Source organism: Roseicella aerolata (assembly GCF_020523605.1).
In the GTDB taxonomy this organism is placed as follows: Bacteria; Pseudomonadota; Alphaproteobacteria; order Acetobacterales; family Acetobacteraceae; genus Paracraurococcus; species Paracraurococcus aerolatus.
Window position 1 is genome coordinate 1 of record NZ_JAJAQI010000001.1, and the last position, 55,519, is coordinate 55,519.

Genomic DNA, 55,519 nt, shown 5'->3' on the forward strand with positions numbered 1-55,519 from the left:
CAGGACCGTCGGCACCCTCTGGGATACCATCGGCAGTCTCCTCGACCGCTTCAGTCCGAGCGAGTGCGCCGCCTACTTCCAACACTGCGGCTATGCACAGTCAGGGCAATAAAGGTCTAGAGCAGATCGCTGCGGGGCGTGAACGCTCCGCAGCGTGAATCTGCTCTACAAACAACGGTCTACAGCGGATTGGCGTTCAGATTTGAACGCAACCCGCTGCAGAGCAGATCGCGGAGGGGCGCGAACGCCCGGGGCGAGACTCTGCTCCGCGAGCAACGACCGACAGCGGATTGGCGTTCAGTTTCGAACGCAATCCGCTGCAGGACGGATCGCGGGCGGGCGTCCGGTTCTGGACGCAATCCACTGTAACGAGCTGCCACCGCGGCGCCACACCGGCGCCCCTGGGCCGCCCCGGCGGGCGGCCATCCTCCTCCCTGTCACCGGCCCCATTGGAGGAGGCCCCCATGCAGCTCCGCAAAGCCCTCTTCGCCGCCCTCGCCACCCTGCCCCTGCTCGCCGGCGGCGCTGCCGCCCATGGCAGCTGGAACGGCCCGGGCTACGGCCCGCCGCGCGGCCACGACTCCGGCTGGCGGGAGCGCGAGGCGCGCCGCGCCTTCTTCGAGGCCGAGCGCGCCCGCCGCTGGGAATGGGAGCGCCGCATGGCGTGGCAGCAGCAGCGCTACCTCCCGCCCCCGCCGCCCGCCGCCCATGGGATGCCGGGCGGCTGGGGCCGGCGCTGGTGATGCCGGCGGCTCCGGTCATCGACCCCGGCAGCACGGGCGGCAGCCCACGCTGAGGCCGCTCCGGGCGCCCGGCGACGCTTCGCGCCGTCGGGCACCCCTTCGGCGGCCCGCCGCCAATGCGGCGCTCCTGCCCGGATGCGGTCACGCATCCGGGCCGTTGGGGGAAACGGCCGGATCACCGGCCGGCCCTTCGCGCGCCCCTCAGGGCCGCGGGCGGCGCAGGGCGAAGGGCAGGGTCATCAGGCCGAGGCCCACCGCGAACCACAGCGTCGCCAGCCGCACCAGGATGGTGGTGACGATGGCCGCTGCCTCCGGCACCTGCACCAGCCGCAGCAGGCCGAGCAGGCTGAGATCCGCCGCCCCCAGCCCGCCCGGCAGCAGGGAGACGGCGCCCGCCACCGCCGCAAGGCAGAAGACCAGCATGCTCGCGCCGAGGCCGATCGCGGCGCCGAGCGCCTGCAGCACCAGCCACAGCACCAGGCATTCCGCCAGCCAGCCGAGGAGGCTCAGCCCGAGCGAGGGCAGCAGCACCGCGGGCCGGCCGATGGCGGGCAGGGTGGCGCAGACCTCCCGCGCCCGGGCGAAGAGGCCGGGGGCGCGCCGGATGCGCCGCTCCGCCCAATCGAGCAGGCTGAGCAGCAGCGGCGCATGGGTCAGCGCCGCCAGCAGCGCGATGCAGGCCAGGGTGAGCACCGCGGTGACCGCCAGGTACTGGCTGGTCAGCGCCGCGCCGGCCAGGGCCAGCAGGCAGATCGCCACCATGTCCAGCACCCGGTCGCCGGCGAGCAGCGGCATGCTGCGGGTATAGGACACGCCGTGATGGCGATGCAGCAGCCAGAGCCGCACCACCTCCCCCACCTTGCCCGGGGTCACCGTCAGGGCGAAGCCGGCGAAGAAATAGAGCATCTGCCGCCCGCCCGGGGCGGCGACGCCGAAGGCCCGGCCGAGCAGGATCCAGCGCAGCCCGCGCGCCAGGTAGTTCACCAGGGAAAGGGCGAGGCAGGCGGCGATGATGGTGGGGGAGAGCAGGGCCGCCGCCGCCACCGCCTCGCTGTCCCGCGCGAACCAGAGCAGCGCCCCGCAGCCGAGCAGGAAGAGCAGGAGCGTGGCGGCGGTGCGCAGCAGCGCGCGGCCGAGCCGCGGCGGCGCATCGGCAGCGGGCGGGGCGGCGGGCAGGGCGGCCGGGGCGTGGGAGAGGGCGTCTTGCGGCACCCGGCCGGGATACCGTGCGCCGCAGGCAGGGTCGATCCGCTCCGGCTACACTATGGCGCGCGCCGGGGCGCCGCCGCCGGGGGGCTGCCCCGCCGGATTCGGCGCTTGACCCCCGGCGCATTCCGTCCCAAGCGCACTCTCCCGCGCCGCACCAGGGCGCCCCGGTTCCGCAGGTGACCCCTTGCTCGCTCTCCGCGTCATCCCCTGCCTCGACGTGAAGGACGGTCGCGTCGTGAAGGGGGTCAATTTCGTGTCCCTCCGCGATGCCGGCGATCCGGTGGAGCAGGCCCGCGCCTATGACCGGGAGGGGGCGGACGAGATCACCTTCCTCGATATCGGCGCGACCCATGAGAACCGGGACACGATGTACGACGTCGTCTCCCGCACCGCCGCCGAGGTCTTCATTCCGCTGACGGTCGGCGGCGGCGTGCGCAGCGTGGAGGATGTCCGGCGCCTGCTGCTGGCCGGCGCCGACAAGGCCAGCATCAACAGCGCCGCGGTGGCCGAGCCGGAACTGGTGACCCGCGCGGCCGAGGCCTTCGGCAGCCAGGCCATCGTCGTCGCGGTGGATGCCCGCCGGGTGGCGGAGGGGCGGTGGGAGGTCTTCACCCATGGCGGCCGGAAGGCGACCGGGATCGACGCCGTCAGCTGGGCGGAGCGCATGGCGAAGGCCGGGGCGGGGGAGCTGCTGGTGACCTCCATGGACCGGGACGGCACCAAATCGGGCTTCGACCTCGACCTGCTGCGGGCGATCCGGGCGCGCGTCGCGGTGCCGATCATCGCCTCGGGCGGCGTCGGCACGGTGGGGCATTTCGTGGAGGGCGCCCTGGCCGGCGCCAGCGGCCTGCTGGCCGCGAGCGTGTTCCATTACGGGGAGTTCCGCATCGCGGACGCCAAGGCGGCGCTGGCCGCGGCGGGCCTGCCGGTGCGCCCCCTCGCGGAGGTCGCCTGAATGGGCAAGGAGGCGGGCAAGTCCGCGAAGAAGAAGCCGGCCAGCAAGAAGCGCACGACCCTGCCGCTGCCGGCCGGTGTCCCCGCCAAGGCCAAGAAGCCGCCCAAGACGGTACTGAAGGCGGAATCCCGCCATCTCGAGCCGCTCGACATCCGGGTCGGTGCCGCCGATGCCGGGGTGCTCGACCGGCTCTGGGGGACGGTGGAGGCCAGGCGCCTCTCGGGCGATGTGGAGAACAGCCACTCCGCCCGGCTGATGGCGCGCGGCACCGCCAAGGTCGCCCAGAAGCTGGGCGAGGAGGCGGTGGAATGCGTCATCGAGGCGACCCAGGGCCACCGCCAGGGCACGATCCTGGAGAGCGCCGACCTGCTCTACCACCTGATGGTGGTCTGGGTGGATGCCGGCATCCGGCCCGAGGAGGTCTGGGCCGAGTTGCAGCGGCGCGAGGGGATCAGCGGCATCGCCGAGAAGGCGGCGCGGCCCAAGGGCATCGTACGGGCGGCGAAGACCAGCAAGCTGCCTTAGGGGCGCGCCCTCCCGCGCCTGCCGGGCAGGCGGCGGGGCTTGATGCCCGCCGCAGGCCCGGCCATGACGGCGGCAGGACCAAGCGAGGGGACCGCCACCATGTCCGTCACCGGCCTGCCGCCCTATGACGACGCCAACATCTTCGCCCGTATCCTGCGCGGCGAGATCCCCTGCAAGAAGGTGCATGAGGACGAATACGCCCTCGCCTTCCACGACATCGCGCCGCAGGCGCCGGCGCATGTGCTGGTCATCCCGAAGGGCCGCTGGGTGAGCGCGGCGGATTTCCACGCCGGGGCGAGCGCCGAGGCGATCGCCGGCTTCTGGCGCGTGGTCTCGGCGGTGGCGAAGTCGCTGGGGCTGGAGGCCAGCGGCTACCGCATCCTCTCCAACATGGGGCCGGATGCCGGGCAGGAAGTGCCGCATTTCCACGTGCACATCTTCGGCGGCCGCCGGCTCGGCCGCATGGTCCCGCCCGCCCCGCAGGGCTGAAGGCGGCCCGCGCCGGCCGGCGCGGGCGATGCAGCCCTTGAAGCCGGCGGGCGGGGCAGCGACATTCCCCGCATGGCCTCCACCCCACAGGATGAGGCGCGCGCCGCCCTCGCCGCCGCCGGCCAGCTTCCCGACGCCGAGATCGAGCTCGCCGCCGTGGCGCTGCAATTCGCCCGGATCGATGCGCCGGACGCCGATTGGCGCGCCGCCGCCACCGCCTTGTCCGAACTCGCCCAGGAAGCGGTTGCGGCCGCCGCCGCCGACCGGGAGGCGGATGCCGGCGATGCCGAGCGGCGGCGGGAGGTGCTGACCGCCGTCATCCATCGCCGCTTCGGCTATGCCGGCAATACCGAACAGTATGACGACCTGGCCAATGCCAACCTGATCCGGGTGACGGAGCGGAAGCAGGGCCTGCCGGTTGCGCTCGGCATCCTCTGGCTGCATGCCGCCGAGGCGGCGGGCTGGGCGGCGCATGGTGTCGATTTCCCCGGCCATTTCCTGGTGGCGGTGGAGGGCGGGCGCGGCCAGGCGCTGGTCGATGTCTTCGCCGGCGGCGCCGGCCTCGCGGCGCCGGAGCTGCGCGCCCTGCTCAAGCGGATCGAGGGCGAGCGGGCCGAGCTGCGGCCGGGCCTGCTGCGCCTGATGGACAAGCGGGCGGTGCTGCTGCGCCTGCAGAACAACATCAAGCTGCGGCGGCTGCGCTCCGGCGACCTGGCGGGGGCGCTCGCCTGCACGGAGGACATGCTGCGCCTCGCCCCGGACCAGGCGCTGCTCTGGCGGGAGGCCGGGCTGATGAACCAGCGGCTGGACCGGATCGGCGCCGCGCTCGGCTGCCTCGACCGCTCGCTCGAGATCGAGCCGGAGGGCGAGGCGGCCCGGCGCATCCGGATGGTGGCGGAGGAGCTGCGGCACCGGCTGAACTGAGGGCGGCCCGGCGGCGCGGCAGGCCGGCCGGAGGATACCGGCCCTCCCGCCATCCGGCGCCCTGCGGCGGCGTTCGGCCGTCCTCCTGGCGGCCCGGGCCGGCTCGGCCCATCCGGCCCGGGCGGCGCCCCGGCCGTTCCCCCTGGCGCCCCGGGCCGGGGGATGCCAACAGAGCAGCCGAGACGCCCGACACGGGAGACAGACAGCCGATGCCAGCCGCCTTGCGCGTCGCGGTCCAGATGGACCCGATCGAGAGCATCAACATCGATGCCGACAGCACCTTCGCCCTGATGCTGGAGGCGCAGGCGCGCGGCCACAGCCTGTGGCACTACCATGTGCGCGACCTGGCGCTGTCCGGCGGGCGGGTGACCGCCTGGGCGAAGCCGGTCACGGTCCAGCGGCAGAAGGGCGCCCACTGGGCCTTCGGGCCGGAGGAGGAGCTCGACCTCTCCAGCATGGACGTGGTCCTGATGCGCCAGGACCCGCCCTTCGACATGGCCTACATCACGGCCACCCACATCCTCGAGCACATCCACCCGAAGACCCTGGTGGTGAACGACCCGGCCGCGGTGCGCAACGCGCCGGAGAAGCTCTATGTCACCCATTTCCCGGACCTGATGCCGGAGACGCTGGTGACCGCCGACCGCCGCCAGGTCATGCGCTTCCGGGAGAGGCACGAGACCATCATCCTCAAGCCCCTGTTCGGCAATGGCGGCGCCGGCGTCTTCCTGGTGAAGCCGGACGACATGAACCTGAACAGCCTGCTGGAGATGTTCACCGAGCGCTCGCGCGAGCCGCTGGTGGTGCAGAAATACGTCCCCGCAGTGCGCGAGGGCGACAAGCGCATCATCCTGGTGGACGGCATCGCCATGGGCGCCATCAACCGGGTGCCGGCGGCGGGCGAGGCGCGCAGCAACATGCATGTCGGCGGAAGGCCGGAGCCGACCACCCTGACCGATCGGGAGAAGGAGATCTGCGCCCGGATCGGGCCGGAGCTTCGGGCGCGCGGCATGATCTTCGTCGGCATCGACGTGATCGGCGGCTACCTGACCGAGATCAACGTCACCTCCCCCACCGGGCTGCAGGAGATCGCCCGCTTCGACGGCGTGCACCTGGAGAAGGCGATCTGGGACGCGATCGAGGCCAAGCGCCGGGGCGCCTGATGCCGGCAACCGTTGATGGTGGCCCATTAACGGTCCCTCCATCTCCGGGCGGTTTGCTCCGCAAAGCCTGGACAGGCCGCACCACAGGTTCCCAGGGAGATTGCGCCGCAACCTCCCGGGGAGCCCGTGGCGGCGGCGCCCCTCCGGGCGCTCGGCATGAATGGGGACATTCATGCCGCTGCTATGAGGCCCGGCGGCGGCGGCGCTGCCGGCCGGGCCGGAGCCGCATCCTTCGCCGCGATCCGGCGTTGGCATGGCCTGTCGGCCGCGGCGGCTCCCGATCACCTTTCGCATCGGAACCCTGGTCCGGGGCCGGCGCGGTCTTATCTTTGTTGCGTGAAACACCTCGCCGGCCCCGGCCATCGTTGCAGCCCAGGATCTCCCTTGCCGTCCTTCCGCCTCCCGCGCCCCGCAGCCATCGGCCTTGCCAATGCTCCCGCCCGGGCCCGCCCGGCCCCGTCGGAAGGCCCGCCCCTCGCCTGGCCGCCGGCGCAGGAGCATTGCGGGGAGGGCACGGAGCTGCGGGTCGCCTCCTACAACGTCCATAAATGCGTCGGCACGGATGGGGAGTTCGATCCCGGGCGCGTCGTCTCGGTGATTGCCGAGCTCGGCGCCGAGCTGGTGGCGCTGCAGGAGGTGGACCGCCGCTTCGGCCGGCGCACCGCGCTGCTGGATCCCAAATGCCTGGCACGGGAGACCGGCCTCGTGCCCCTGCCCGTCTCCGACCTGCCGGATGGCCTGGGCTGGCACGGCAATGCCCTGCTGGTCCGCCCCGGGACCACCTGGCGCCTGCAGCGGCTGGACCTGCCCGGGGCCGAGCCGCGCGGCGCCGTGGTGGCCGAGCTCGACCTTCCCGGCGGCCTTGGCCAGATGCGGGTGGTTGCCGCGCATTTCGGCCTGCTCCGCCGCTGCCGCACCCGGCAGGTCAGGGCCGTGCTGGCCGCGGTCGCGCGCGGGCAGGACATGCCGACCCTGCTGCTCGGCGACCTGAACGAGTGGCGGTTCGACCGGGCGCGCTCCGCCCTGCGCGGGCTGGAACCCTATTTCGGCGGCGTGGTCGGGGGGCCGCCCAGCTTCCCCTCCCGCCTGCCCTTCCTGGCGCTCGACCGGATCCTCGGCTGCCCGCGCGCCCAGGTCCTGGGGGTGGAGGCGCATGACAGCCCGCTCGCCCGCGTCGCCTCCGACCACCTGCCGCTGAAGGCGCGGGTCCGGCTGCGCCTCGCGGGGGAGCATCCGGCGCGGCTGGCCCTCGCCACCGCAGCCTGACCGGGCGGCCATTGGCGTCCACCCATCGATGGCCGGCCGTCGTCGCCGGGCGGTTCGCCCCGCAAAGCCCGCCGATGCCGCAGCCGCATGGGCGGCGCCGCCCGGCCTGAAGGCCCTGCTCATGCCATTGGCATGACCCGGCCGCGCGGTTCCACGAACCCGCGCTGCGCTTGGCCGTTGGAGTCCCGACACGGGCACGGAAAGGTTGCGGAGGGATCGCGTGCTGGCTCGGCAGGAAGCGCCACCGGAAAGGCCCGACCTGTCCACCGCCCTGGAGGCCGGCCCCGGGACGCCGCTGGAGCGCGCCGTGCATGCGGCCCTGGCCGGGCTCGGCACCACCACGGGCGTCGCGTTGCTGGCCGAGGGCCGGGAGGCCTTCGCCCTCCGCGCCGCCGCGGCGCGCGCGGCGGGCCGCAGCCTCGACCTGCAATACTATCTCTGGCATGGCGACCTGACCGGCCGGCTGCTGGCGCAGGAGGTGCTGCGCGCGGCCGATCGCGGCGTGCGCGTGCGCATGCTGCTCGACGACGTCTTCGCGCTGGGGCAGGAGCGCACGCTAGCCGCGCTCGACGCGCATCCGGGCATCGAGGTGCGGTTGTTCAACGGCACGCGCTGGCGCGCCTTCGGGCGGCTCGGCTATGCGCTGGAGATGCTGCTGGGCGGCTGGCACCTGAACCGGCGCATGCACAACAAGGCCTGGATCGCCGATGGGCGGCTGGCCGTCACCGGCGGGCGCAACCTGGCGGACGAATATTTCGACGCCGCCGAGGAGTTCAACTTCCGCGACCTGGACGTGCTGCTCGCCGGTGCCGCGGCGGCGCAGGCGACGGCGGTGTTCGAGCGCTACTGGCGCAGCCCCTTTGTCCGCTGCGCCGGCGAGGTCAGCGCGGCGCAATCCGCCCGCGGCGGGCTGCCCGCCCTGCGAGGCAAGCTCGCCGCCGCGACGGCGGCCCCCGAGGCCCGCGCCTTCCTGGCGGAATCGCCGGAGGGGGAGGACCTGGCGGCCTGCCTGGATGGCCGTCTCGTGCCGGTGCCGGAGGCGGCGATCCGCGTTGTCGCCGACCCGCCGGCCAAGGCGCGGCGGGGCCTGGGCGCGCGCCGCCGGGCGCGGGCCGCCGGGGGCATCGGGCCGGAGGCGGCCGATGCGCTGCGCACCGCGAAGCGGGAGGCGCTGCTGATCTCGCCCTATTTCGTCCCCGGCAAGGCCGGGCTCGCGCTGCTGCTCGGCCTGGTGCGGCGCGGGGTGCGGGTCTCGGTGGTGACGAACTCGCTTGCCGCGACCGATGTGGTCGCGGTGCATGGCGGCTACGCCCGCTACCGCCGCGCCCTGCTCAAGGGTGGCATCGAACTCTTCGAGCTGAAGCCGAGCGGCGAGGAGCCGGCGAGCATGTTCGGCTCCCGCGGGGCCAGCCTGCACACCAAGGCCTTCGTGGTGGACGGGAGGCTGGTCTGCGTCGGCTCCTTCAACCTCGACCCGCGCTCGGCGGCGCTGAACACGGAGATGGGCGTCTTCGTGAAGAACCCCACCCTGGCGCGGGCGCTGCGGGCGGAGCATGCGCGCCTGGCGGACCCGGTGCGAAGCTGGCGCGTGACGCTGGAGGAGGGCCGCCTGACCTGGACCGGCGGTATCGCGCCGGGCGGCGAGGCGCCGGCCGGGCGGCGGGAGCCGGGCGCCTCCCTCCGGCGCCGCTTCCTGGCCGGGCTGGTCCGCCTGCTGCCGATCGAGGAACAGCTCTGAGGGCGCATCGGCGTGCCGGCCCGCGCGCCGGTGCGCCGCCGGTCCTTGCCGGAAGGACGACCTCGCGCCCTGGCCGCCACGCCCCCAGGGTGACCCGCTGGTGACCGCGGACAGGCCCATGCAGGGCCGGCGGAGGCGGGACCTCCCCCAGGCCCTCCTGCCGGCCGGGGGGCGGCGCGCAAACCAGGGGTGGCGCCGGGCGTCTTCCCCCTGGCTGGCGCAGGCGCCGGGGGCTTCGGCCCTCCCTGTCGTCACGGCCGGCGACAGGGGGAAGGGCAGGATGGGAACGGCTTATCGCTTCGGGATCGAGGAGGAGTACTTCCTCGCTGATGCGGCCACGCGCGGCACGCCCGAAGGCGCGGCGCTGGACGCCTTCCACGCCGCCGCGAAGACGGAGCTGCCGCGGGTCGAGCGGGAGCTGCTGCGGATGCAGGTGGAAGCCTCCACGCCGCCTTCCGCCGATTGCGGGGAGGCGAGGGCGGTGCTGGCCGGGCTGCGGGCCGACCTGGCGGGGCTGGCCCGCCGCCACGGCCTGCTCGTCTTCGCCGCCGGCACCCATCCGCTGGCGCAGTGGTCGCGGCAGAGCCACACCGAGGCGGAGCGCTACCAGGACTTGGCGCGCGAGCTGCGCCTGCCCGGGCGGCGGAACGTGGTGGGCGGGCTGCATGTGCATGTCGAGGTGCCGCGGCCCGAGGCGCGGGTGGACCTGATGAACCGGCTGATGCCCTTCCTGCCGCTGCTGCTGGCGCTCTCGGCCTCCTCGCCCTTCTTCGGCTGCCGCGCGACCGGGCTCGCCGCCTACCGGCTCTGCGTCTTCGGCGAGATGCCGCGCACCGGGCTGCCGGAGCTCTTCGCGGATGCGGCGGATTACGAGCGGCTCGTGGCGGTGATGACGCGGGCCGGCGCGATCGCCGATGCGAGCTACCTGTGGTGGGTCGTGCGGCCCTCGCTGAAATATCCGACGCTGGAGCTGCGGGTGGCCGACAGTTGCACCCGGCTGGAGGATGCGCTGGCGCTCGCGGCGCTCTGGCGCTGCCTCGTGCGCCATGCCGACCGGCGGCCGGAGCTGAACCGCGGCATGACAGGCGCGTCGCGCGCGATTGCCGGCGAGAATCTCTGGCGGGCGCAGCGGGACGGGGTGCGGGCCGTGCTGGTGGAGGAGGCATCCGGCGGGACGGTGACGGTCGCCGAGCGGCTGGAGGAGGTGCTGGCCCTGGTGGCCGAGGATGCGGAGGCCCTGGGCTGCCGGGCGGAGGCCGAGGCCACCCGCGCGATCCTGCCTGGCACGAGCGCCGACCGGCAGGTCGCCGTCTTCGAGGCGGCGCGTGCCCGCGGGCTGGAACACGATGCTGCGCTGGCCGAGGTGGTGGACTGGCTTGCCGCGGCGACGGCCGACACCTCGCACGGTGCTGCCCGCGGCGGGAATCCGGGACATGGAGCGGATCGCGGGCGGGCTTGAACGGGGCACCCGGCTGAGGTCGCGACGCAAGCTCAGCAGGGACCCCGTCGCCCGGGCGCGTGAAGCTGCCCGCGAGACAAAGGACCGCAGCGGATCGGCGCTCAGGCGTGAAGGCCGGTCCGCTGCGGAGGGGATGCAGGGGGATGCGGCCCCCCTGCGGGCCTATTCCGCGGCCTGGCGCTGCAGCGCCGGGTAGTCCGTGTATCCCCTGGCATCGCCGCCATAGAGCGTGTCCCGGTCCGGCAGGTTCAGCGGCGCATGGATGCGCAGGCGCTCGACCAGGTCCGGGTTGGCGATGAAGGGCCGGCCGAAGGCGATCAGGTCGGCCTTGCCCTCGCGCAGCGCCTGTTCCGCCAGCGCCAGGTCGTAGCCGTTATTGGCGATATAGGCACCGTTGAAGGCGCGCCGCAGCGCCTGGAAATCGAAGGGCGCGTGGTCGCGCGCACCGCCCGTCGCGCCCTCCACCACATGCAGATAGGCGGGGTTGAAGCGGTCGAGCTGCGCGACGGCATGGCCGAACAGCGCCTGCGGGTCGCTGTCGGCGATGTCGTTGGCGGGCGAGACCGGGGAGAGGCGGATGCCGACGCGCTCGCCGCCCCAGACCCGCGTCACCGCCTCGGTCACCTCCAGCAGGAACCGCGCGCGGTTCTCGATGCTGCCGCCATAGCGGTCGGTGCGGAGGTTGGTCCCGTCGCGCAGGAACTGGTCGATCAGGTAGCCATTCGCGGCGTGGATCTCGACGCCGTCGAAGCCGGCGCGCTGCGCGTTCTCGGCGGCGCGGCGGAAGTCGGCGACGATGCCGGGGATCTCGTCCGTCTCCAGCGCGCGCGGCGTCGGATGGGGCTGGAAGCCGGCCTCGGTGAAGGCCTGGCCGGCAGGGCGCAGGGCGGAGGGGGCGACGGGCAGCGCGCCGCCGGGCTGCAGGCTCTCATGCGAGATGCGGCCGACATGCCAGAGCTGCAGGACGATCCGCCCGCCCGCCGCGTGCACGGCGTCGGTGACGCGCTTCCAGCCCTCGACCTGCGCCTCGTCATGGATGCCGGGGGTATAGGCATAGCCCTGCGCCTGGGCGGAGACCTGGGTCGCCTCGGCGATGATCAGGCCGGCGGAGGCGCGCTGGGCGTAGTATTCGGCGTTCATCGGGCCGGGAATGCCGCGGCTGCCCGTGCGGCTGCGGGTCAGCGGCGCCATGACGATGCGGTTGGGAAGCGTCAGCGGGCCCAGGCGGGCCGGCTGGAACAGGTTGGCGGACATGCGGGGGAATCCCATGCTGCGGTGCCGCAAGCGGCGTTGCCCGCAAGCTGGTACCGCGGCACCGCCCGGCCAAGGCAGCGCGCCGCATGTCCGACATTCAGCCGGTGAATGGAAACCGGTGGTGCTTCAACCGCTGCGCGCCGCCACCGCGGATCGGCGTTCGAGGCTGAGCGCCGATCCGCCCTGGCCTTTGTTGTCCGGGCGGATTCACGCCCCCGGGCGTTTCCGCTCCGCGGCGATCTGCTCCCAGGGCAGGACCTCCCGCCCCAGCGCCTGCGCCACTGCCGGATGGGTGATCCGCCCGGCATGCACGTTCAGCCCCTGCGCCAGATGCGGGTTCTCCGCCAGCGCGCGCGGGAAGCCCTTGCCGGCAAGCTGCAGGGTGAAGGGCAGCGTCGCGTTGTTGAGCGCGACGGCGCTGGTGCGCGCGACGGCGCCTGGCATGTTCGTCACGCAGTAATGCACCACGCCATCCACCAGATAGGTCGGCTCGGCATGGGTGGTGGGGCGGGAGGTCTCGAAGCAGCCGCCCTGGTCGATCGCCACGTCGACCAGCACCGACCCTGGCCGCATGCGCCCGACCATCGCCCGCGTGACCAGCTTCGGCGCCGCCGCGCCCGGCACCAGCACGGCGCCGATGACGAGATCGGCCTCGGTCACCGCCTGCTCCACCGATTCCGAGGTGGCGAAGAGGGTGGCGACGGCGCCGGCGAATTCCCGGTCCAGCGCATCCAGCACGCGCGGGTTGCGGTCCAGCACCGTGACGCGCGCCCGCATGCCGGCGGCGATGCGCGCCGCATTCGATCCGACCACGCCGCCGCCCAGCACTGCGACCCGGGCCGGCGGCACGCCCGGCACGCCCGAGAGCAGGATGCCGGCGCCGCCGGCCTCCTTCTCCAGGCAGCGGGCGCCGACCTGCACCGCCATGCGGCCGGCCACCTCGCTCATCGGCGCCAGCAGCGGCAGGCCGCCCTGCGGGTCCGTCACCGTCTCATAGGCCAGGGCGGTGCAGCCGCTCGCCATCAGCCCCTCCGCCTGGTCGGGGTCGGGGGCGAGGTGGAGATAGGTGAAGAGGATCTGGCCCGGCCGGAGCTGCCGCCATTCCTGCGGCTGCGGCTCCTTCACCTTCACCACCAGCCCGGCCTGGGCGAAGACGGCTGCGGCATCGGGGGCGATGGCGGCGCCGGCCGCCGCATAGGCCGCGTCCGGGAAGCCGATGCCGGCGCCCGCGCCGGTCTCGACCAGGACCTGATGGCCCTGCGCCACCAGTTCCCGTACCGAGGCGGGGGTGAGCCCCACCCGGTATTCGTGGACCTTCACCTCCTTCGGGACGCCGACCAGCATCGTCTCTCCCCTGCGCTATTCAGGCCCCCCGGCGCGGCCGCGCCGGTCCGGCCCGCTCGCCCCCGGCCACCAGGCGGTTCGACATCCGCAGCAGCTCGGCGCGGATCTCGTCCCCGGCGAAGGGAAGCACGTCCGGCAGGCTCAGTTTCGTCAACTCATCGAAAAGCTGGTCTGTGCGGCGCAACCTGCGTGCGAGGTCCTGCGTGACGCGCACCGTCTCGTGCGTGTTGCGCGCCAGCGCCAGGTCGGCGCGCGTCCGGGACACCGCCTGGCCCAGGCGCTGCAGCTTCTGCCTGAACCGTTCCTGCGCGATGGCGATGGCCGCGAGAGCGTTGCGCTGCGCCGCCTCATTCGCATCCAGCAGCGCCCGGCGCGCCGCGTCGCGCTCGCCGGAGCGAAGCTTCGCCGTCTCCCGCAGCAGCGCGCGGGTTTCCGCCTGGCGGGCCTGGATGGCGGGGACATGCTCTTCCCGGATGCGGGCCACCACCTGTTCCTGCACGGCCAGCAGCGTCTCCAGGAACAGCACGGCATAGCCGTAGTAGCGCGCCACCGCCTCCGGCTCCGGACGGTCCGGCAGCAGGGATTCCAGCGTGCGCATCACCTCCCGCAAGCTGGCCACGCTGGCGATCAGCGCGATGTCGTCATCGCCGCCCGGCAGCAGCGCCAGTGCTTCGAGCTGCTCGGCGGTCAGCGGCACCTCTGCCGCGGCGAAGGCGTCCCGCAGCCCGTCCCGGGCGAGGTCGAGGGCATGGTCCGCCGCCGCCACCGCCTCGGCCGCGCGTTGCGCTTCGGGGTCCCAGGCGGGGGGCCGGGCGCCCGCCTGCTCGCGCAGCAGCATCTCGGCCGCCTGGGCATCGCGCAGCGCGGCCTCGGCGGCGCGCAGCCGGTCGCGCGCGGCGACCAGCGGCCCGGCCTGCAGCAGCGCGATCATCTCGCGCCGCAGCGCCTCCAGGTCGCGCCCGGCCCTGGCCTGGTCGCGGCCGAACCAGCGCCGCTCCGGCAGCCTGTCCCGCTCCGCCCGCAGATCCTCGATCCGGCGGGCGAGGGCGATGGCCTTCGCCTCCCTCGGCGGCTCGGGGCGCGAGAAGGGCCAGATCATCCCTGCGAGTCCTCCGCGCCGGTCAGGCGGCAGAAGTGCCGGCAAGGCCCGGCCCGGTGCAAGGCCGCATGGGGCTGGCGGCGGGCAGGCCGATTCAGACTTCCGTGCTGATCGTCCTCCGCCCGTCGGGCCGCGTCACTCGACCGGCAGGAAGATGAACACCACGGCCGCGACCAGGCAGCCCATGGCGGCGAGGTAGGTCCAGCGCAGCGGCTCCCCCAGCACCAGCACGCTGAAGCCGGCGAAGACCGAGAGGGTGATGACCTCCTGCATCACCTTGAGCTGCTGGCCGGTATAGAGGCCGGAGCCGTAGCCGATGCGGTTCGCCGGCACGGCCAGGCAGTACTCGAAGAAGGCGATCCCCCAGGAGATCAGGATGGCCAGCCAGAGCGGCCAGGCCGGGCGCTTCAGATGGCCATACCAGGCCCAGGTCATGAGGACATTGCTGCCGATCAGCAGCAGGGGCGGCAGCACATGGCTGGGGAGCATCGCAATCCTCCGATGGGGCCGCGCACCATGCGCCCGCGCCGCGGGCGCGCAAGCGCCGGCGCGGCGCGCAGGCGGTGTCACGCCGGCCATGACGGCGTGACGCGTCCCCAGCCTCCGCCTGCCCAGCCTTTGCAAGGCGGAGGTGCAAGGCGGAGGCCATCTTTCCGGCGGTCCGCTCCGGCGCCTGCCGGGCCGCCCGCATGCCCGTCGCGGGCCGGCCAGTCCCCCTGGGGGCCGCGGCGCGGGATCACCGGGCGAGCGGGACCCCGATGGAGCAGAGCTTTGTTGACAGCCGGCGAGGCGGGCGCAGGCTTGCCCTCGCGGCCGGGCGGATGGGGCTTCCCCCGGCCGCGCAAGAACGAAAAAGGCCCCCGGGGAGGATCACCGCTTGAAGCGTCGCGCACTCATCGGCGGGCTGCTGGCCGCGCCTGCCATCCCGCGGCCTGCACCGGCCCAGGACGGCGCCTGGCCCGCCCGCCCGATCCGCCTGCTCGTCGGCTGGCCGCCGGGCGGGTCGGTCGACATCCTCGCCCGCATCCTGCAGCCGCGGCTGCAGGCCGTGCTCGGGCAGCCCGTGGTGGTGGAGAACCGGCCCGGCGCGACCGGCTCCGTCGGCGCGGCGGAGGCCGCGCGGTCCCCGGCGGATGGCCATACCTGGCTCGTCGTGGTCGACAGCCACGCCATCATCCCCTCGATCATGCGGCTGCCCTACGACACGCGGCGGGACTTCGTGCCGGTGACCCTGATCGGGCGCGGCCCGCTGGTCGTCACCTCGCACCCCTCGACCGCCTGGCGGAGCTTCCCGGACCTGGTGGCGATGGCGCGCGAGCAGCGGCCCGGAGCCATCACCTACGCGACAGCCGGCATCGGCACGATGATGCATGTGGCCATGGTGCAGCTCTGCAACCACGCGGGCATCCAGCTGACGCATGTCCCCTACCGGGGGGGCGCGCCCGCGCTGCAGGATGCGCTGGCGGGCCAGGTGCCGCTCTTCGTCACCAACGCGCCCGTCGGCGGGCCGCATGTGCGCAGCGGTGCCCTGAAGGGTCTCGGCGTGACGACGCGGGCGCCCTGGCGGGATCTGCCCGGCGTCCCGAGCTTCCATGAGCTGGGCTTCGATGGCTACGAGGCGCCGACCTGGTGGGGCGTCTTCGCGCCGGCGGGCGTGCCGGCCGAGATCACGCGGCGCATGGAGACGGAGCTGGCGGGGATCCTCGCCGAACCCGAGGTGCGGAAGCGGGTCGAGGCGCAGGGGATGGACGTGCTGGCCGTATCGGGTGACGGCTTCGCCTCCTTCGTGGAGAGCGAGATGGACCGGTGGGCGCGCGTCGTCCGCGAGAACAACATCCGCGTCGATGGCTGAGCGGCCTTCCGGGCCGCCATCCCTCCCTCTGCGGAACGGGGCCGGTCGGCGGCGGGTCCTGGGCTCCGCCAGCTCGCCTGGTGTCCCGCCTGTCCACAGCCGGAGGCGCCGGCGCCCCCGGCGCGCAGGCCAGGATTCATGCCGGCCGGTATTGTCCCCGCCCCTCCGCCGGCAGCCGCCGCAGCAGGTAGAGCATGATCCCCATGGCCGGCAGCGCCGCCGCGGTCGTCAGCAAGAAGAAGCCCGGCCAGCCCAGGCTTTCCGCCAGCCAGCCGGAACTGGCGCCGAGCGTCCGGAGCGGCACCGCGGCGAGGGAGGAGAGCAGCGCATATTGCGTCGCGGTGAAGGCCCGGCTGGTCAGCAGCGACAGCCAAGTGAGGAAGGCGGCATCCGCCAGGCCGTCGGTGAAGCTCTCCACCCCCACCTGCGCCCAGAGCATCGGCATGGAATGGCCCGCCGACCACAAGGCGACATACATCAGGTTCGACAGCATCTGGCCGAGGCCGGTGACGATCAGCGCCCGCCGCACGCCGATCACGCCCACCAGCCAGCCGCCCGCCAGCGCCCCGGCCAGGGTGGCGAACATGCCGAAGACGGTGGCGACCGTCGCCACATCCTCCCGCGTGAAGCCGAGGGAGCGGTAGAAGGGCGTGGTCATGACGCCCGCCAGCGCCTCGCCCAGCTTGAAGAGGGCGATGAAGAGCAGGATGGCGAGCCACAGGGGACGGCGGGTGAAGTCGAGGAAGGGATCGAGCACCGAGGCGCGCAGCCGCGACCGCCAGCCGAGCGCCGGCACCACCATCCGCGCCGGCTCCCGCCCCCAGAGGGTCGCCACCAGCCCCGCCAGCACCAGCGCCGCGCCATAGAGATAGGCGCCGGACCAGCCGATATGCTGCACCAGCAGAAGCGTGCCCGCGCCGCTCGCCAGCAGCGCCATGCGGTAGCCCCAGACATAGGCGGCGAGGCCCCAGGCCTGGCGCTGGTCGTCCTCCCCCAGCACCTCGATACGGTAGGCATCCACCACGATGTCCTGGCTGGCCGAGAGGAAGGCCACCAGCGCCGCCAGCAGCGCGGTCGTCACCGGGTCGATCCGCGGGTCGCTCAGCCCGACCATGGCGATCGCCAGGATGAGGAGAAGCTGGATGCAGGCCAGCCAGCCGCGCCGCTGGCCGAGGCCGCGCAGCAGCGGCGGCCGCAGCGCGTCGAGCGCCGGCGACCAGAGGAATTTGTTGGCATAGGCCAGGCCGATCAGCGCGGTCAGGCCGATGGCGCCGAGCGAGAGCCCGCTTTCGGTGAACCACTGCCGCAATACCTGCCCCGCCACCAGCGGCAGCGGCACGCCGGCGGAGAAGCCGAGGGCAAAGAGGATGAGGAAGCGCCGGTCCCACCAGGAGGCGGCGGCGGGAGCGGGAACGGGATCGGCCATGCACGTCCCGCTAGCAGAGGTCCACCCCCTGCGCCTACCGGAGTTTCCGCCGGGCGCTTCGGGAAAGGCCGCCCGGCATCCGGCCGGGGCGCCATGGCCGATGGCGCAGGGGAGGGCTGGGTGGGCCCGCTCAGCCGGCGGAACCGGGCCGCCCCATCGACGGGCCGGGGCAGATCGCGGACGGGAGCGTGATGCTGCCCGGAAATCGGAGAGCTGCAGCGGATTGCGTTCAGATATGAGTGCAATCCGCTGCAGGCCGTCCGATGCGCGTCATCACCCCCGTGCGCGTTCCGCTCCGGCGGTCATGGCCGAATGCCCATCCGCCACGACCCTTGCCTGCCGAGCGGATGCAGGCGCCGCGGCGCGCGTCCGCGCTCCGCAGGGCGCCGTGCCTGTTCACTCCCCGATGTTCAGCAGCGCCCCGCGCACCCGCGCGCCCTGGAACTGCCGCATGAACACCCAGCCCATCGCCGCCAGCCAGAAGGCATCCAGCGCGAAGGCGGCGGCCAGGTGCCCCCAGGCGATCTCGCCCTGCAGCAGCGCCGCCCGCATCCCCTCGAAGACATGCGCGGCCGGCAGGGCGAGGGAGACCGGCTGCAGCCAGGCGGGCAGCACCGAGACCGGATAGAAGACAGCCGAGAAGGGCGTCAGGCCGAACAGCACGGACCAGGCCAGCGCCTCCGCCCCCGCGCCGTAGCGCAGGATGAGCGAGGTGACGCCGAGCGCGACCGCCCAGCCCATCATCAGCAGCGCGGCGAAGAAGGCGACCACCACCGGGCCCATGGAGAACAGGCCGAAGGCATAGAGCAGCCAGGCCAGCAGCACCGCCGGCGTGACGCCTACGGCCACGCGGATAAGGCTCATCGCCATCAGGCCGGCCACCAGTTCCCGCGGCCGGAGCGGGCTGACGAAGACATGGCCCAGGTTGCGCGACCAGATCTCCTCGAGGAAGGAGATGGAGAAGCCCATCTGGCTGCGCAGCGCCACCTCCCACAGCAGCACGCCGCCGAGCAGCACGCCGGCGGCGACGCTGGTGACGTTGTTCTGCAGGCCGGCGAGATAGGCGGTGACGAAGCCCCAGACCACCATCTGCAGGATGGGCCAGTACATGAGCTCCAGCACCCGCGGCCAGGAGCGGCGGTAGAGCGCGAGATGCCGGTAGACGAGGCCCCAGATGCGCCGCGCGGAGGCGCGCGCGCGTTCGGGCAGCGCGGCCCGGGCGCCGGCGGGGCGCGACGGCCCGGCGCTCACTCCGCCGGCTCCGGCTGGCGCTGGCGGCCGCGGGCGATGTCGAGGAAGACCTCCTCCAGGTCGTCGCGGCCGTATTTCGCCAGCAGCTCGGCCGGGCTGCCCTGGTCCACCACCCGCCCCTGCTTCAGCATGAGCACATGGCCGCAGAGCCGCTCCACCTCCGCCATGTTGTGGCTGGCGAGCAGGATGGCGCAGCCGCTCTCCGCCTGGTAGCGCTCCAGCCAGCTCCGTACCCAGTCGCCGGTATCGGGGTCGAGGCTCGCGGTCGGCTCGTCCAGCAGCAGCAGCTCCGGCCGGTTGATCAGCGCCTTGGCCAGCGCGACCCGGGTCTTCTGCCCGGCGGAGAGCTCGCCCGCCGGCCGGTCGAGCAGCGCCGTCAGTTGCAACTGCCCGGCCAGTTCCGTGATGCGCCGCTCCGCCTGCGGCACGTCGTAGAAATGGGCATAGACGCGCAGGTTCTCCGCCACGCTGATCCGCCCCGGCAGGGCGATATAGGGGGAGGAGAAATTCATCCGCGCCAGCGCCGCGAAGCGGTCCCGCGCCATGTCATGGCCGAGGCAGGCAACGCGCCCGGCACTCGGCACGATCAGGCCGAGCAGCATGGCGATGGTCGTGGTCTTGCCGGCGCCATTGCCGCCCAGCAGCCCCCAGGTGGCGCCGCGCGGCATGGCGAAGCTGAGGGCATCCACCGCCGGCGGGGCATCGGGCGCGTAGCGCTTGGTCAGCGCCTCGGCATGGATCGCGGGGGCGCTCTCTGCGGCAGTGGCTGGCATGTCCATCAAGGGGCATATGCGGGTGCCGGGTTGCCTCGCCAACCCGCATTCGATGGAGGCATCGCTCCGGCGGCACATCGGGCTGTCCTGCGCCGGTCTCCGTCCGGGGTGGGTCGCTCCCGGAAGGAGTTCGCCGCGACACCGCAGATGACGGCCATCCCATGCGGGTGCACCGGCAGCGGCAGCGGCATCACGGCATCGGTCACCGACAGGGTGCGGGAAGGCAGCCACGGGCCGGGCGTTGCCGCGAGGAGGCTTTCGCCAGGGCGGGGGCAAGGCCGCGCGGCCGGGCATCCATCGCCAGCCGCATCCGTGATACGCTCTGTGCGGCTCCAGCGGAGACGCGACGATGACCGAGGCCAAGCTCGCTCCACACCTCCCGGATTGGATGCAGGACCATGCGCGGCGCTACCTCTCCAGCGGCGGCACCGACGGTCACATGTACAAGGCCAGCCCGCCGGGCTACCCCGCCATGACGGTGCCGTCGCTGTTGCTGACGACGACGGGCCGGAAGTCCGGGGAGAAGTTCATCTTCCCGCTGTTCTACGGCCAGGTCGGCGACAGCTACCTCATCGTCGCCTCGAAGGGCGGCGCGCCTGAGCATCCCGGCTGGTACCGGAACATCCTGGCCGATCCGAATGTCGAGATCCAGGTCGGCACCGCGCGAATGAAGGCCCGCGCCAGGACGGCGGCCGGGGAGGAGCGCGCCCGGCTCTGGGAGAAGGCGCTGGAATTCTGGCCGCCCTATGCCGACTACCAGCGCAAGACCGAGCGCGAGATCCCGGTGGTCGTGCTGGATCCCGTGCGGTAGCGCGGATCGCGGGAAACCCAGGACCACCGGACGCGTGGCCCTGCACGGGCGTGGAAACCCGCATCGGATAGCCATGTGGATGCGAGGGCGATCCGCCATGGCCCGGTGCGCCGGATGAGCCTCCAAGGACCACAGCGGATTGCGTTCAGGACGGAACGCCAATCCGCCGTAGGGCCTGAGTTGAAGAGCAGCTTCACGCTCCCAGGCGTTCACGCCGCTTCGCGATCCGCTCCAGTGCGGCCGGTGCGCGGTCTGGTGGGCGGCAGCGCGGAGGCCCGCGCCTGGTGCAACGGCAGCGGCGGGCGGGGCCAGGCTGTCGCGGCCCGATCCCGGGGCAGCCTTCCCAGCGGGTGGGTGCCACGCCCCGTTCCCTTCACCCCCGCGCCCGCAGCAGCCGCCCCTCGAACAGCGTGATCCCGGCCTCCCACCCCCAGCCGATGGCGGCGGCCCGATCGGCCCCGGTCAGCACCACCTGCTCCGGCCCCGGCGGCAGCCTGGGCGTGGTGGCGGGCAGGTCCGGCGACCAGGGCAGCCGCAGCATGTCCACGCCCAGCCGCCCGAAGGGCAGCACCTCCAGCAGCCCCGGCCCCGGCAGGTCCAGCGCCAGGCGGTAGCCCCGTGCCCGGGCGAAGTCGCGGGCGAAGGCGAAGTCCTCCGGCGCGGCCAGCGCCTCCTCGGCCGGCAGGGCCAGCACCGTGATGGCCCGCCCCGGCGCATCCAGCAACGCATCGAGGCGGAGGAATTCCGGCTCCCCCAGCGTCGCCGCCGCCAGGGAGAGGCCCATTGGGCCATGGCCCCGCACCTCCTCCGGCCGGGCCAGCTCCGCCAGCAGCCGCCGGTCGAGCAGCCGGCGCAGCCGGCGCGCCAGGAAGGGCGTGGCGGCCGGATCGGCCCCCGGGCAGAGCGTGGCGCGCAGCTCCGGCCAGGCGAGGCCCCATTCTTCCCAGACCGGCACCGGTCCCCCCGCGCCGCGCAGCAGGCGGCAGACCGGCCGGCGGCGCAGGAAGCGCGCCAGGCTGGCGCCCCGCAGCGCCTGCTCCAGTGCGGCGAGCTCGGCCGGCGAGAAGGGCGCCGCCGCCGGGGGCGGCCGCGGTGCGGGCGCCGGCCCGATCGCTTCCTCCACCGCGGCCAGCAGCGCGGCGGCATCGCGCGGCAGTTCCAGCACGACATGCAGCGCGCCGGGCACCGCCTCGCCCTCCCCCGGGGCGAGCAGCAGGGCGATCACCGCCTCGGCCTCCCGCAGGTGGCGGCCCCCGGGCGGGGCGACCGCGACCAGGTCGCCATTCGGCAATTGGAACAGCCGGCTGCGGACCGGGCGCAGGGCGGGCTCCAGCGCTTCCCGCAGCAGCCGGCGGTGATGGTCGTGGCGCACCTGGCCATTGAGGCGGGAGAGGCGGAGATGCAGCACCTGCCGCGGCAGCTCGGCCGCCACTGCTTCCCGCACCAGTTGCGTCAGGGCCAGCGCATCCGACGCGCCCTGCCGGCGAGCGGTCAGGTCGGGCGGCACCGGGCCCCGCGCCATGGGGCCAGCGCCGTCCCGCGTGCTCATGCCGCTGGCGGTTGAAGCGGGCATCTCAACCGTCCGTGAAGGCTGGCGCCGCAGCACCCTTCCAGATGCCCCGCCGCTGGCGGCGGATCGGACCTGCATGCGACGGGTGTCATGCCGGCCGGGCCAGCAGCATCCCCGACGCCGCGGCGAAGTCCCGCGCCGCCGCGTCCCGGCCGCCGGCCAGGATGAGGCGCGCCGGGTCGAGCGCCCGCAGCGCCGCGGCCGGCCCGGGCGCGGCCAGCCCCGGCGACCAGCGGAGCAGGAGGAGGTCGGCCGGCAGGCGCTGCAGGTCCAGCAGGCCGAGCGACGCCGCATCCAGCCCGTCAAGCGCCACGCCCCAGCCGCGCCCGGCCAGTTCCTGGCGCCGGTCGGGGAAATCGGGCGCCGCCAGGGCCGCCAGCGGCAGCACCCCGGTCGCGCCCGGGCGCAGGGCGGGGGCGGGCAGGCGATCGCCCGGCAGGGGGATCAGCCGCAGGCCCGGTAGGTCCCGCGCCCAGGCGGCGAGGCCGGGCAGCAGCCGCGCCGCCAGCCGGTCCTCGGCATGGGCCAGCAGGTCGGGGTCCTGGGCCAGCGGGCCGAGCGCCGCGGCAACGGCCGGGCGGAGGAGGCGGAGGCGGCGGCCGCGCAGCGCGCCCGAGGGGGCCACCAGGGCATCGGCCTGCAGCACGGCCTCGGCCGCCAGCCCGTCCAGCGCCTGGTGCAGCCCCGTGACCGGCAGGGCGGGCGCGGGCTGCGGGGCGGGCGCCGGCGCCTGCGCCGCCGCCCAGGCGAGCACCGCCTCGGCCTCCTCCGGCAGACGCCAGAGCGGCAGGGGCTGCGCCACGCCAGCCAGGCTGCCGAGCGCGGCGGCCGCGCGCGCGGCCGCCGCCGGGGAGGCGCCAAGCAGCAGCGTGCCCCCGGCGGCCGAGCGCAGCAGCGCGCCGCCGCCGATCGCCGCGGCGTCCCGCAGGATCGCCTCCGCCATGCGCCAGCGGGCCGGTCCGGCGCCGAGGCGCGGCGCCGGCGGCAGCAGCAGCGCCACGCAGCCGCGCGCCGCCGGCAATGCCGCCAGCGCGGCCCCGAGCAGCGGCTGCGGGGCCCGCGCGCCCTCGACGGGCAGGAAGGGCGGGGCCGGCGATCCAGGGCCGGTCACGGCTGCGACGGTCACGGTCATGCGCAATCCTGGCGCGGTGCAGCGGGGCGATATCTCCGCTAGGGTCGCGCCGGATGGTGAACGAAGCCCTAGCACTAGCGAATGAAAGCCTTGCGCCGGGCGCGCTGCCGCCCGGCCTGCGCGTCTATGCGATCGGCGATGTCCATGGCTGCGCCGACCAGCTCGCGGCGCTGCACGCGCAGATCGCCGAGGATGCCCGGCTGCGCCCGGTGGAGCAGGTCGTGCTGGTCCATCTCGGCGATTATGTCGACCGCGGGGAGGACAGCGCGGGCGTGCTGGAACGGCTGCTCGCCCCACCGCCGGTGCCGGGGGCGGAGGTGGTGAACCTGCTCGGCAACCACGAAGTGATGATGCTGGATGCCTGCGACCCGCGCTCCCCGCCCGGGGCGCTGCCCTTCTGGCTGGAGAATGGCGGGGCGGAGACGCTGGCGAGCTACGAGACGAGCGCGGAGGACCCCTTCTGGGAGGCGATCCCGCGCGAGCACCTGGCACTGCTGCGGGGCTGCGCGCTGCGCTGGTCGGCGGGCGACTACCTCTTCGTTCATGCCGGCATCCGGCCGGGCGTGCCGCTGGACCGGCAGGACCCCTTCGACCTGATCTGGATCCGCGAGCCCTTCCTGTCCTTCGAGGGCGACCTGCCGCAGGTGGTGGTGCATGGCCACACGCCCGCGGTCGCGCCTTCGGTGCGGTCGCACCGGATCGGCATCGACACCGGCGCCTGCTTCGGCGGGGATCTCACCTGCCTGGTGCTGGAAGGGCAGCGGCTGCGCTTCCTGGCGAGCTGACCCCCATGCCTTGGCGGAAAGGTCCGGATTGCGCCGCTTCGACCGGGCGGTTCCGGCCGCCGGAGTGGATCGCCCTGCGGGCGTGACCGCACTTCCTTGATCACCGAGCGCGCGTGGCGATGCGCGCCCCACAGGCCGGTCCTTCCACAGGGGCCGGTTGCGCCGCAGGCATCGGTCCAGCCGGGCGGCGCCTGCCCTGTCGATCAAGGTGAATATGTAATACTTTAGCCCTGCGGATCCGTTCCCGGCGAATCGAGGTGCCGTGCCTTGCGCCGCGACCCAAGCCTGCGCTACCGCAGGAGAATGCACGGACCCGCGCCCGCCCCCCGTCCTGGCCCACCCGGTCCGCTTCCCGCTGCGCTGTTCGATGCCATTCGCCAGCTCAAGCGCGGCACCGTGCTGGTCGTCGGCGATGCAATGCTGGACCGCTATGTCTATGGCCGGGTGGAGCGGGTGAGCCCGGAGGCGCCCGTCCCGGTGCTGACCGTGGAGCGGGAGGTGGCGCTGCCCGGCGGCGCCGGCAACATCGTGCGGAACCTGACCGCGCTCGGCGCCGCGGTCGCCTTCGTCTCCGTGGTCGGCGACGACCAGGCGGGCAGCGACCTCACCGGCCTCATCGGCGGCCAGCCGGGCGTCGAGCCCTGGCTGCTGGTGCAGGGCGGCCACGCCACCACCACCAAGACCCGCTTCGTCGCCACCGGCCAGCAATTGCTGCGGGCGGACCATGAGATCGTGGCGCCCATCCACCAGCGGCTGGCGGACCGGCTGGTGCGCATCGCGGGCGATGCGGTGGCCGCCACCGCGGTGATGGTGCTGTCCGACTACCGCAAGGGCGTGCTGGCCGGCGATACCCCGGCCCGGCTGATCGCCGCCGCGCAGGCCGCCGGCCGCAAGGTGGTGGTGGACCCGAAGGGCGGGGACCATGCCCGCTATGCCGGCGCCGACCTGATCATGCCCGATGTGGCGGAACTGGCCGAGGCGACCGGCCTGCCCACGGGCACGGAGGCCGAGATCGCCGCCGCCGCCGCCGCGCTGCGCAGCCTGCACGGCTTCGGCGCGGTGATGGTGGTCCGCGGCGAGCAGGGGGTGACGCTGGTCGAGCCCGAGGAGGGCGGCGACATCGTCCGCCACCTGCCGAGCGACGTGGCGGAGGTGGTCGATCCTTCCGGCGCGAGCGATGTGGTGGTCGCCGTGGCCGCGGCCGGGCTGGCCGCCGGATTGCCGCTGGTCTCGATCGCCCGGCTGGGGGCGCTGGCGGCCGGCATCGTGCTGGGCAAGACCGGCATCGCGGTGGTGCGGGAGGACGAGTTCCAGGAGGCGCTGACGCCCGGCCGCCTGGCCACCCGCAAGATGGCGACACGGGCCGAGGCGGCCGAGCGGGTGGAGCGCTGGCGCCGCGCCGGCAACCGTGTGGGCTTCCTGGTCGGCAGCGGGCCAAACAGCGCGCCGGAGGTGGTGGCGCAGGCGCGGAGTTGGTGCGACCGGCTGGTGGTCGGGCTCGGCGATGCGGATCCGGCCGCCTCCATGCTGGCGGAGATGCCGGGCGTGGACCTGATCGCGCGCTTCGGCGGGGAGACGCCGCTGGAACTCATCCGGCTGCTGCGGCCGGATGTGCTGGTGCAGGACCCGAACCCCGCCCCCTTCGCCCTCCCGGGCGGCGATGTGGTGCAGGAATGGGGCGGCACGGTCCGCCGCGCGACGCCGGAGACGGAACCCACCGCGGCCTGACGCGGCGGCGGCGGGCGGCCCGGGGCGCAGCGGCGTCCGGGCGCGCCTGAGGCCGCCTGCGCTCCCCCCGGGATGCTGCCAGCCGGAGTCAGCGCAGGCTGACGCGGCGCTATTCCAGCACTGCCACCGTCTTCCGCCCGATCAGGTCGAAGTCGATCTCGGCGCCGAGGCCGGGGCCCTCCGGCGCATGGACGAGGCCGTCGCGCCCCACCTCGATCTCCTTCGCCAGGCCGTATTTGTGCGCGCCGTCGGGCAGCAGCACCTCGAAAAAGGTGGTGTTGCGGATGGCGCAGGCGACATGGAGATTGGCAAGGTTGTTCAGCGAATTGCCGCCGTGGTGGATCTCGTAGGTCATCCGGAAGGCCTCGGCGAGATGTGCGGTCTTCACCAGGGTGGTGATGCCGCCCTTCACCGCGACATCGCCGCGGAGATAGTCGGTGGCCTGCAGCATGATCCAGGGCGCGTAGGATTCGAGGCCGGTGGCCGGGTATTCCGTCGCCATGATCGGGATGTCGAGCTTCTGCCGCAGCTTGACGTAGTTGGTGATGTCCTGGTCGTGCAGCGGGTCCTCGTACCAGAGGAAACCCAGCTTCTCGATGGCGCGGCCGACGCGGATGGCGGCGGGGAAGTCGTAGGACCAGGTGGAATCCAGCATCAGGGTGTAGTCGTCGCCGACGGCGCGGCGGACGGCCTCGCAGACCCTGATGTCGGTCGCGGGGTGCTGCGGCGGGTGGATCTTGTAGGCGGCCCAGCCGGCATCGCGGAAGGCGACGGCCTCCTCGGCATAGGCCGAGGCATCGTCCAGCACCTGCGAACTGGCATAGGCCGGGATGCTGTGCCGGCAGGTGCCGAGCAGCCGGTGGATGGGCATGCCCGCCGCCTTGCCCGCGAGGTCCCAGAGCGCGACATCCACCGCGCCGATCGAGCGGACGGAGACGAGGCGCGACATGGGCCAGAGCTTCGCGCCGAGCGCCTCCCGCTCCAGCGGGTCCCGGCCCATCAGCAGGGGCTTGAGGAAGCGGATCAGCCCCGGCCCGTCATTCGCCGCCGTGTGGGTGGCGGAGCCGAGGAAGGCATGGCCCTGCAGCCCGGCATCGGTCCCGATGGTCAGCAGGCCGAGGGCGGAGGAGCCGCTCTCCAGCTTCGCCGCGGCGTGATAGCGCGTGGGCGGGATGCCCTCCCAGGCGAAGAGGGTGAGCGAGACCTGGTCGATCTTCATGGCGGCATGTCCTTCCCTTTCGCGGCAGGGTAGGGGTGCCGCGGGCCACCGGCTACAGCCGCCGCACCGGGGGCGCCGGCCTCCCCTGGACGCGGGCGGTGATGGACCCGGCGTCTCCGGCTTCGGTGTAGCGGACGGCACCCGTTCATCCCCGTGGCGGCCCCGGACCAGGCTGTGGCGATGCATCGCCGGGGGCGCCGGCGGCGTTCCTCACTTCTGGTTTCCAAAGGTCTTTCGGCCCAGGCCGGGGTGGCCTGGAGGGGCGGCGTCCCTCCAGATTGGTGGGATGACGATGCTCCTCGCCGATATCGGTGGCACCAATGCCCGCTTCGCCCTGCTGGAGGGCGAGTCCTACACGCCGCCGGTGAACCTGCCGCTGTCCGGCTTCACCGGCATCATCGCCGCCATCGCGGACTTCCTCGGCGGCCGCCCGCCGCCGGCCGCCGCGGTGCTGGCCGTCGCCGGCCCGGTGCAGCAGAACCGCGTGACGCTGACCAACCGGGACTGGGTGGTGGACGGCGCCGAGATCGCCGCCGCGCTCGGCATCGGCCGGGTGCGGGTGGTGAATGATTTCGCCGCCTTCTCCTGGTCCCTGCCGCACCTTTCCGGCGCCGACCTCCATCCGCTCGGCGGCGGCACCGGCGCGCCGGGGGAGCCCATGGCGGTGCTTGGCCCCGGCACCGGCCTCGGCGTCGGCGCCTTCCTGCCGCCGGACCGGGTGCTGGTGACGGAGGGCGGCCATGCCAGCCTCGCCGCGCATGACGCGCGGGAGGCGGCGGTGGTGGAATGGCTGCGCGCCCGGCACGGCCATGTCTCGGCCGAGCGGCTGCTCTCCGGCCAGGGGATCGAGAACATCCATGCCGCGCTCAGCGCCCTCGACGACGTGGCGACGGAGCCGCTGGAGGCGGCGACCATCACGGCGCGCGGCCTTTCGGGGGAATGCCGGACCTGCCGGGAGGCGCTGGAGATGTTCTGCGCCCAGCTCGGCAGCGTCGCGGGCGACCTGGCGCTGCTCTACGGCGCCAGGGGCGGCGTGTACGTGGCCGGCGGCATCTGCCCGCGCTTCCCGGAATTCCTCGCCGCCTCCCGCTTCCGGGCGCGGTTCGAGGCCAAGGGACGGTTCCGGGACTGGCTGGCGCCGATCCCGGCGCATCTGATCATGCGGCCGGACGCGGCCATGCTGGGGCTGGCGGCCCTGGCCCGGCAGGGCTGACGCCGCTCCGCCCTCACGGCCCGGCCGGGAAGCAGCGTTGCGGAGCGAGCCTGGCGCCCCGGCAGGCGCCATCCCGCGGGGCTGGCGGGCGTGCGGCGGAAAAGCTTGCATCCTGCAAGCCGGAATGCTTGCATGACGCAAGCCAACAAGGACACGTCCATCCATGGGCCGCACCGACTTCACCCGGATGCGCTGCCCCGTCGCCCGCTCCATGGCGGTGCTCGGGGAACGCTGGGCCATGCTGGTCCTGCGGGAGGCCTTCTACGGCACCACCCGCTTCGACGCGTTCGAGCAGAATCTCGGCATCGCCCCCAACATCCTCTCGGCCCGCCTCAGGGAGCTGACCGAGCATGGCCTGCTGGAGAGGGTCCCCCTCTCCGAAACCAGGGGGGCAGGGGCGCGGCACGAATACCGGCTGACCGAGAAGGGCCGCGACTTCTTCCCGGCCTATCTCGCCCTCAAGGCCTGGGCCGATCGCTGGATGACCGGGCCGGAAGGACCGCCGGTGGTGCTGGAGGAAGCCGCGACCGGCCGGCCGGTGCAGGCCCCGCCGGTGCTCTCCTCCGCCGGCACGCCGCTGCGGCCGGAGGATATCCGGGTGCTGCCCGGCCCCGGCGCCGGCCAGGCCACCCGCGCGCGCTTCGGCGGGGACGCCGAGCATGGCTGACGGCCTCGCCCCCGCCGCGACGCTCGCGCCGCCGCCCGCCGCGCCGCCGCTCCCGACGCTGCTGCGCCGCGTCCTGACGCTGGCCGCCCCGACCACGCTGGTCGCCGCGGTGCAGTCGCTCTGCCAGCTCGTGGAGCCCTGGCTGGCGGCGCGGCAGGGCACGGCGGCGCTGGCCGGCTGGGCAGTGGTGCTGCCCTTCGCCCTGCTGCTGCAGCAGATGTCCACCGGTGCCATGGGCGGCGGGGTGGTGTCCGCCATCGCCCGCGCCCTCGGCGCCAACCGGCGGGAGGAAGCCTCGGCGCTGGTTCTCCATGCCGTGGTCATCGCCCTCGGCTTCGGCCTGGTCTATGCCGTGCTGCTGGCCGGCTTCCCGCGGGAGATCCTCGGCCTGATCGGCGGGGCGGAGGCGGCCGAGGCCGCCGCCGCCTATTGCGCCTGGCTGTTCGGCGCGGGCGCCATCCCGGCCTGGCTGGCCAATACCCTGGCTTCCGTCCTGCGCGGCGGGGGGCGGCATGCGCTCGCCTCCCGCGTGCTGCTCATCGCCTGGCTCGGCTATGTCCCGCTGGCCTGGGCGCTGATGGAGCCGGCCGGCCTCGGCCTGGCGGGGGCCGGCATCGCCTTCGCCCTGGTGATGACGGCGGCGACGGCCGGCATGGCGGCGGTGGTGCTGGCGGGCGGGGCGGGCTTCCGGCCGACGTTCCGTGTGCCGCTCGCCTCCGATCGCGGAGGGCCAGGGGCCCGGAGCGTGAATCGGTGGCGCCTTCCTCTCGAACGGGCGCTCTTCGGCCGCATCCTCTCGGTCGGGCTGATCGCCTGCGTCATGGCGACCATCGCCAACCTGACGACGATCCTGGTCACCGCCCGCATCGCGCAGCATGGCGCGGCGGCGGTCGCGGCCTATGGCGTCTCGGCCCGGCTGGAATTCCTGATGGTGCCGCTGGCTTTCGGCGTCGGCTCGGCGCTGACGGCGCTGGTCGGCCGCGCGGTCGGCGCGGGGGACTGGGTGACGGCGCGGCGCACCGCCTGGGCCGGGGCGCTGATGGCGCTGGCGGTCACGGCGGGCGTCGGCGTCTTCGTCGCCCTCTTCCCCGGCATGACGGCGGCCGCCTTCAGCAGCGACCCCGCGGTGGTGGCGATCGCGACCCAGGCGCTGGCCATCATCGGCTGGGCGCTGCCGGGCTTCGGGGTCGGCATGGCGCTCTATTTCGCCTCGATGGGGGCGGGGCGGATGCGCTGGCCGGTGGCGGCGGCGCTGTCGCGCATCCTGCTCGCGGTCGGCGGCGGCTGGGTGCTGTCGGACCTGCTGGGCTTCGGCCTGACGGGGCAGTTCGTCGCGGTCGCGCTCGGCATCACCGCCTATGGCACCATCACGGCGGCGGCGGTGCGGCCGGGCATCTGGTCCGCGCCGCGGGCGGCAAGGCAGGGCAACCTTTGATTGAATTTTCGTCATCCCGTCTTTAGATCGCGGTGATCCTCCCCAGGGGTTCCCCGCCATGTCGGCCACCGCCCTCGACATCCAGCCGCCCCTGCCCGGCGAGCCGGTACCGTGGTTCCACGCCGCCTCCGCCGGCAATCCGCGCTACAGCTTCGCCTCCGTCGCCGGCCGCTACGTGCTGCTGGCCTTCGTCGGCCCTGCCGGGGGGCCGGCGGCCGCCGCGGCGGCCGCCGCCATGGAGCCGCTGCGGGCGGAGGGGCTGCTGGATGACCAACGGGGCTGCGGCTTCCTCGTGACCCTTGGGCCGCGCAACGGCCAGGAACCGCCGGACCGCATCCCGGGCTTCCGCGTGCTGGCCGATGCGGAGGGCGCGGCGTACCGCGCCTATGGGCTGCTCAGGCCGGACCCGCAGGGCGGCGCTCCGCTCATTGCGGAGGCGGCCTTCCTGCTCGACCCGATGCTGCGGGTCATCGCCATGGCGCCGCTGCCGCGGATCGGCGAATTGGCCGGGCGGCTGCGCCACCTGCCGCCGCCGGAACTGCATGCCGGGCAGGAGACGCCGGCCCCGGTGCTGCTGCTGCCGAGGGTCTTCGAGCCGGAGTTCTGCCGCCACCTGATCGCCCTCTATGAGCGGCAGGGCGGGCAGGACAGCGGCTTCATGGTGGAGCGGGACGGCAAGACCATTGGCGTCTACGACCACAGCCGGAAGCGGCGTGCCGACTGCCAGATCGAGGATCCGGCGCTGCAGGCGGCGATCCGCGCCCGTCTCGGGCGCAGGCTGGTGCCGGAGATCCGCAAGGCCTTCCAGTTCGAGGCGACCCGGATCGAGCGCTACATCATCGCCTGCTACGAGGCCGCGACGGCCGGGCATTTCCGCGCGCATCGCGACAACACCACGGCCGGCACCGCGCACCGGCGCTTCGCCGTCTCGATCAACCTCAACGACGATTTCGAGGGCGGCGAGCTGTGGTTCCCGGAATTCGGCCCGCGCCGCTACCGCCCGCCCGCGGGCGGGGCCGTGGTCTTCTCCTGCTCCCTGCTCCCTGCTGCATGAGGCGACGCCGGTGACGCGCGGCACGCGCTTTGCCGTGCTGCCCTTCCTCTATGACGAGGCGGCGGCGAAGATCCGGGTGGCCAATCTGGGCTCCGTGGTCCTGCCGGCGGCGCCCCTCGCCAGCAAGGCCGCGGCGGAATAGGGTTCCGGGGCCAGCACGAGGAACGCCCCGATGCCCCCGGAACCCGCCAAGGGACATGCCGCCATCATCGGCTTCGGCCTGATGGGTTGCGACATCGCCGCCATCTTCCTGGCCGGCGGCTGGCGCGTGACGGCGGTGGAGCCCGACCGCGCGAGCTGGCCGGCGCGGCTCGACCGCGTCGCCCTCTCCCTCTCCCAGCTCGGCGCGCCGGCGGCGCGCGTGGATGCGCTGGACCTGGTCGCCTCGCTCGAGGATGTCGGCTTCTCGGATGCCGATGTGGTGGTGGAGGCGGTGCCGGAGAAGCTGGCGCTGAAGCGCCAGGTCTTCGCCGAGCTGGACCGGCTGGTGCCGCCGGGCGTCCCGGTGGCCAGCAATGCCTCCGGCTTCCGCATCACCGATATCGCCGAGGGCTGCGCGACGCAGGGGCGCATGGCGAACCTGCACTTCTTCCTGCCGGCGCACCTGGTGCCGGGCGTGGAGGTGGTGAAGGGCGAGCATACCGAGGATGCCGCCTGCGAGCGCCTCGCGGAGATCATGGCGAGCCTCGGCCGCGTGCCGATCCGCGTCGCCCGCGACGTGCCGGGCTTCCTGGCGAACCGCATCCAGCACGCAATGGTGCGGGAAGCCTTCAACGCCATCGACGAGGGGCTGGCGAGCCCGGAGGACGTGGACAAGGCGGTGCGCTTCACCTTCGGCATGCGGATCATGGGCGCCGGGCCGATCCTGCAGAAGGAGCTGGCGGGGCTGGAGACGCAGCTCGCCGCCGCCAGCACGATCTATCCCTCCCTGACCAACCGCACCACGCCGGGCCCGACCATCACGCGGCTGGTGCAGGAAGGGAAGCTCGGCGCCAAGACCGGCGAAGGCTTCTGGCACTGGACGCCGGAGAGCACGAAGGCGGCGCGGGAGAAGTACGAGCGGATGCTGCTCGCCGCGCTCGAGCTGCTGCGGCGGGAGGGGTGAGCAAGGGGCGCATCAGGCCCCCGCCTGCCGCCCCGCGGCCGTCCGCGCGACCGGTGGGGCAGCAGGTTTCTGGCCGGAGCGGGGGACCCGGGCGCGGCGCTCACCAGAGCCCGGGCACGAAGCGGTGGCGGACGCGCTGCGCATAGGCCGCGTAGCCTGGCAGGCCCTGGCGCAGCGCCTGCTCCTCCCAGCGGGTGCGGAGGGCGAGGAGGCCGACGAAGACCGGGACGGCCAGCAGGCCGAGCGGGCTGCCGAGGAAGAGTGGAATGCCGAGAAAGAGGGGCAGCGCGCCGGCATACATGGGGTGCCGGACATAGGCGTAGGGGCCCGTGTCGATCACGCGGTGGCCTCGGTCCCGCTGCAGCCGCAGGGCGGGGGAGGCGAAGCTGTTGGCGGCGAAGGTCCAGGCGATCAGGGCGTGGCCGGCCAGCAGCAGCAGCGCGCCGAGCGCATGCAGCGCGAATGGCAGCCCGGCGAAGCCGCGCGCGGCGGCATCGGCGCCCATGGCGTGGAGCCAGGCGAACCAGAGCAGGCCGAGGGCGAGCAGCAGCAGCTTGTCATGCCCTGGCTGGTCGGCATGGATGGGCAGCGTCATGCGCTCCCGCAGCAGGGCGGGATCGCGCCGCAGCAGCCAGAGGCCCATGGCGAGGCTGCCGGTGCCGAGGATGGCGAGGAAGGCGATGCCCGCCGGCCAGCGCGCTGTGCCCGCGCCGGCGAGGAGCGCCATGCCCTGCAAGGCGAGCATGCTGGCTGTCTGGAGGATGAGCCGGAGGAGCATGGCGCCTGGAGCAACTCACGGAAACGGCGGGCCTGCAGGGGGATGCGTCCCCCTGTATCTCAGACGGCCAGGACCCTGGAAAGCAGCTCGTCGGTGACGGGTTCGTCGCTGTCCGCCAGCGGGTCCTTCGGCAGGACGCGATGCGTGAGGACGAGCCTCGCCAGATCGAGGCGCGCGGTATCCCCCAGCCGCGCCGCCTCCCAGGCCATGGCGGCGGCGCTGGTGAGGTGGTAGAGCGCGCTCGCCGCTTGCCGCGCCAGCGCCGGGTTCTCCTGCGCCCGCGCCGTGAGCGCCGCGGCGCGGTCGAGGAGCGGCAGCGCCTCCGGCAGGCGCTCGCCATTCCCCAGCAGCGCCGCGACATGGGCGCGCAGCACGGGCAGCGAGCCTTCGCGCTGCGCGGCGCGCAGCACGTCCAGCGCCACGATGTTGCTGGTGCCTTCCCAGATGCTGCCGAGATGGCTGTCGCGCAGCAGGCGCGGGTCGGCCCATTCCTCGATGTAGCCGCAGCCGCCGCGCACCTCCATGGCGTCGCCCGTCACCTTGCGGGCGTCGCGGCACGCCCGGAATTTCAGCAGCGGCGTCAGGATGCGGAGCAGGGGATAGGCGCCTTCCTCCCCGGCATCGCTGCGGCGCAGCGCTTCCGCCGCCTGGAAGACCATGCTGCGCGCCTGCTCCATCGGCAGCACCAGCTTGAGGAGCTGCCGGCGCATCAGCGGCATCTCGATCAGCCGCCGGCCGAAGGCGATGCGATGGCGGGCGACGAACATCGCCTCGGTCACCGCGCGGCGCATCAGCCCCGCGGCGCGCATGCCGTTGGAGAGGCGGGAGGCGTTGACCATGTCCGCCATCTGCCGGAAGCCCGCCTCCGGCTCGCCGACCAGGAAGGCCGCCGCACCCTCCAGCCGCACCTCGCCGCTCGCCATGCTTTTCGTGCCCAGCTTGTCCTTCAGCCGCACGATCCGGTAGCTGTTGCGCGTGCCGTCCGGCAGGTCGCGCGGCAGCAGGAAGAGCGAGACGCCGCGCATGCCGGAAACACCCTTGCGGCGCGCCAGCACCAGCGCCATGCCGCAATCGGGATTGCTGCAGAACCACTTGTCGCCCGAAAGGCGCCAGCCGCCGTCCGCCGCCTCCTCGGCCAGCACGGAGGTCGCGGCGATGTCCGAGCCCGCGCCCTGTTCCGTCATGAACATCGCGCCCTGGCGCAGCGCATCCAGGTCGGTCGCGGTCAGGGCGGGCAGGTAGCGCGCGACCAGGCCCGGCTCGCCGAAGCGGCGCAGCGTGCGGGCCAGCGCATCGGTCATCGACAGCGGGCAGCACAGGCCGAATTCCGCCTGCACGAAGAGATAGGTGAGCGCGTATTTCGCCACCGGCGGCATGGGCGCCGGCCATCCCAGCACCCCGCCGCGATGCGACATGGCGGCCAGGCCGTATTCCGCGAAGGCGATCCGCTCCATCTCCCGATAGGCCGGGTGATAGTCGATGGCCTGCCGGTCCTCCCCGCGCCGGGTGCGCTGGCGCAGCACCGGCGGGTTGCGGTCCGCGATCCCGGCCAGCTCATCCAGCCTGTCCCCGGCCAGCGCCCCCATGCGGTCCAGATGCGGCGAGAGATGCGCCAGCAGGTCGGGCGGCAGGTAGAGGCCGAGCAGCGGTGCCGCCCAGGGATCGGCGCGCCAGAGATTCAGGCCGCGGCTGTCCGGTACCGCCTCGGCGCCCGCCGGCGGCGCGGCGGGGGGCTCCGTTGCGCGGATATGCATGGCCGGTCTCCTCCCTCTTGCCCGCATGCTAGCGCCGCCCCGGCCGGGAGGGCGAGGCTTGACCCCGCCCGCCAGCCCGGCAGGATCGGCCCAACCACGGAGAGGAAACGCGCATGACCTGGCAGCCCAGCGAACGCTACCCGGACCCGTCCATCGTCGCGCTCGACCCCAGCTTCCGGAAATACCACCTGGCCCTCTCGGCGGTGGAGAAGCTCTGGACCGGCAGCCGCTGGGGGGAAGGGCCGGTCTGGCTGGGCGATGCCCGCTGCCTGCTCTGGTCCGACATCCCGAACAACCGCGTCCTGAAATGGGAGGAGGAGACGGGCGCGGTCTCCGTCTGGCGCAAGCCCTCCAACAACGCCAACGGCCATACGCGGGACCGGCAGGGCCGCATCATCGCCTGCGAGCATGCCGGGCGGCGCGTGGTGCGCTTCGAGTATGACGGCGCCATCACCGTCCTCGCCGACAGCTACCAGGGCAAGCGGCTGAACAGCCCGAACGACGTGGTGGTGAAGAGCGACGGCAGCATCTGGTTCACCGACCCGCCCTTCGGCACCTATGCCTTCTATGAGGGCATCAAGTGCCAGGCCGAGCTGCCGCACACGCATGTCTATCGCGTGGACGGCCAGACCGGCGAGATCACGCTGGTGGCGGATGACATCGACCACCCGAACGGCCTGGCCTTCAGCCCGGATGAGAGCATCCTCTATGTCATCGAGAGCCGGAGCGAGCCGCGCAACATCCTGGCCTATGACGTGGCGGGCGGCACGAAGCTTGCGAAGCGCCGCGTCTTCTATGCCTGCCGGCCGGGCGAGACGCCGGACGGCTTCCGCGTGGACGTGGACGGCAATCTCTGGTGCGGCTGGGGCATGACGGCGGAGCATGACGGCGTGCGCGTCATCGATGCCGGGGGCACGCCGATCGGGCATATCCACCTGCCGGAGCGCTGCGCCAATGTCTGCTTCGGCGGCCGCAACCGGAACCGGCTGTTCATGACGGCGGCGCAGTCGCTCTTCTCGCTCTATGTGAACACCCAGGGCGTGGCGGGGGGCTGAGCGGCCGCACGCGGCCGGCCCCGCGCGCCCTGCCAGCCGGAGAGGGCGCGGGGCCGGTGCTCCGGGCATGCCTGCAAGCGGCCCCCGCCGGAGCGGATACCGCGCGAGGCCGGCGGTGGCGCGTGTCATACCGTCCCGCATACATGCTGGCACATTTATGTGGCCTCAGTCGCCGGCGCCGCCTCCGGCGGCTTGGCTACGCGCCATAAGGCGCGGCGCCCATCCGGGCGCTCAGCCGCCTGCGGCGGCTGCAGGTCAGGATTTAGAGCGTTTTCACATCATCTGTGGATAGCCTGAGTATGCGATGTAGTTGGCGCACTCGGCTGCTGAGAAGCGGCCGAGGCTCTGGCCGATGGTGTTCCAGAGGGTCTCGACGTCGCGAGGCGCGGCGGTCCGGACGAGGTTCTTGAGCTTGGCGAAGACCTGCTCGATCGGGTTCAGGTCGGGCGAGTAGGGCGGCAGGAAGCGGAGCTCGGCGCCGCGCGCCTCGATGGCGGCGCGCACGCCAGGCGCCTTGTGGCATTGCAGGTTGTCGCAGACGACGATGTCACCGGGCGAGAGCGTGGGCGCCAGGTGCTGCTCGACATAGGCGCGGAAGGTGACGCCGTTCATCGGATGGTCGAGGACGAGCGGTGCGACGATGCCGCCCAGGCGCAGCCCGGCAACGAGGGTCGAGGTCTTCCAGTGGCCGTGCGGCACGGCGGCAACGAGGCGTTTGCCACGCGGGCTGCGCCCTTGGCGCCGGGCCATGTTGGTGCTGAAGCCGCTCTCGTCGAGGAAGACGAGGCGGGCCGGGTTCAAGCCGGGCTGGGCGTCGCGCCACCTGGCGCGGGCTGCGGCGACGTCGGCGCGCTCCTGCTCCGCCGCATGCTGCGACTTTTTTTGAGCGTCCAGCCCAGGCGGTCCAGGCCGTTCCATAGCGCGCCCACGCTGATGCTCACCCCGCGCGTCTCGAACAGCCAGCGCCGCAGCTCGGCCAGCGTCGCGTCGGGGTTGGCGCGCAGATGCGCAAGAAGCGCCGCCTCGTAGCCGGACAGCACCGGCTGGCGCTGTCGGCCGCCGCGGGCCGAGGGCGCCGTCTCGCCCGTCGCTGCCCGCCGCTCCAGCGCCTTGTAGATGTAGGAGATGCTCACCCGGAACAGCGGGGCTGCTTCGCGCACACGCAGACCGCCATCCACCGCCGCCAGCACACGATCCCGCAGATCCTGCGAATACGCTTGGCCCGATCGCCAAACCATGGCCGCCTCCGGTCCGATCACCGGAGCCCGATGAATCACACATCCGCCCCGCGCCGGAAGCCCCAATCGCGATTCCGGTCGGAGTGAAATGGCTCTAGCGGGCGCGTGTCAGGCCTTCTCCTCGCGCGTGCCCCTCATCCGGCCGCGGGCAGCGGCTTCGCTGTCGGCCGCCGGGAACCAGGCGCTGGTGCGGTTGGCAAAGGCGACCAGCGAGAGCATCACCGGCACCTCGACGAGCACGCCGACCACGGTCACCAGCGCCGCACCGGAGTTCAGCCCGAACAGGCCGATGGCGACGGCGACCGCGAGCTCGAAGAAGTTGGAGGTGCCGATCAGCGCGCAGGGGGCGGCGACATTGAAGGGCACGCGCCAGAGATAGGCCGCGCCATATGCCAGCGCGAAGATGCCGTAGGACTGGATCAGCAGCGGCACCGCGATCAGCGCGATCAGCAGGGGTTGCTCCAGGATGACGCGCCCCTGGAAGCCGAACAGCAGCACGACGGTCGCCAGCAGCCCGAGCACCGAGAGCGGCTTGATGCGGCCCGTGAAGCGCTGGACCTCCGCTTCCGCCGAGACGCCCGGCCCGACCCGCCCCGTGAGATGAAGCCGCGTCACGACACCCGCGGCGAGCGGGATGACCACATAGAGCAGGACGGAAAGCAGCAGCGTCTCCCACGGCACGGCGATGTCGGTCACGCCGAGCAGCAGGGCGACGATCGGCGCGAAGGCGAAGATCATCACCACGTCGTTGAGCGAGACCTGCACCAGCGTGTAATTGGCGTCGCCGCGCGTCATCTGGGACCAGACGAAGACCATCGCGGTGCAGGGCGCCGCGCCCAGCAGGATGAGGCCGGCGATGTACTGCCCCGCATCCGCCGGGTCGATCAGCCCGGCGAAGACGTGCTCGAAGAACAGCACGCCGAGGGCCGCCATGGTGAAGGGCTTCACCAGCCAGTTGACCACCAGCGTGATCACCAGGCCCTTCGGGCGCTCATGGACCCGGCGGAGGCTGGAGAAGTCCACCGCGACCATCATCGGGTAGACCATGAACCAGATGAGCACCGCGACGACGAAGTTGACGGAGCCATACTCGAGATCGGCAAGCAGCCGGAACAGGCCCGGGAAGAGGCTGCCGAGCGTGATGCCCGCGGCGATGCAGAGGGCGACCCAGAGCGAGAGGTAGCGTTCGAAGGAGGACATGCGGCCCGGCTTTCCGGTGGTTTGAAGCGGTGAGGACAGCGGATGGCGTCGGGAACCGAACGCCATCCGCCATAGGCCATTGGTTGCGGAGCAGAGTCCCGCCTGTGGGCGTTCACGCCCGCCTGCGACCTGCCCTACAGCGGATTGCGTTCAAAAATGAACGCCAATCCGCTGCAGGCCATTGTCCGTAGAGCAGATTCACGCTGCGGGGCGTTCACGCCCCTCCGCGATCTGCTCTAGAGCGCGGCCACCAGCGCCTTGAAATGCGCCAGCCCGTCGCGGCTCAGGCGGTAGCAGATGCGCGGCCCATCCACCTCGCCCTCCACCAGCCCCGCTGCCTTGAGGATGCGGAGGTGTTCGGAGACGGTGGACTGGGCGAGTTCCAGATCGGCGACGATGTCGCAGCCGATGCAGCCCTCCCGCCGCGCCAGCAGCCGCAGCACGCGGACCCTCGCGGGGTGTGCCAGGGCCTTTGCCAGTGTCGCGAGTTCCTCGTCAGCAGCGAGCGGCTGCGGGGCGGTGCGCTTGCTCACGTCCTTGCATCGCCTCTTCGTAAATCGTCGAAGGACGATATATATGGTGGCGCGGCGCGGGGCAAGGGATCCGCAGGATGGCCGGTTGCTGCGCAGCGGGGCGCGGCGGGCGATGGATAGGCGCCACGGCGCATATGCCTCGGGGCGGATGATCGGGCCGGGCGCCTGACCCGGCGCGCCCCGGCGGGTCACCCGTGGACGGGTCCCGATGGCGCGGGCCGCAGGACGAGGAGCGCGGCGCAGGCCGCGAGCGACAGCGCCGTGGTGACCAGCAGGGCGGCCCCGACCCCGGCGCCTTCCAGCAGCAGGCCGAAGACGAAGGGCGAGGCCGCCTGGAGCAGCCGTGCCGGCGCGGCCAGCAGGCCCTGTCGCGCGCCATAGCCGGCCGGCCCGAAGACGGCGAGGGGCAGCGTTCCCTTGGCGATCGTCAGCACGCCGTTGCCCATGCCGTGCAGCACCGCGAAGGCCGCGGCCCCCGGCCCGCCGAAGGCCACCAGCGCGATCGCGCCCAGCGGATGCCCGATCGTCGCCAGCCGCGCCGAGACCAGCGGGTGGAAGCGCCGGAGCAGCCCGAACTCGGCAACCCGCGCGGCGACCTGCGCCGGCCCGACAAGGGCCGCCGCGGCGACGGCACCGGCCGTGCTGGCGCCGGCGGCCTGCAGCATGGCCGGCAGGTGCGCCGCCATGGCGCCGGTGACGAACCAGGTCGCCGAGAAGACGAAGGCCAGCAGCGGCATCGCGAAGCGCGGCGGCGGCGGGCCCGCGACGGCAGCGGCGCTGCCGCGCTCGGGCGGTGGCGCCGGCGGCACCAGGAGGCGGTTCAGCGGCAGGCCGAGCAGGAGGTGAAGCCCCGCCCAGGCGAGGCAGGCCCCGCGCCAGCCGAAGGCCTCCTCCATCAGAGCGGAGAGCGGCCATCCGACCGTGCTGGCGAAGCCGGCGATCAGGGTGATCCCGGTGATGGGCCCGCGGGCCGCCCGCCCGTAGAGGCCGGCGAGCGTGGCGAAGGCGGCGTCATAGAGGCCCATCGCCATGCCGATGCCGAGCACCAGCCAGGCGGCCGCCATGCTGGCCGGCCCCTGGGCGAGCCCGAGGCCCGCGAGGCCGGCTGCGAGCACCAGGTTGGAGGCGGTGAGCACCCCGCGCCCGCCCCGGGCGTCGATCGCGCGGCCCACCATCGGGCCGAGCAGGGCCGAGAGGACGAGCGCGGCGGAGAAGGCGCCGAACACCCAGGAGGCCGGGATGCCGAACTCCGTCGCCATCGGCGCGGCGAGGATCGCCGGCAGTTAGTAGGACGAGCCCCAGGACAGGGTCTGCGTCGTCCCCAGCGCGAGGACGACGCGGCGTGCCTCCGGCGGTGCCGCGGGCGCGGCGGCGGTCACGTGCCCCTCCTCAGCCGCAGCAGCCGCTGCCCCTCGGGGCGGGTGCCCTGGCCGGGCCGCAGCAGCTTCCGCCCGTGGCGGCCAGGGGCGCCAGCACCGGCGCCTCAGCGGCCGGGCCGCAGCAGGCGCTGGCCGCCCCGGCAGGTGTCCTGTCGGTCGAGCAGACGCCCGTCTCCGGCAGGACCAGCTCCACCCGCCGGGCTGCCTCGACATCGCCGGCGAGGAAGGCGGCGATGGAGCGCACCTGCTCATGGCCGGTGGCGAGCAGGAAGGTCGGCGCGCGGCCGTAGCTCTTCATGCCGGCGATGTAGAAGCCGCTGTCCGGATGGCGCAGCTCGGCCTCGCCATGCGGCCGGACGGTGCCGCAGGAATGCAGGTTCGGGTCGATCAGGGGCGCCAGCGCCGGCGTGGCCTCGACGGCGGGGTCGAGGGCGAGCCGCACCTCGCGCAGGAAGGAGAGGTCGGGCCGGAAGCCCGCCGCGACGATCATGCGGTCGGCGCGCAGCGTGGTCGCGCGCGCCTCCTGCCGGCCGGTCACCGCCAGTGCGCCGTCCTGCTCCGCGATGCGGTCAATCAGGAAGGGGGCGAGCGCCGTCACGGCGCCGGATTCCACGAGCGCCTGGGCGCGCGCGCCGAGTTCCCCGCGCTGCGCCAGGCCATCCTTCGCACCGCCGCCGAAATTCACCGCGGCGAGCGGCCGCCGGAAGGCCCAGAGGATGCGCGTGCCCGGGGCCGCCTTCGCCAGCTCGACCAGGTCGAGCACCGCGTTCATCGCGGAGTGGCCGGCGCCGACGACGAGCGTGGTCGCGCCGGCATAGGTGGCGCGCGCCGTCCCGAGCACATCGGGGATGCCATAGGCGATGCGCGCGGCGTGCTTCGTCTCGCCGGGCGCGGGCAGGCCATGCGCGCCGGCGGGGTTCGGCGCCTGCCAGGTGCCGGTGCAGTCGATCACGGCACGCGCCTCGATCGCCTGGATGCCGCAGCAGGTCTCGACATGCAGGATGAACGGCGCGGCATCACGGCTGCCGCCGTCATGCAGCCGGCCGCGATCCCGGCGCGCCACGCCCACCACCTTCGCGCCCGTGCGGATGCGGCCACGCAGCGCCGCCGTCGCGGCGAGCGGGGCGAGGTAGTCCGCCACCAGTTCGGCGCCGGTCGGGTAGTGGTCCGGGTTGGGCGCCGACCAGCCCTCGGCCTCCAGCAGCGCCCGGGCCGCAGCGTCGGTGTTGAATGCCCAGGGCGAGAACATCCGGACATGGCCCCAGGCGCGGACGGCGTGTCCGGCCTCCGGCCCCGCCTCCAGCACCAGCGGCTCGAGACCGCGGGCGAGGAGCTGTGCGGCCGCCGCGAGGCCGACGGGACCGCCGCCGATGACGGCGACGGGGAGGCTCGATCCGCTCATGATCCCACTCCTGGATGCATAGAGGCTTGAGGTATCGGGGCGTGGAAAGAGGCGCGCCGGGTGGTCATCGGCAGCACGCATTGTCGGCATCGCGCTTCTCGCGGGCGCGGTCGGCGGCCGCGAAGGCCCGGCCGGTGTCCTGCAGCGCCGCGGTCGCCTCCATCCAGGCATCGAGCGCGACGCGGAAGGCGGCGCGGCCGGCATCGGTCAGCGCATAGACCCGGCGCTGGCGCCCCTGCACCACCTCATCGGCAGCGGTGACGAAGCCCCCGGCCTCGAACTCCCGCAGCACGGGGTAGATCGTGCCCTCGGTCGGGGAGCAGCAGCCGCGCGTGGTCCGCTCGACCGAACGGGCGAGGTCGTAGCCGTGCATCGGCCCGTCATGCAGGACGCGCAGGATGAAGAATTTGGATAGGCCCATCTTGATCGTGCCCGCCCAGTAGTCCCTGGACGCGTAGTCCACGCGGGGCGGGACGGCAGCAGGCGCGGCAGGGGCCTTCGGCATGCAGGCGAGCGTATACATAGAGGGCCGATGCGTCAACCCCCTTGGCATGGGCGTGCCGGTGCCGCCTGCCCGAGGCGCCATGGCGGGGCGGCTTCTTCCGGCGGAGGAGCAGGCCCTTCCCCATGCAGTCCGGCCACGCGATCGGCAGCCGGAGGCCGGAGCGGATCGGGCGGGTGGACGGGTTGCCGGGGCGATGGGTATAGGACCCGCGCGCCGTGCCGCTCCCCGTGCCGCGTTCCCGCGGGCGTGCCGAAAGGGTAGCCGGTCGAGTCTTAAAAACTCGTGGGGGAAACCCCGTGCGGGTTCGAATCCCGCCGCCCGCATCCCGCCGAGGCCAAGCCTTCCACCCGTCCCCGTGGCATCCTTCGCCCGGCAGCATGGGCAAGGCGGCCTGACCGTCAGCTTCGGGATGGCCGTGTCGAGAGCTTCATCCGTCGCGGCGGCGATTGCCGCTCCGTGCCGCCCGGCATCGGTCGGGATGCGCCGATGCGTGGGCGGCGCGCGCGCCCGGTCATCCGTGTCTCCGCGCTGCTTCGTCGTTCACGGGCGATGAGTTGCGCATGCCGAAGCACGGGAAGCACGCTCTCCTTCCCCGCTTCCTCAAGCCCCGGCGCATTGCCCGAGGCAGGAGAGGGCGATCCATTTTCCCATCCCTGCGGTCCGTCCAGGCGGGAACTTGCTGGCCCCGAGGAGATGCTGCGGATGCGAAGGAACGCATCTTGCGCCTCCTGCGCCTCCTGCGCCTCTGGATGTCGGGCCGCGCCGGGGCGGTTGATTCGGCCGAACGCCCCAAGTAGCCTGCCAAGCAAGCCGGCCCGGCATTGAGGCTGGCAGGAATGGGAGGTTCAATCGTGCTCGGGAAGCTGTCTCGACTTCTTGTCGCATGCGGCGTGGCGCTGCTGGCCGTTGGTGCCACCGCCGCGCAGGCGCAGACCAAGCTGCGCTGCCAGTCGGCCTTCCCGCCGTCCGGCCTGTTCCATGAGAATGCAAAGTTCTTTGCGGAGCGGGTGAAGGCCCTCTCCGGCGGCAAGCTCGAGATCGAGATGCTGCCGGTCGGCGCGCTGGTCCCCGCCTTCGAGGTGCTCGACGCGACCCACCGCAGGATCATCGACTGCGCGCATTCCGCACCGGCCTATTGGGTGGGGCGCAACCGGGCCGCGACGCTGTTCGGCCCGGCGCCCGGCGGGCCCTTCGGCATGGACACGCTCGACTACCTCGGCTGGCTGAATGAAGGCGGCGGGCTGGCGCTCTACCAGGAATTCTATCGGGATGTCCTGCGGCGGAACGTGGTGCCTGTGCCGCTGACCGCCGCCTCGCCGCAGTCGCTCGGCTGGTTCAAGTCCGCCATATCGAGCTGGGAAGACCTCCGCGGGCGCAAGTGCCGCCAGACCGGCATCACCTCCGAGGTGTTCTCCCGGTCCGGGATGGCGACCGTCAACATGCCGGGCGCCGAGATCGTCCCTGCCGCCGAGCGCGGCGTCATCGACTGCGCCGAATGGGTAGGGCCGGCCGAGGACATGCAGATCGGCTTCCACACCATCTAGAAGCACTTCTATCTCACCTCGCTGCACGAGCCGGCCACGGTGCTGGAACTGCTGATCAACAGCGAGGCCTGGAACCGGCTGCCCAAGGAGCAGCAGGAGATCATCCGTACGGCGGCCCTCGAGGCGACGATCCAGGCGATGCTCACCACGCATGTGAAGAATGCGGCGGCAGTGGCCGAACTGCGCGAGAAGCACGGCGTGACGGTGCATCGCACGCCCGAGGACATCCTGCGCAAGACGCTGGAGGCCTGGGACCAAATCGCGGCGGATGAGGCGGCCAAGAACGCCTTCTTCAGGAAGGTCTATGAGTCGCAGCGCGGCTTCGCCTCCCGGGTGGTTGCCACGCGGCGTTTCACCCATCCCGAGTACAAGCTGGCAGCCGATCACTACTGGCCCGAGGCCCGGTAGCGCCGGAGGTCCGCGGGCGCCCGCGGCGGGCGCCCGCGCCAGGTTGGGGCGGCGCCGGCTGCGGGGGATTGCAGGGTGAGTGGTCGTATGCTGACGCCGTCGCGGGGCTATCTCCGCACGATCAGGACCATCGACAGGATCACGGAGGTCCTGGGATATGTCGTGGCCCTGCTGATCGTGCCCCTGGTGCTGGCCAACACGGTCGAGGTGATCATGCGTTACGTCTGGCGGCAGCCCACGGCCTGGGCCGCAGACGTCACGGTGATGTCCTATGGCGCGCTGTTCATGCTGGGCGCCGCCTACGCCCTGCGCAAGGGCGCGCATGTCAGGACCGACATGCTATGGGAGAAGTTCTCGGAGCGGAAGAAGGGGATCATCGACACCATCGCCTTCGTCCTGTTCTTCTTCCCGACGATGCTGATCCTCTTCCGGCTGTCGCTCGAGGAATTCCTCTATTCCTGGGAGATGGACGAGCGTTCGACGCTCTCCACCTGGCAGCCGATCATCTGGCCGTTGCGCGGGGCCATCCCGCTCGCGGCATTTCTGCTGATGCTCCAGGGCGTGTCCGAGTTGCTGAAGTCGTTCTGGGCCGCCCGCACCGGCGAGGCGCTGGACCACCACGAGAAGATCGAGATCTAGCGGGATGCGGGCCGCGGGAGGGATGACGGCGCAGGGCCCGTCATTCGCGCCCGAAGGGCCGACCGGGCCGGATATGGGGGGCGGATGATGACCTGGCAGGCTGGGCTTGGCCTCCTGATGCTGCTGTCGATGATCGGCGTGATCTTCATCGGCTTCCCGATCTCCTTCACGCTCCTCTTCATCGCCCTGCTCTTCGGCTCGATCGGGCTCGGATCCGATCTCACCTTCAATCTCGCCTATCTGCAGATCTGGGGCACGATGAAGGACGACATCCTTCCCGCCGTGCCGCTCTTCATCTTCATGGGGTTCATGACCGAGCAGGCCGGCCTCATGGCGAGGCTGTTCCTGGCCCTGCGCAACCTCTTCGCCCCGGTCCGCGGGGCGCTCTTCGTGACCGTGATCCTGACCGCGGCCATCTTCGCCATGGCGACCGGAATCGTCGGTGCGGCCGTCACCGTGCTCGGCATCATGGCGGGGCCTGTCATGGTGCGGGCGGGCTATGACGCGAAGCTCTCGGCCGGGGCGATCGCCGCGGGCGGCACGCTCGGCATCCTGATCCCGCCGAGCGTGATGCTCGTCGTCATGGGTCCGACCATGGGCGTGCCGGTGAACTTCCTCTACGCCGCCGCCCTCGGTCCCGGAATCCTGCTGGCCGCGATGTATGCGCTCTACTGCCTCGGCCGCAGCTTCCTCAATCCGGAACTCGGGCCGCCGGTGCCGCCGGCGGAGCGGGTGCGGGACCCGATGAAGATCATCGGCGAGGTGCTGGTCGGCGTCGTGCCCCTGAGCACGCTGATCGCCTTCACCCTCGGCACGATCCTGGCGGGCCTTGCGACCGCGACGGAGGCTGCGTCCTGCGGCGCGGCCGGCGCGACGCTGCTGGCGCTGCTCTATCGCAAGCTCACCTTGCAGTCCCTCAGGAACGCCGCCGTCGGGACCCTGCTCACCTCGAGCATGGTGCTGTTCCTGGCGGTGGCCTCGAACGTGTTCGGGGCGGTCTTCACCAGGCTCGGCGCCTCCGACCTGATCGCCAACGCCCTGCTGACCCTGCCGCTGCCGGATATGGGCAAGCTGCTGGTCGTGATGGTCCTCCTCTTCATTCTTGGCTGGCCCTTCGAATGGCCGGCCATCATCCTCGTCTTCCTGCCGATCTGCCTGCCCGTGGTCGAGAAGCTCGATCTCGGGCTGCCCCGGGCCGACCTGCTGATCTGGTTCGGGGCCCTGGTCGCGGTGAACCTGCAGACGGCCTTCCTCTCGCCACCGGTCGCCATGTCGGCCTACTACCTGAAGAATGTCATGCCGCAGTGGGGTCTCAGCACCATCTACAGGGGCATGTTCGAATTCATGTTCATCCAGGTGCTGTGCCTGCTGCTGTTGCTGCTCTGGCCGGAGGTTGCGTTGTGGCTCCCGCGGAGCTTGCGCTGACAGCAGCCGGTCCGTCCGGACGGGGCTGTTGCGCGGAGCGCCACGGATTGCAGACGGGCAGGATGGGCGGCCGCAGGGCGCGACTCGGATCAGGCCGGCGACAGGGGCCGCGCGAGTCGCGGGGCGTTACCCCCGGATTTCCGCACCTGCCCCGTCCTGACCATGCCAACGCCCCGGGGCCCGTCAGTTTTCGTCGCACCGCCCGGATGCTGCCGAAGCTGGGCCCGGAACTGGCCGGGCGTTCCGTGCGACGGCGGTCCTGTTCCGCCATGTCGCCGGGACATCCGGCCTGCCGTCGTCGGGCCCGCCCTCTTCCTTCATCTCCCTGACGGCGCCAGCGCGGGCCGACTTCCGGTCCACCGCGCGCTGCGGCTGCATCCAGCAGCCGTCCAGCCGGATGCAGGTTTCCGCGATCCTGCATGTTCCGCTGCGCAGGCGCGGGGGAATCCGGCCCCGCTTTCCGATCTCCAGCGCACAGGTCTGGATCCGGCGGAAGATGGTGGTGCGCGTGCACAGGGTGCCACGCCCCCAGCCTCGGCTCGAGATCGCCGTCGCTGATGGCGGACATGGGGCGCCAGCGGACCAAAAGCACAATAATCGCGGCAGTGAACTGCCGTCCGTGAAGCAGGGATCCCGCACCTCGCCGGCCGATGCACTGTCGCAGGACCGCAAGAGAGCCTCCGGGCAAGAGCAATCCCGGGTTGACCGTCACGGAAACTACCTGCATCCGTCATACGATTGTCGTGGACAATGGATTAACTGGCTGAAAGCGAGCCGGAGGCGGAGCATGGCACAGCGGAAGAACGTTCTGCTGATCGTGGTGGGCCGGCAGGGCAGGTTCATGCAGCGCCCCGGCGTTGCTCCCCTGCGCAGGCCGGGCCCTGATCGCCTCTGCCGGCATCGCGCGCCATGCGGCGATGGCGTCGCCACCGTCCCTGTCACGTCTCCAGACGTGTCCGGCTGAGATGCTGACGGTCGTCTTCGCCACCCGCAACCGCGCGGCCAGCCTGCCCCGCGTGCTGGAGGCTTTCGCCGCGCTGCATGCTCCCGTCGGTGGCTGGCGGCTGCTCATCGTCGACAATGGCAGCATGGATGCGACGGGAGCGGTGGTGCGATCCCGCGCGAGCCGCCTGCCGGTGACGCTGCTGCACTGTCAGGCGCCGGGCAAGAACCGTGCGCTCAATGCCGCCCTGCCGCATCTCGAAGGCGATCTCGCCGTCTTCACCGATGACGACGTGCTGCCGGAAGCGGACTGGCTGATCCGGCTGCGCGCGGCGGTGGACGCGCATCCCGAGGCCATGCTGTTCGGCGGAACGGTGCTGCCGGACTGGCCCGCGCCGATCCCGCCCTGGCTGTCGGAGGAGGTGGTCGAGTTCAGCGTCCTCTATGCCAAGAAGGAACGGCCGAGCGGACCCTGCGGCTTCGGCGACATCTTCGGCCCGAACATGGCCATCCGCCGCTCCGTCTTCGAAGCAGGCACGCGCTTCGCCGAGCATGTCGGGCCGGATGCCGCCAACCCGCTCTACGCCATGGGCAGCGAGACGGAATTGCTGCGACGGCTTGAGGCGCAAGGCCATCGCGGCTGGTTCGAGGCGAGCGCCCGCGTCCGCCACATCGTCCGGCCGGAACAGATCGAGGAGCGCTGGATCCTCGAGCGCGCCTTCCGCTACGGCATCGGCGAGGGGCGGAACCATGCCGGCGCGCTCTCCGCCGGGCGTCCACTCCTGACGGGTCTTCCCGCGCCGCTGCTGTCACGCATCCTCGCCTACCGCGTCGCGGCCTGGGGCGCGCGGCTGATGCCGCCCTCGCCAGGCCGGCTGCGCATCCGCTACCGCGAGCGCTGGCTGGCCGGTGTCGCCGCCGGGCGGCGGGCCTCCCCGGCGGCGACACCGGCCACAGCGGACACCAACCCCTGACGATGTCGCCCGGCCCGGCGCCCTCGGGTTCTGGCCGGCGGGATGGCCCTGCCCTGCCGGCCACAGGGCGGCCGGGCGCGCAAAGGCGCGTCGCAGCCACTGCCGCGACGCCAGGGCCCAGGGGACCGGCGGTGTTCGAGGCGGGACATGCGGCGGCATGTCCGCGCCAAGTGTCACGGGTGCCTCAGGCTGCCGGGATGGGAATGCCCGGCCGGCGCAAACGGCGCAGCAGCGGCGGATGCCTCATGCCGGCGGCATGAATCTTCCACTCATGCCGCGCGTCCGGATGCGCATCGCCGCCCGTGCAGCCTGGCCAGGCTTTCCGCCACGAACCGCCTGGTGATCGAGAGGGCCGTGGATGGGTCACCATCGACGGCCGTCGGTGTCAGGCCTCCACCTGCTCCACCGCCACCACCTCCGGCACGTAGTGCCGCAGCATGTTCTCCACGCCATGCTTCAGCGTGGCGCGGGAGGACGGGCAGCCCGAGCAGGCGCCCTGCAGGTGCAGCCGGACGATGCCGTCGCGGAAGCCGCGGAAGACGATGTCGCCGCCATCGCCGGCGACGGCCGGGCGGACGCGGGTGTCCAGCAGTTCCTTGATCTGCTCCACCACCTCGGCATCGGCGGGGTCGTAATCGCCCTCGCCATTCTCCTCCGCGCCCTCCAGCACCGGCAAGCCGGAGAGGAAATGGTCCGCAATGGCGGCGAGTACCTGGGCGCGCAGGTTCTGCCAGCCATGCGCCCCGTCCTCGGTCACGGTGATGAAATCATGGCCCAGGAAGACCCGGGCGACGCCCGGCAGGGCGAAGATGCGGGCGGCCAGCGGGCTGCGGGCCGCGGCCTCGGCGCTGGCGAAATCGGCGGTGCCGCGCTCACCCATCACCTCCTGGCCGGGAAGGAATTTCAGCGTCGCGGGGTTCGGGGTGCCTTCGGTCTCGATGAACATGGGTCCGGTCCTGGCCTGCGGATTTCCGGACCAAATTGGTCGGTTTTACCCCCCGGCGCAACCCGCGGGGGGCGCATGGCCGGCCTGTGGGTCATGCCAGCGGCCTGCGCGGAACGGTTGGGCCGGGCGTCCCTGGCCTCTCGAAGCCGCGGGGCGGGGCGGCGGTTTCGGCATCAACCGGCGTCGCCTCAGGTCACCCGTTCCAACTCCTTGTCGTCCAGCCCGCCGGGCACGATCGTCAGTGGCACCCGCAGCCGGCTGCCATGGCGCCCGGTCAGCGCCGTGATCAGCGGCCCGGGCCCGCCGCTGCCGGCCGCCGCCGAGGCCAGCACCAGGATCGAGATCCGCGGATCCTCCTCCAGCAGCGCCAGCAGCTCGTCGCGCGGTTCGCCTTCCCGGATCAGCAGGATCGGCATCCCGCCGGTGATCTCCTGCACCTGGGCGCCGAGGCCGGAGAGCAGCTTCTCCGCCTCCTCCCGCCGCTCCTCGGCCATCAGCACGCCGACGCCGGCCCATTCGATCATCGGCACGGGCTCGACCACCCGGAGCAGGGCGACCCGCCCGCCGCCGTTGCGGGCGCGCAGGCAGGCGTATTTCAGCGCCACCTCTCGCTCCGGACTGTCGTCCACCACCACCAGGAAGACGCGGTCCCGCTTGGCGGTCGCTGCCTTCTCCGCCGCGGTCTCGGCCATCAGCCCCTCCGGAACAGCACGCTGCCCAGCCACCCCGCCAGGGCGGCGAACAGGATGCAGACGACACCGTAGACCAGCGGCTGGTTCTGCGCGACGGTCGCGACGCGATCCGCCATGCCCACCCGGTCCACGCGGAATTCCAGTTCCTGCCGCGCCACGATCCGGCGGGAGCGGACCAGCAGCACCTCCACCCGGTAGTCGCCGGTGGGCACCGAGGCCGGCAGCGGCAACCGTACATGGAACAACCGGCTGCCGGCGATCTCGACCGGCTCGCTGTCCTCCAGCCACAGGCCGGATTTCCGTTCCAGGTCCAGCAGCGCGGCGCGGAAATTGGGGGAACGGGCGCCGGTGCTGGCGAGCGGCAGGGCATCGAGGCCGAGCGCGTTCCGCAGTCGCTCCTCCTCCGGCAGGATCTGCCAGGCCGGGCGGGTGCCGGAGACCACGTAGTAGCCGGGCACCCCGGAGAAGCGGGCGGAGGGGCCGTTCACCCAGATCACGCCGGCGACCGAGACCTTGCGGCGGACCACGATCGGCCGCGTCGGCCCGCGGGCGACCACGATCACCTCATCCCCGCCCGGGCCGATCGGCTGCTCCGTGCTGCCGAAGACGACGAGGGAAGCGCCGGTGAAGCCGGTGGTGACCTCAATATCCGTCCGCGACAGGGCGGCGACCAGCGGCAGTTCCTGCGCCAGGGCGCGCAGCGGCAGCGCCGGCAGCAGGAACAGCAGGCCGGCCAGCATCCGGGCGGGCCAGCGGGACCCGGGGCGGGCCGCGGCCCCGGCGCGCCCGATGGCCCCGCGGCACCGGGCGGCTGGCGGGGCCGCCGGCCTCACAGCGCCGGCCCGGTGCTGAACAGGTTCTCCGGCGGCCGCAGCAGGCCCCAGAGCAGGCTGAGCGCGACGCCGAGCACGAGCAGGCCGAGCAGCGCCCGCGTCTCCTCCCCCCGCAGCCGCGTGCCCATCTGGGCGCCGAATTGCGCCCCGGCCACGCCGCCCGCCAGCAGCAGCAGGGTCAGCAGCACGTCCACGGTGCCGAGCTGCACCGCCGCCAGCAGCGTCACATTGGCCGCGACGAAGACCACCTGGAAGAGCGAGGTGCCGATGACCACCGAGGTCGGCATGCCGAGCAGATAGATCATCGCCGGCACCAGCATGAAGCCGCCGCCGACGCCCATGACCGCCGAGAGCAGGCCGATGCCGGCCCCGATGAGGAAGGGCGGAATGACCGAGATGTAGAGGCGGGATTTCCGGAACCGCATCTTCAGCGGCAGGCCGTGCGCCCAGAAATGCTCGTGCAGCTTCCGGCGCGTGGCGGTGCGGCGGCGGAGGATCGCCTTCACGCTCTCCACCACCATCAACCCGCCGACCGTGCCGAGAACGACCACGTAGAAGAGCGAGACGGCCAGGTCGACCTGGCCCACCCGCCGGAGCAGGGCGAACAATTGCACGCCCGCAACCGAGCCGACGAACCCGCCCGCCAGCAGCACCGTGCCCATCCTCGCGTCCACATTGCCGCGCCGCCACTGCGCGATCAGGCCGGAGACCGAGGCGCCGAGGGTCTGGTTGGCGCCGGAGGCGACCGCGACCGGGGAGGGGATGCCGACGAGGATGAGCAGCGGCGTCAGCAGGAAGCCGCCGCCGACGCCGAACAGGCCGGAGAGCCAGCCCACGCCGAAGCCGATGCCCATGAGCAGGAAGGCATCCACCGACATCTCGGCGATCGGCAGATAGACCTGCATCGCGGGTTCCAGGCCAGCAGCGGGCGGGGGGCAAGCGGCATTTGGACCGCCCCTGTGGCATGAGCAAGGCAGAATCCGCACGCCCCCCGCATCGCGGCCACAGCGTGGCATGGTTGCCATGGTGGAGGCAGGTCCATGCCGCGGCACCGAACCATCCGGCAGGCGCGACGTTCAGCGATCGCAACCGGAACCGGGACTCTGAACCCATGCCTACGACGACCACGGGCGCCGCCGCCTACGGCACAGGCCTGCCGGAGGGCGCGCCCGCCCTCCCGCCCCGCATCTCCTGGGGCGCGGTCCTCGCCGGCGGCGTCGTCGCCGTCGCGGTCGGCACCATGCTGAACATCCTCGGCGCCGCGATCGGCGCCACCACCGTGGATGCCACCACGGGCGATACGCCCGCCGCCTCCAGCTTCGGCATCGCCACCGGCGTCTGGCTGTTGATCGCCAATACGATCGGCCTCGCAGTCGGCGGCTATGTCGCCGCCCGGCTGTCCGGCACCGCGGATGCGACCGACAGCGTGCTGCACGGCCTTTCGGTCTGGGCCATCGGCTTCCTGCTCTCGGCCGTGCTGCTCGGCAATGTCATCGCCGGCGCCACCAGCACCGCCATGCAGGGCGCGTCCTCCGTCCTCGGCGGCGTGGCGCAGGGCGCGGGGCAGGCAGCCTCCGCCGCGGCCGGCCCGGCCACCCAGGCGGCGCAGCAGCTGGACCCGCAGCAGCTGGTGGAGCGGGCGCAGACCGCGCTGCGCACCGGCGGCGAGCCGGCGCAGATGACCAGCGACCAACGCAACGCCGAGATCGCCCAGCTGCTGACCCGCCGGGTCACCGATGGCAACCTGGCGCAGGGCGACCGTGAGCGGCTGACCCGGCTGGTCTCGGCCGAGTACAACATCCCGCCCGAGGAAGCGCAGCGCCGGCTGAGTCAGGTGGAGCAGCAGGCGACCCAGACGCTGCAGGATGCCGAGCGGCGCGCCCGCGAGGCCGCCGATGCCACGGCCACCGCCGCCGCGGTCGCGGCCTACTGGATCTTCGCGGCCATGATCCTCGGCGCCGTCGCGGCGGTGCTGGGCGCGCGGATGGGGACGCGGAGCATGGAGGGGGTCCGCAGCTACGCATGACCTTCCGAGAGGGGCTTGCCCCTCCCGGAGACTCCCCACCGGGGGCCAGGTGGCCCCCGGACCCGGCCCGCTCCCGCCGCTACAGCCTGCGGCGGGAGCCCTGGCGGGCCTGGATAGCCTTGCCGCCCGTCTTCTTCCGGGTGACCGTCACCTGCCGCACCGCCGGCCTCCGCTCCGATGGCTGGCGGCTCGCCACCGGCCGCGCGGGCCGCCGCGCCGGTTCGGTTCGCGCCGCGGGGGCCGGCGCCGCGGCGGGCGCATCCTCCCCCGGATCCTCCAGCACGTCCGGCTCCGTTTCCGTGGCGCGGCCGAGTTCCGCGTCACGGTGCTGCCGCCACAGGCTGCGCAGCCGGGCATAGGTGTCGAGCGAGTTGGTCCGCAGATCCTCCAGCGTCTCGATGTTCCGCTCCCGCGCATCCAGGCCGAGCGCCGCGCCGCGGCCGAGGCTGGTGAGGAAGGGGCTCGGGTAGTTGACCGGATTGAGGAAGCCGTTGCCGATCATCCCCGCGAATTCGCGGGGATTGGACGGTCCGGCGATGGGCAGCATCAGATAGGGCCCGTCGCCGACGCCCCAGGCCGCCAGCGTCTGGCCGAGATCCGCCACCTGCTTCGGCGGCCCGCCGACAGGTTCCAGGTCGAACATCCCGGCCAGGCCGAAGGTGCTGTTGACCACGAAGCGCATGACGGAGGTGCCTGCCTCGACCGGCCGGCCCTGCAGCAGGCGGTTGGCGGCGACCGCCGGCTCGTTCAGGTTTTCCAGCACGTTGCGGATGCGGGCGCGCGGCCAGGGACCCAGGATGTCCCGGTAGGCCAGGGCGACCGGTTTGATCACCGCATCATCGAGCGCGAAGTTGAAGTCGAGGATGCGGCGGTTGGTCGCCTCGAAAGGGTCGTTCGGGTCGGTGGGCATGGCGGCCGTCGGTGCGCCGGCCACCGCCCCGTCCTGCCGCACGCCGTCCCGCGCGCAGGCGCCGAGCACGAGGGCCAGGCAGAGCAGGGCAGGGGCGGGGCGTTTCATGCAGGGCAGGACCGGGCGGGGAAGGCTCATCCTAGAGCAGATCGCGGACGGGCGTGAGCGGCCGGATGCGTGAATCTGCTCGGCGAACAAAGAGCAGATCGCGGACGGGCGTGAACGGCCGGATGCGTGAATCTGCCCGGCAAGCAGGGAACTGCGGCGGATCGGCATTCAGCCTTGAACGCCGATCCGCCCCGGGGCGAATGCCGGATGAATGGGCCCATGCAGGCGGCGCCCCTTCAGGTGAAGAGGACGTCCCTGGCAACCGAGAAGCTGCTGGCCGCGACCTTTTCGAGGAAGACGTGATTGGCGGTGCCGCTGCCGTAGAAGACATCGGTGCCCGATATCCCCGAATAGGTCGCCGACCGGTAGGTCACCTGCGCGGCGGTCAGGCCCTTGAACACCAGGTCATCGATGCCGGTCTGGAAGTCCTTGATCCGGTCGAAGCCGTCCCCGGCGGAGAAGACGAAGTCGTCCTCGCCGGCATAGCCCGTCATCGTGTCATTGCCACGGCCACCGGTGATCGTGTCGTTGCCGGATGTCCCGGTCAGCCAGTTGTTGCCGCTGGTGCCGGTGATGACCCGGCCGGGGGTCGCAACATCGTCGTTCTTGATCGTGCCGGTGGCCTCCGCCCGGGCGATGGTGCCGCCCACCGGCGCGGAGAGGCGCAGGAGGAGCGTCTCATCCGGCTCGACCAGACTGTCCTGCGTGGTCTGGACGGTGACCGCCTTGCTGGTCTCGCCCGCGGCGAAGGTCAGGGTGCCACTCCTTGCGGTGTAATCCGAACCGGCCACCGCGGAGCCATTGGCGGTGCCGTAGCTGACGGTGACCTGGTGCGTGCTCGCCGCGCTGAGCGATACGGTGAAGCTCAGCACCCCACCTTCGGTGACTTGCGCATCCGCCACGCTGATCGTCGGATCGGGCGGCGCGGGCTTCGGGGCCGCATAGCTCATGGAGGTGACGTAGAGCACATTCGTCGGGCCGTTCTGCTGCGCCGCGGCCCATTTGGGCTGCATGCCGGCCCCGAAGCATTCGTTCTCGCCGCCATCGGCATAGGATTTCGGGACGTGCTCGGTGGTGGTCCAGATCAGGGTATTGTCGATGTAGAGCGAGATGCGGTCGGGCGACCAGTCCATGGCGTAGGTGTGGTACTGCGACATGTCGTAGCCGCTGAACCGGTACACCTGGTACTGGTCGATGGTCTTGCCCGTCGAATCCGTCCCGGCCCAGTGGATGGTCGAATAGCCGTCGGTGTTCGATTGCGAGGCCTTCTCGAAGAGGTCGAGCTCGGGGCCGGGCCATACATCCGTCGCGGGCCAGAGGCAGGCGAAGGGACCCGGACCCTCGCTGGGATCGGTCTTCGCGGTGATGGTGTAGAGGCCATAGCCCTGGCCCGCGCTCGCGCCGGTGGGCGCCTGCATCATCCCCGCCGCCGCCCAGTTGCTGGCGGCGCTGCTCTTCAGGATGGCCTCGCCATTGCTCAGCGTCACATCGCCCCAGCGGCGGTTCATCTGCCCGAAGCCGCTATCGAAGCTCTCGCTCCAGACGGTGTTGTAGCGGGAGGTGTCGAGCGTGGCCGGGACCGGCGTGTCGGAGAGGGTGGTGGAGGCGAGGCTGACCGTTCCCTTGTGGTTGCTGGACGGCGCCAGGCCGGGAATGCGGGTCTGCATGTGCATGATCGCCTGCTCGGGCAGATGATCGGGCAGGCGGTCGAGCAGCATCGGATCAGGCATGGCGAACGGCTTCCCCCCCGGGATGATGCTGAAGGCCGGGATGGCGGCCGAACCAGCGGTTTCATCCTTCGGGGTCGCTCCCGCTCGGTCAAGAACACTTCGATGTACTAATCTTCATGCGGGACCGCCGCCCGCCCGATGCCGGAGCCCGGCAGCCTTCGGGCCTCCTCCGGCGCAGCGGGCGCAGACGGGCGCGGTACCTTGCACCCTGCGCCTGGCGGCGCCGACATGCCACGGCACGGAACGCCGCTTGGATCGGCAGGCATGGGGCGGCGCGTCCCCGCCATGAACCGGCCGAGGAGCCGGCCG

General features: G+C 72.7%; 49 protein-coding genes, 1 tRNA gene and 1 pseudogene. 26 read left to right on the forward strand and 25 right to left on the reverse strand.

All coding sequences use genetic code 11. The features are described 5' to 3' along the window. The first annotated feature begins 464 nt into the window (after positions 1-464). Complete coding sequence (locus LHA35_RS00005) at positions 465-743, forward strand: hypothetical protein (protein WP_226602901.1); 279 nt, start codon at positions 465-467, stop codon at positions 741-743. 201 nt (positions 744-944) lie between these two features. On the opposite strand, the gene LHA35_RS00010 is transcribed toward LHA35_RS00005, so the two are convergent. Continuing rightward, complete coding sequence (locus LHA35_RS00010) at positions 945-1,955, reverse strand: lysylphosphatidylglycerol synthase transmembrane domain-containing protein (RefSeq protein ID WP_226602905.1); 1,011 nt, start codon at positions 1,953-1,955, stop codon at positions 945-947. A gap of 181 nt (positions 1,956-2,136) precedes the next feature. On the opposite strand from LHA35_RS00010, the gene hisF reads away from it, so the two are divergent. From hisF to LHA35_RS00050, 8 genes are all read left to right on the forward strand, one after another. Further along, the gene (gene hisF, locus LHA35_RS00015) at positions 2,137-2,907 is read left to right on the forward strand and encodes an imidazole glycerol phosphate synthase subunit HisF (RefSeq protein ID WP_226602909.1); all 771 of its coding nucleotides are present in this window, start codon (positions 2,137-2,139) and stop codon (positions 2,905-2,907) included. After that, positions 2,908-3,432, forward strand: a complete 525-nt coding sequence (locus LHA35_RS00020) for a phosphoribosyl-ATP diphosphatase (protein WP_226602912.1) — start codon at positions 2,908-2,910, stop codon at positions 3,430-3,432. 99 nt (positions 3,433-3,531) lie between these two features. Further along, positions 3,532-3,921 carry a histidine triad nucleotide-binding protein gene (locus LHA35_RS00025; protein WP_226602916.1) on the forward strand — a complete coding sequence of 130 codons (390 nt, stop codon included), beginning with the start codon at positions 3,532-3,534 and terminating at the stop codon, positions 3,919-3,921. A 72-nt stretch (positions 3,922-3,993) separates the two neighbouring features. Next, the gene (locus LHA35_RS00030; RefSeq protein ID WP_226602918.1) at positions 3,994-4,845 is read left to right on the forward strand and encodes a SirB1 family protein; all 852 of its coding nucleotides are present in this window, start codon (positions 3,994-3,996) and stop codon (positions 4,843-4,845) included. A 209-nt stretch (positions 4,846-5,054) separates the two neighbouring features. Beyond that, on the forward strand, positions 5,055-6,008 hold the full coding sequence (gshB, locus tag LHA35_RS00035) for a glutathione synthase (protein WP_226602920.1): 954 nt from the start codon (positions 5,055-5,057) through the stop codon (positions 6,006-6,008). A 384-nt stretch (positions 6,009-6,392) separates the two neighbouring features. Continuing rightward, positions 6,393-7,274 (forward strand): endonuclease/exonuclease/phosphatase family protein, encoded by an 882-nt coding sequence (locus tag LHA35_RS00040; RefSeq protein ID WP_226602922.1) that lies wholly within the window; start codon positions 6,393-6,395, stop codon positions 7,272-7,274. Between the two features lie 220 nt (positions 7,275-7,494). Continuing rightward, positions 7,495-9,012, forward strand: a complete 1,518-nt coding sequence (locus LHA35_RS00045) for a phospholipase D family protein (RefSeq protein WP_226602926.1) — start codon at positions 7,495-7,497, stop codon at positions 9,010-9,012. 280 nt (positions 9,013-9,292) lie between these two features. Further along, entirely contained in the window at positions 9,293-10,471 is a 1,179-nt protein-coding gene (locus LHA35_RS00050) for a carboxylate-amine ligase (protein ID WP_226602928.1), read from the forward strand. Positions 10,472-10,633: 162 nt separating this feature from the next. On the opposite strand, the gene LHA35_RS00055 is transcribed toward LHA35_RS00050, so the two are convergent. The 4 genes from LHA35_RS00055 to LHA35_RS00070 all read right to left on the reverse strand — a co-directional run bounded on the left by LHA35_RS00055 (position 10,634) and on the right by LHA35_RS00070 (position 14,657). Further along, the gene (locus LHA35_RS00055; protein ID WP_226602930.1) at positions 10,634-11,725 is read right to left on the reverse strand and encodes an alkene reductase; all 1,092 of its coding nucleotides are present in this window, start codon (positions 11,723-11,725) and stop codon (positions 10,634-10,636) included. Positions 11,726-11,932: 207 nt separating this feature from the next. Further along, entirely contained in the window at positions 11,933-13,069 is a 1,137-nt protein-coding gene (gene ald, locus LHA35_RS00060) for an alanine dehydrogenase (RefSeq protein ID WP_226602931.1), read from the reverse strand. 19 nt (positions 13,070-13,088) lie between these two features. Then, positions 13,089-14,168 (reverse strand): coiled-coil domain-containing protein, encoded by a 1,080-nt coding sequence (locus tag LHA35_RS00065; protein ID WP_226602932.1) that lies wholly within the window; start codon positions 14,166-14,168, stop codon positions 13,089-13,091. 135 nt (positions 14,169-14,303) lie between these two features. Next, positions 14,304-14,657, reverse strand: coding sequence for a DMT family protein (locus LHA35_RS00070; RefSeq protein ID WP_226602933.1), 354 nt, complete (start codon positions 14,655-14,657; stop codon positions 14,304-14,306). A gap of 388 nt (positions 14,658-15,045) precedes the next feature. On the opposite strand from LHA35_RS00070, the gene LHA35_RS00075 reads away from it, so the two are divergent. Continuing rightward, on the forward strand, positions 15,046-16,020 hold the full coding sequence (locus tag LHA35_RS00075; protein WP_226602935.1) for a tripartite tricarboxylate transporter substrate binding protein: 975 nt from the start codon (positions 15,046-15,048) through the stop codon (positions 16,018-16,020). A gap of 136 nt (positions 16,021-16,156) precedes the next feature. Here the strand turns inward: LHA35_RS00075 and LHA35_RS00080 are convergent, their stop codons facing one another. The 3 genes from LHA35_RS00080 to LHA35_RS00090 all read right to left on the reverse strand — a co-directional run bounded on the left by LHA35_RS00080 (position 16,157) and on the right by LHA35_RS00090 (position 19,470). Continuing rightward, complete coding sequence (locus LHA35_RS00080; RefSeq protein ID WP_226602937.1) at positions 16,157-17,446, reverse strand: AmpG family muropeptide MFS transporter; 1,290 nt, start codon at positions 17,444-17,446, stop codon at positions 16,157-16,159. Positions 17,447-17,842: 396 nt separating this feature from the next. Continuing rightward, the gene (locus LHA35_RS00085; protein ID WP_226602939.1) at positions 17,843-18,697 is read right to left on the reverse strand and encodes an ABC transporter permease; all 855 of its coding nucleotides are present in this window, start codon (positions 18,695-18,697) and stop codon (positions 17,843-17,845) included. Then, complete coding sequence (locus LHA35_RS00090; RefSeq protein ID WP_226602941.1) at positions 18,694-19,470, reverse strand: ABC transporter ATP-binding protein; 777 nt, start codon at positions 19,468-19,470, stop codon at positions 18,694-18,696. Before LHA35_RS00090 ends, LHA35_RS00085 begins: the two co-directional genes overlap by 4 nt. A gap of 349 nt (positions 19,471-19,819) precedes the next feature. On the opposite strand from LHA35_RS00090, the gene LHA35_RS00095 reads away from it, so the two are divergent. Beyond that, complete coding sequence (locus tag LHA35_RS00095) at positions 19,820-20,281, forward strand: nitroreductase family deazaflavin-dependent oxidoreductase (protein WP_226602943.1); 462 nt, start codon at positions 19,820-19,822, stop codon at positions 20,279-20,281. Positions 20,282-20,654: 373 nt separating this feature from the next. Here LHA35_RS00095 and LHA35_RS00100 read toward each other — a convergent pair whose 3' ends face one another. Both LHA35_RS00100 and LHA35_RS00105 read right to left on the reverse strand, forming a co-directional pair. Further along, complete coding sequence (locus LHA35_RS00100; protein ID WP_226602945.1) at positions 20,655-21,830, reverse strand: hypothetical protein; 1,176 nt, start codon at positions 21,828-21,830, stop codon at positions 20,655-20,657. A gap of 109 nt (positions 21,831-21,939) precedes the next feature. Next, positions 21,940-22,983 carry a hypothetical protein gene (locus tag LHA35_RS00105; protein WP_226602948.1) on the reverse strand — a complete coding sequence of 348 codons (1,044 nt, stop codon included), beginning with the start codon at positions 22,981-22,983 and terminating at the stop codon, positions 21,940-21,942. Between the two features lie 53 nt (positions 22,984-23,036). On the opposite strand from LHA35_RS00105, the gene LHA35_RS00110 reads away from it, so the two are divergent. Both LHA35_RS00110 and LHA35_RS00115 read left to right on the forward strand, forming a co-directional pair. Continuing rightward, positions 23,037-23,768 carry a metallophosphoesterase family protein gene (locus LHA35_RS00110; protein ID WP_226602950.1) on the forward strand — a complete coding sequence of 244 codons (732 nt, stop codon included), beginning with the start codon at positions 23,037-23,039 and terminating at the stop codon, positions 23,766-23,768. 303 nt (positions 23,769-24,071) lie between these two features. Then, positions 24,072-25,496, forward strand: a complete 1,425-nt coding sequence (locus LHA35_RS00115) for a bifunctional heptose 7-phosphate kinase/heptose 1-phosphate adenyltransferase (protein ID WP_226602951.1) — start codon at positions 24,072-24,074, stop codon at positions 25,494-25,496. A 109-nt stretch (positions 25,497-25,605) separates the two neighbouring features. Here LHA35_RS00115 and LHA35_RS00120 read toward each other — a convergent pair whose 3' ends face one another. Then, on the reverse strand, positions 25,606-26,715 hold the full coding sequence (locus LHA35_RS00120; protein ID WP_226602953.1) for an enolase C-terminal domain-like protein: 1,110 nt from the start codon (positions 26,713-26,715) through the stop codon (positions 25,606-25,608). Positions 26,716-27,001: 286 nt separating this feature from the next. Here LHA35_RS00120 and glk point away from each other — a divergent pair, with 286 nt between their 5' ends. The 6 genes from glk to LHA35_RS00145 all read left to right on the forward strand — a co-directional run bounded on the left by glk (position 27,002) and on the right by LHA35_RS00145 (position 32,189). Then, on the forward strand, positions 27,002-27,928 hold the full coding sequence (gene glk, locus LHA35_RS00125; RefSeq protein ID WP_226602954.1) for a glucokinase: 927 nt from the start codon (positions 27,002-27,004) through the stop codon (positions 27,926-27,928). A gap of 163 nt (positions 27,929-28,091) precedes the next feature. Beyond that, the gene (locus tag LHA35_RS00130) at positions 28,092-28,595 is read left to right on the forward strand and encodes a winged helix-turn-helix transcriptional regulator (RefSeq protein WP_226602955.1); all 504 of its coding nucleotides are present in this window, start codon (positions 28,092-28,094) and stop codon (positions 28,593-28,595) included. Further along, complete coding sequence (locus LHA35_RS00135; RefSeq protein ID WP_226602956.1) at positions 28,588-30,030, forward strand: MATE family efflux transporter; 1,443 nt, start codon at positions 28,588-28,590, stop codon at positions 30,028-30,030. Before LHA35_RS00130 ends, LHA35_RS00135 begins: the two co-directional genes overlap by 8 nt. 58 nt (positions 30,031-30,088) lie before the next feature. Beyond that, entirely contained in the window at positions 30,089-31,084 is a 996-nt protein-coding gene (locus LHA35_RS00140; RefSeq protein ID WP_226602958.1) for a 2OG-Fe(II) oxygenase, read from the forward strand. Positions 31,085-31,094: 10 nt separating this feature from the next. Then, positions 31,095-31,226: a hypothetical protein gene (locus LHA35_RS28530; protein WP_264185093.1), complete on the forward strand. Its 132-nt coding sequence runs from the start codon at positions 31,095-31,097 to the stop codon at positions 31,224-31,226. Positions 31,227-31,256: 30 nt separating this feature from the next. After that, positions 31,257-32,189, forward strand: a complete 933-nt coding sequence (locus LHA35_RS00145; RefSeq protein ID WP_226602960.1) for a 3-hydroxyacyl-CoA dehydrogenase family protein — start codon at positions 31,257-31,259, stop codon at positions 32,187-32,189. Between the two features lie 100 nt (positions 32,190-32,289). On the opposite strand, the gene LHA35_RS00150 is transcribed toward LHA35_RS00145, so the two are convergent. Together LHA35_RS00150 and LHA35_RS00155 are read right to left on the reverse strand one after the other, a co-directional pair. Next, on the reverse strand, positions 32,290-32,967 hold the full coding sequence (locus tag LHA35_RS00150) for a methyltransferase family protein (RefSeq protein ID WP_226602962.1): 678 nt from the start codon (positions 32,965-32,967) through the stop codon (positions 32,290-32,292). Between the two features lie 59 nt (positions 32,968-33,026). Continuing rightward, positions 33,027-34,721, reverse strand: a complete 1,695-nt coding sequence (locus LHA35_RS00155) for an acyl-CoA dehydrogenase family protein (protein WP_226602964.1) — start codon at positions 34,719-34,721, stop codon at positions 33,027-33,029. Positions 34,722-34,834: 113 nt separating this feature from the next. Here LHA35_RS00155 and LHA35_RS00160 point away from each other — a divergent pair, with 113 nt between their 5' ends. After that, on the forward strand, positions 34,835-35,776 hold the full coding sequence (locus LHA35_RS00160; RefSeq protein ID WP_226602967.1) for an SMP-30/gluconolactonase/LRE family protein: 942 nt from the start codon (positions 34,835-34,837) through the stop codon (positions 35,774-35,776). Between the two features lie 273 nt (positions 35,777-36,049). On the opposite strand, the gene LHA35_RS00165 is transcribed toward LHA35_RS00160, so the two are convergent. The 6 genes from LHA35_RS00165 to LHA35_RS00190 all read right to left on the reverse strand — a co-directional run bounded on the left by LHA35_RS00165 (position 36,050) and on the right by LHA35_RS00190 (position 42,033). Further along, positions 36,050-37,014 (reverse strand): IS630 family transposase gene (locus LHA35_RS00165; RefSeq protein ID WP_226602970.1). Its coding sequence is split into 2 segments (ribosomal slippage): positions 36,050-36,658 and positions 36,661-37,014, totalling 963 coding nucleotides; the frame shifts between segments, so codons are not numbered across the junction. 108 nt (positions 37,015-37,122) lie between these two features. After that, positions 37,123-38,214, reverse strand: a complete 1,092-nt coding sequence (gene arsB, locus LHA35_RS00170) for an ACR3 family arsenite efflux transporter (RefSeq protein ID WP_226602975.1) — start codon at positions 38,212-38,214, stop codon at positions 37,123-37,125. A gap of 236 nt (positions 38,215-38,450) precedes the next feature. After that, complete coding sequence (locus LHA35_RS00175; protein WP_226602977.1) at positions 38,451-38,747, reverse strand: ArsR/SmtB family transcription factor; 297 nt, start codon at positions 38,745-38,747, stop codon at positions 38,451-38,453. Between the two features lie 188 nt (positions 38,748-38,935). Continuing rightward, positions 38,936-40,030 carry an MFS transporter gene (locus tag LHA35_RS00180; RefSeq protein WP_338050834.1) on the reverse strand — a complete coding sequence of 365 codons (1,095 nt, stop codon included), beginning with the start codon at positions 40,028-40,030 and terminating at the stop codon, positions 38,936-38,938. Positions 40,031-40,136: 106 nt separating this feature from the next. Beyond that, positions 40,137-41,528, reverse strand: a complete 1,392-nt coding sequence (locus LHA35_RS00185) for an FAD-dependent oxidoreductase (protein WP_226602981.1) — start codon at positions 41,526-41,528, stop codon at positions 40,137-40,139. Between the two features lie 64 nt (positions 41,529-41,592). Beyond that, positions 41,593-42,033, reverse strand: coding sequence for a PadR family transcriptional regulator (locus LHA35_RS00190; protein WP_226602982.1), 441 nt, complete (start codon positions 42,031-42,033; stop codon positions 41,593-41,595). A gap of 240 nt (positions 42,034-42,273) precedes the next feature. Here LHA35_RS00190 and LHA35_RS00195 point away from each other — a divergent pair. The 5 genes and pseudogenes from LHA35_RS00195 (at position 42,274) to LHA35_RS00215 (ending at position 47,965) form a co-directional block, all read left to right on the forward strand. Then, a tRNA-Leu gene (locus LHA35_RS00195) sits at positions 42,274-42,356 on the forward strand. 567 nt (positions 42,357-42,923) lie between these two features. Beyond that, positions 42,924-43,985 (forward strand): annotated as a pseudogene (locus LHA35_RS00200) (TRAP transporter substrate-binding protein). Positions 43,986-44,060: 75 nt separating this feature from the next. After that, a complete protein-coding gene (locus tag LHA35_RS00205; protein WP_226602984.1) occupies positions 44,061-44,624 on the forward strand; it encodes a TRAP transporter small permease subunit in 564 nt (187 codons plus the stop codon). Between the two features lie 87 nt (positions 44,625-44,711). Further along, complete coding sequence (locus LHA35_RS00210; RefSeq protein WP_226602986.1) at positions 44,712-46,049, forward strand: TRAP transporter large permease; 1,338 nt, start codon at positions 44,712-44,714, stop codon at positions 46,047-46,049. Between the two features lie 965 nt (positions 46,050-47,014). Next, positions 47,015-47,965, forward strand: coding sequence for a glycosyltransferase (locus tag LHA35_RS00215; protein ID WP_226602988.1), 951 nt, complete (start codon positions 47,015-47,017; stop codon positions 47,963-47,965). 385 nt (positions 47,966-48,350) lie between these two features. Here the strand turns inward: LHA35_RS00215 and LHA35_RS00220 are convergent, their stop codons facing one another. The 4 genes from LHA35_RS00220 to LHA35_RS00235 all read right to left on the reverse strand — a co-directional run bounded on the left by LHA35_RS00220 (position 48,351) and on the right by LHA35_RS00235 (position 51,341). Continuing rightward, entirely contained in the window at positions 48,351-48,911 is a 561-nt protein-coding gene (locus LHA35_RS00220; protein ID WP_226602991.1) for a NifU family protein, read from the reverse strand. Between the two features lie 188 nt (positions 48,912-49,099). Then, positions 49,100-49,603, reverse strand: a complete 504-nt coding sequence (locus tag LHA35_RS00225; protein ID WP_226602993.1) for a universal stress protein — start codon at positions 49,601-49,603, stop codon at positions 49,100-49,102. Next, positions 49,603-50,343 carry a TIGR02186 family protein gene (locus tag LHA35_RS00230; RefSeq protein WP_226602996.1) on the reverse strand — a complete coding sequence of 247 codons (741 nt, stop codon included), beginning with the start codon at positions 50,341-50,343 and terminating at the stop codon, positions 49,603-49,605. The genes LHA35_RS00225 and LHA35_RS00230 overlap by 1 nt, the downstream gene beginning before the upstream one ends. An 89-nt stretch (positions 50,344-50,432) precedes the next feature. Beyond that, a complete protein-coding gene (locus tag LHA35_RS00235) occupies positions 50,433-51,341 on the reverse strand; it encodes a sulfite exporter TauE/SafE family protein (protein ID WP_226602997.1) in 909 nt (302 codons plus the stop codon). 206 nt (positions 51,342-51,547) lie between these two features. On the opposite strand from LHA35_RS00235, the gene LHA35_RS00240 reads away from it, so the two are divergent. After that, positions 51,548-52,462 (forward strand): hypothetical protein, encoded by a 915-nt coding sequence (locus LHA35_RS00240; protein WP_226603000.1) that lies wholly within the window; start codon positions 51,548-51,550, stop codon positions 52,460-52,462. Between the two features lie 79 nt (positions 52,463-52,541). On the opposite strand, the gene LHA35_RS00245 is transcribed toward LHA35_RS00240, so the two are convergent. Together LHA35_RS00245 and LHA35_RS00250 are read right to left on the reverse strand one after the other, a co-directional pair. Continuing rightward, a complete protein-coding gene (locus LHA35_RS00245; protein WP_226603002.1) occupies positions 52,542-53,480 on the reverse strand; it encodes an MlaA family lipoprotein in 939 nt (312 codons plus the stop codon). A gap of 236 nt (positions 53,481-53,716) precedes the next feature. Next, a complete protein-coding gene (locus tag LHA35_RS00250) occupies positions 53,717-55,210 on the reverse strand; it encodes a Calx-beta domain-containing protein (RefSeq protein ID WP_226603005.1) in 1,494 nt (497 codons plus the stop codon). Positions 55,211-55,519 lie beyond the last annotated feature (309 nt).

What these genes read in the sequence shown, in the direction of transcription:
- LHA35_RS00235 (WP_226602997.1), bottom strand. Translation starts at nt 51,341, where the DNA reads ATGCAGGTCTATCTGCCGATCGCCGAGATGTCGGTGGATGCCTTCCTG.
- LHA35_RS00030 (WP_226602918.1), top strand. Translation starts at nt 3,994, where the DNA reads ATGGCCTCCACCCCACAGGATGAGGCGCGCGCCGCCCTCGCCGCCGCC.
- LHA35_RS00230 (WP_226602996.1), bottom strand. Translation starts at nt 50,343, where the DNA reads ATGCTGGCCGGCCTGCTGTTCCTGCTGCCGGCGCTGCCGCTGCGCGCC.
- LHA35_RS00185 (WP_226602981.1), bottom strand. Translation starts at nt 41,528, where the DNA reads ATGAGCGGATCGAGCCTCCCCGTCGCCGTCATCGGCGGCGGTCCCGTC.
- LHA35_RS00005 (WP_226602901.1), top strand. Translation starts at nt 465, where the DNA reads ATGCAGCTCCGCAAAGCCCTCTTCGCCGCCCTCGCCACCCTGCCCCTG.
- gshB (WP_226602920.1), top strand. Translation starts at nt 5,055, where the DNA reads ATGCCAGCCGCCTTGCGCGTCGCGGTCCAGATGGACCCGATCGAGAGC.
- LHA35_RS00065 (WP_226602932.1), bottom strand. Translation starts at nt 14,168, where the DNA reads ATGATCTGGCCCTTCTCGCGCCCCGAGCCGCCGAGGGAGGCGAAGGCC.
- LHA35_RS00025 (WP_226602916.1), top strand. Translation starts at nt 3,532, where the DNA reads ATGTCCGTCACCGGCCTGCCGCCCTATGACGACGCCAACATCTTCGCC.
- glk (WP_226602954.1), top strand. Translation starts at nt 27,002, where the DNA reads ATGACGATGCTCCTCGCCGATATCGGTGGCACCAATGCCCGCTTCGCC.
- LHA35_RS00250 (WP_226603005.1), bottom strand. Translation starts at nt 55,210, where the DNA reads ATGCCTGATCCGATGCTGCTCGACCGCCTGCCCGATCATCTGCCCGAG.
- LHA35_RS00130 (WP_226602955.1), top strand. Translation starts at nt 28,092, where the DNA reads ATGGGCCGCACCGACTTCACCCGGATGCGCTGCCCCGTCGCCCGCTCC.
- LHA35_RS00155 (WP_226602964.1), bottom strand. Translation starts at nt 34,721, where the DNA reads ATGCATATCCGCGCAACGGAGCCCCCCGCCGCGCCGCCGGCGGGCGCC.
- arsB (WP_226602975.1), bottom strand. Translation starts at nt 38,214, where the DNA reads ATGTCCTCCTTCGAACGCTACCTCTCGCTCTGGGTCGCCCTCTGCATC.
- LHA35_RS00240 (WP_226603000.1), top strand. Translation starts at nt 51,548, where the DNA reads ATGCCTACGACGACCACGGGCGCCGCCGCCTACGGCACAGGCCTGCCG.
- LHA35_RS00140 (WP_226602958.1), top strand. Translation starts at nt 30,089, where the DNA reads ATGTCGGCCACCGCCCTCGACATCCAGCCGCCCCTGCCCGGCGAGCCG.
- LHA35_RS00160 (WP_226602967.1), top strand. Translation starts at nt 34,835, where the DNA reads ATGACCTGGCAGCCCAGCGAACGCTACCCGGACCCGTCCATCGTCGCG.
- LHA35_RS00055 (WP_226602930.1), bottom strand. Translation starts at nt 11,725, where the DNA reads ATGTCCGCCAACCTGTTCCAGCCGGCCCGCCTGGGCCCGCTGACGCTT.
- LHA35_RS00225 (WP_226602993.1), bottom strand. Translation starts at nt 49,603, where the DNA reads ATGGCCGAGACCGCGGCGGAGAAGGCAGCGACCGCCAAGCGGGACCGC.
- LHA35_RS00020 (WP_226602912.1), top strand. Translation starts at nt 2,908, where the DNA reads ATGGGCAAGGAGGCGGGCAAGTCCGCGAAGAAGAAGCCGGCCAGCAAG.
- LHA35_RS00120 (WP_226602953.1), bottom strand. Translation starts at nt 26,715, where the DNA reads ATGAAGATCGACCAGGTCTCGCTCACCCTCTTCGCCTGGGAGGGCATC.
- LHA35_RS00150 (WP_226602962.1), bottom strand. Translation starts at nt 32,967, where the DNA reads ATGCTCCTCCGGCTCATCCTCCAGACAGCCAGCATGCTCGCCTTGCAG.
- LHA35_RS00190 (WP_226602982.1), bottom strand. Translation starts at nt 42,033, where the DNA reads ATGCCGAAGGCCCCTGCCGCGCCTGCTGCCGTCCCGCCCCGCGTGGAC.
- LHA35_RS00090 (WP_226602941.1), bottom strand. Translation starts at nt 19,470, where the DNA reads ATGCCAGCCACTGCCGCAGAGAGCGCCCCCGCGATCCATGCCGAGGCG.
- LHA35_RS00220 (WP_226602991.1), bottom strand. Translation starts at nt 48,911, where the DNA reads ATGTTCATCGAGACCGAAGGCACCCCGAACCCCGCGACGCTGAAATTC.
- LHA35_RS00105 (WP_226602948.1), bottom strand. Translation starts at nt 22,983, where the DNA reads ATGACCGTGACCGTCGCAGCCGTGACCGGCCCTGGATCGCCGGCCCCG.
- LHA35_RS00115 (WP_226602951.1), top strand. Translation starts at nt 24,072, where the DNA reads ATGCACGGACCCGCGCCCGCCCCCCGTCCTGGCCCACCCGGTCCGCTT.
- LHA35_RS00110 (WP_226602950.1), top strand. Translation starts at nt 23,037, where the DNA reads ATGGTGAACGAAGCCCTAGCACTAGCGAATGAAAGCCTTGCGCCGGGC.
- LHA35_RS00135 (WP_226602956.1), top strand. Translation starts at nt 28,588, where the DNA reads ATGGCTGACGGCCTCGCCCCCGCCGCGACGCTCGCGCCGCCGCCCGCC.
- ald (WP_226602931.1), bottom strand. Translation starts at nt 13,069, where the DNA reads ATGCTGGTCGGCGTCCCGAAGGAGGTGAAGGTCCACGAATACCGGGTG.
- LHA35_RS00050 (WP_226602928.1), top strand. Translation starts at nt 9,293, where the DNA reads ATGGGAACGGCTTATCGCTTCGGGATCGAGGAGGAGTACTTCCTCGCT.
- LHA35_RS00215 (WP_226602988.1), top strand. Translation starts at nt 47,015, where the DNA reads ATGCTGACGGTCGTCTTCGCCACCCGCAACCGCGCGGCCAGCCTGCCC.
- LHA35_RS00245 (WP_226603002.1), bottom strand. Translation starts at nt 53,480, where the DNA reads ATGAAACGCCCCGCCCCTGCCCTGCTCTGCCTGGCCCTCGTGCTCGGC.
- LHA35_RS00070 (WP_226602933.1), bottom strand. Translation starts at nt 14,657, where the DNA reads ATGCTCCCCAGCCATGTGCTGCCGCCCCTGCTGCTGATCGGCAGCAAT.
- LHA35_RS00145 (WP_226602960.1), top strand. Translation starts at nt 31,257, where the DNA reads ATGCCCCCGGAACCCGCCAAGGGACATGCCGCCATCATCGGCTTCGGC.
- LHA35_RS00095 (WP_226602943.1), top strand. Translation starts at nt 19,820, where the DNA reads ATGACCGAGGCCAAGCTCGCTCCACACCTCCCGGATTGGATGCAGGAC.
- LHA35_RS00100 (WP_226602945.1), bottom strand. Translation starts at nt 21,830, where the DNA reads ATGAGCACGCGGGACGGCGCTGGCCCCATGGCGCGGGGCCCGGTGCCG.
- LHA35_RS00080 (WP_226602937.1), bottom strand. Translation starts at nt 17,446, where the DNA reads ATGGCCGATCCCGTTCCCGCTCCCGCCGCCGCCTCCTGGTGGGACCGG.
- LHA35_RS00210 (WP_226602986.1), top strand. Translation starts at nt 44,712, where the DNA reads ATGACCTGGCAGGCTGGGCTTGGCCTCCTGATGCTGCTGTCGATGATC.